At 54.7% G+C, this 57,671-nt stretch carries 54 protein-coding genes and 2 pseudogenes (2 of these 56 cut by a window edge); 28 read left to right on the top strand and 28 right to left on the bottom strand.

Translation table 11 applies throughout. From position 1 onward, the window contains the following. Positions 1 to 523: the 3' portion of a hypothetical protein gene (locus tag DVK01_RS18350; protein WP_121537985.1), read on the top strand. Its footprint begins 38 nt before the window's first position; the window shows 523 of its 561 coding nt (coding positions 39-561); its start codon lies beyond the left edge, outside the window; the stop codon is at positions 521 to 523. A gap of 63 nt (positions 524 to 586) precedes the next feature. Here the strand turns inward: DVK01_RS18350 and DVK01_RS21650 are convergent, their stop codons facing one another. Continuing rightward, the gene (locus DVK01_RS21650; RefSeq protein WP_147435180.1) at positions 587 to 1,009 is read right to left on the bottom strand and encodes a hypothetical protein; all 423 of its coding nucleotides are present in this window, start codon (positions 1,007 to 1,009) and stop codon (positions 587 to 589) included. Positions 1,010 to 1,113: 104 nt separating this feature from the next. Next, positions 1,114 to 1,518 (bottom strand): hypothetical protein, encoded by a 405-nt coding sequence (locus tag DVK01_RS18340; protein ID WP_121537981.1) that lies wholly within the window; start codon positions 1,516 to 1,518, stop codon positions 1,114 to 1,116. Between the two features lie 1,047 nt (positions 1,519 to 2,565). On the opposite strand from DVK01_RS18340, the gene DVK01_RS18330 reads away from it, so the two are divergent. The 4 genes and pseudogenes from DVK01_RS18330 to DVK01_RS18315 form a co-directional block, all read left to right on the top strand. Then, positions 2,566 to 3,489, top strand: a complete 924-nt coding sequence (locus DVK01_RS18330; RefSeq protein ID WP_121537977.1) for a TIGR02391 family protein — start codon at positions 2,566 to 2,568, stop codon at positions 3,487 to 3,489. Positions 3,490 to 3,546: 57 nt separating this feature from the next. Then, positions 3,547 to 3,726 carry a hypothetical protein gene (locus DVK01_RS18325; protein ID WP_121537975.1) on the top strand — a complete coding sequence of 60 codons (180 nt, stop codon included), beginning with the start codon at positions 3,547 to 3,549 and terminating at the stop codon, positions 3,724 to 3,726. A gap of 30 nt (positions 3,727 to 3,756) precedes the next feature. Continuing rightward, positions 3,757 to 4,264 (top strand): annotated as a pseudogene (locus DVK01_RS18320) (radical SAM domain-containing protein). A 66-nt stretch (positions 4,265 to 4,330) separates the two neighbouring features. After that, a pseudogene (locus DVK01_RS18315) lies at positions 4,331 to 4,468 on the top strand (ISH3 family transposase); the annotation flags it as partial. A gap of 463 nt (positions 4,469 to 4,931) precedes the next feature. On the opposite strand, the gene DVK01_RS18305 reads toward DVK01_RS18315, so the two are convergent. Continuing rightward, the gene (locus tag DVK01_RS18305; RefSeq protein WP_121537973.1) at positions 4,932 to 5,945 is read right to left on the bottom strand and encodes a hypothetical protein; all 1,014 of its coding nucleotides are present in this window, start codon (positions 5,943 to 5,945) and stop codon (positions 4,932 to 4,934) included. A gap of 1,120 nt (positions 5,946 to 7,065) precedes the next feature. Continuing rightward, positions 7,066 to 8,667: a hypothetical protein gene (locus DVK01_RS18300; RefSeq protein ID WP_147435178.1), complete on the bottom strand. Its 1,602-nt coding sequence runs from the start codon at positions 8,665 to 8,667 to the stop codon at positions 7,066 to 7,068. A gap of 295 nt (positions 8,668 to 8,962) precedes the next feature. On the opposite strand from DVK01_RS18300, the gene DVK01_RS18295 reads away from it, so the two are divergent. The 3 genes from DVK01_RS18295 (at position 8,963) to DVK01_RS18290 (ending at position 9,964) form a co-directional block, all read left to right on the top strand. Further along, a complete protein-coding gene (locus tag DVK01_RS18295; RefSeq protein ID WP_121537969.1) occupies positions 8,963 to 9,223 on the top strand; it encodes a hypothetical protein in 261 nt (86 codons plus the stop codon). A 240-nt stretch (positions 9,224 to 9,463) separates the two neighbouring features. Next, positions 9,464 to 9,601, top strand: a complete 138-nt coding sequence (locus tag DVK01_RS22365) for a hypothetical protein (protein WP_199722368.1) — start codon at positions 9,464 to 9,466, stop codon at positions 9,599 to 9,601. Beyond that, the gene (locus DVK01_RS18290; RefSeq protein WP_121537967.1) at positions 9,602 to 9,964 is read left to right on the top strand and encodes a hypothetical protein; all 363 of its coding nucleotides are present in this window, start codon (positions 9,602 to 9,604) and stop codon (positions 9,962 to 9,964) included. It begins immediately after the preceding gene. Positions 9,965 to 9,968: 4 nt separating this feature from the next. Here the strand turns inward: DVK01_RS18290 and DVK01_RS18285 are convergent, their stop codons facing one another. Together DVK01_RS18285 and DVK01_RS18280 are read right to left on the bottom strand one after the other, a co-directional pair. Next, entirely contained in the window at positions 9,969 to 10,682 is a 714-nt protein-coding gene (locus tag DVK01_RS18285) for a hypothetical protein (protein WP_147435177.1), read from the bottom strand. Continuing rightward, complete coding sequence (locus tag DVK01_RS18280; RefSeq protein WP_121537963.1) at positions 10,679 to 11,035, bottom strand: hypothetical protein; 357 nt, start codon at positions 11,033 to 11,035, stop codon at positions 10,679 to 10,681. The genes DVK01_RS18285 and DVK01_RS18280 overlap by 4 nt, the downstream gene beginning before the upstream one ends. Before the next feature lie 50 nt (positions 11,036 to 11,085). Between DVK01_RS18280 and DVK01_RS21915 the strand changes: the two genes are divergently transcribed. Continuing rightward, a complete protein-coding gene (locus tag DVK01_RS21915; protein ID WP_158598778.1) occupies positions 11,086 to 11,229 on the top strand; it encodes a hypothetical protein in 144 nt (47 codons plus the stop codon). Here the strand turns inward: DVK01_RS21915 and DVK01_RS18275 are convergent. Then, positions 11,226 to 11,711 carry a hypothetical protein gene (locus tag DVK01_RS18275; RefSeq protein ID WP_004592300.1) on the bottom strand — a complete coding sequence of 162 codons (486 nt, stop codon included), beginning with the start codon at positions 11,709 to 11,711 and terminating at the stop codon, positions 11,226 to 11,228. The two genes, DVK01_RS21915 and DVK01_RS18275, sit on opposite strands and share 4 nt — an antisense overlap. Beyond that, positions 11,701 to 12,369, bottom strand: a complete 669-nt coding sequence (locus tag DVK01_RS18270; protein ID WP_199722367.1) for a nucleotidyltransferase domain-containing protein — start codon at positions 12,367 to 12,369, stop codon at positions 11,701 to 11,703. The genes DVK01_RS18275 and DVK01_RS18270 overlap by 11 nt, the downstream gene beginning before the upstream one ends. Positions 12,370 to 13,619: 1,250 nt before the next feature. On the opposite strand from DVK01_RS18270, the gene DVK01_RS18265 reads away from it, so the two are divergent. Beyond that, the gene (locus DVK01_RS18265; RefSeq protein ID WP_121537961.1) at positions 13,620 to 14,771 is read left to right on the top strand and encodes an SOSS complex subunit B family protein; all 1,152 of its coding nucleotides are present in this window, start codon (positions 13,620 to 13,622) and stop codon (positions 14,769 to 14,771) included. Positions 14,772 to 15,095: 324 nt separating this feature from the next. Here the strand turns inward: DVK01_RS18265 and DVK01_RS22890 are convergent, their stop codons facing one another. Beyond that, the gene (locus DVK01_RS22890) at positions 15,096 to 15,221 is read right to left on the bottom strand and encodes a hypothetical protein (protein ID WP_255410234.1); all 126 of its coding nucleotides are present in this window, start codon (positions 15,219 to 15,221) and stop codon (positions 15,096 to 15,098) included. Between the two features lie 140 nt (positions 15,222 to 15,361). Here DVK01_RS22890 and DVK01_RS18260 point away from each other — a divergent pair, with 140 nt between their 5' ends. From DVK01_RS18260 to DVK01_RS21910, 3 genes are all read left to right on the top strand, one after another. After that, positions 15,362 to 15,961: a helix-turn-helix domain-containing protein gene (locus DVK01_RS18260; RefSeq protein WP_121537959.1), complete on the top strand. Its 600-nt coding sequence runs from the start codon at positions 15,362 to 15,364 to the stop codon at positions 15,959 to 15,961. After that, the gene (locus tag DVK01_RS18255) at positions 15,958 to 16,467 is read left to right on the top strand and encodes a hypothetical protein (protein ID WP_050036649.1); all 510 of its coding nucleotides are present in this window, start codon (positions 15,958 to 15,960) and stop codon (positions 16,465 to 16,467) included. The genes DVK01_RS18260 and DVK01_RS18255 overlap by 4 nt, the downstream gene beginning before the upstream one ends. Positions 16,468 to 16,727: 260 nt before the next feature. Beyond that, positions 16,728 to 16,877, top strand: coding sequence for a hypothetical protein (locus tag DVK01_RS21910; protein WP_155120706.1), 150 nt, complete (start codon positions 16,728 to 16,730; stop codon positions 16,875 to 16,877). Between the two features lie 12 nt (positions 16,878 to 16,889). Here the strand turns inward: DVK01_RS21910 and DVK01_RS18250 are convergent, their stop codons facing one another. The 10 genes from DVK01_RS18250 to DVK01_RS18205 form a co-directional block, all read right to left on the bottom strand. Beyond that, the gene (locus DVK01_RS18250) at positions 16,890 to 17,252 is read right to left on the bottom strand and encodes a hypothetical protein (protein ID WP_121537957.1); all 363 of its coding nucleotides are present in this window, start codon (positions 17,250 to 17,252) and stop codon (positions 16,890 to 16,892) included. A gap of 1,117 nt (positions 17,253 to 18,369) precedes the next feature. Beyond that, a complete protein-coding gene (locus DVK01_RS18245; RefSeq protein ID WP_121538041.1) occupies positions 18,370 to 20,586 on the bottom strand; it encodes a type IV secretory system conjugative DNA transfer family protein in 2,217 nt (738 codons plus the stop codon). Continuing rightward, positions 20,583 to 21,338 (bottom strand): relaxase/mobilization nuclease domain-containing protein, encoded by a 756-nt coding sequence (locus tag DVK01_RS18240; RefSeq protein WP_121537955.1) that lies wholly within the window; start codon positions 21,336 to 21,338, stop codon positions 20,583 to 20,585. The genes DVK01_RS18245 and DVK01_RS18240 overlap by 4 nt, the downstream gene beginning before the upstream one ends. Further along, positions 21,335 to 21,808 carry a hypothetical protein gene (locus DVK01_RS18235; RefSeq protein WP_008313877.1) on the bottom strand — a complete coding sequence of 158 codons (474 nt, stop codon included), beginning with the start codon at positions 21,806 to 21,808 and terminating at the stop codon, positions 21,335 to 21,337. Before DVK01_RS18235 ends, DVK01_RS18240 begins: the two co-directional genes overlap by 4 nt. Beyond that, entirely contained in the window at positions 21,805 to 22,182 is a 378-nt protein-coding gene (locus DVK01_RS18230) for a hypothetical protein (protein WP_121537953.1), read from the bottom strand. The genes DVK01_RS18235 and DVK01_RS18230 overlap by 4 nt, the downstream gene beginning before the upstream one ends. Before the next feature lie 5 nt (positions 22,183 to 22,187). After that, positions 22,188 to 25,442, bottom strand: coding sequence for a VirB4 family type IV secretion system protein (locus DVK01_RS18225; RefSeq protein WP_121537951.1), 3,255 nt, complete (start codon positions 25,440 to 25,442; stop codon positions 22,188 to 22,190). Beyond that, a complete protein-coding gene (locus tag DVK01_RS18220; protein WP_121537949.1) occupies positions 25,442 to 27,100 on the bottom strand; it encodes a hypothetical protein in 1,659 nt (552 codons plus the stop codon). Before DVK01_RS18220 ends, DVK01_RS18225 begins: the two co-directional genes overlap by 1 nt. Positions 27,101 to 27,102: 2 nt before the next feature. Next, positions 27,103 to 27,945 carry a hypothetical protein gene (locus tag DVK01_RS18215; protein WP_121537947.1) on the bottom strand — a complete coding sequence of 281 codons (843 nt, stop codon included), beginning with the start codon at positions 27,943 to 27,945 and terminating at the stop codon, positions 27,103 to 27,105. Further along, positions 27,942 to 30,005, bottom strand: coding sequence for a hypothetical protein (locus DVK01_RS18210; protein ID WP_121537945.1), 2,064 nt, complete (start codon positions 30,003 to 30,005; stop codon positions 27,942 to 27,944). The genes DVK01_RS18215 and DVK01_RS18210 overlap by 4 nt, the downstream gene beginning before the upstream one ends. Before the next feature lie 7 nt (positions 30,006 to 30,012). Then, the gene (locus tag DVK01_RS18205; protein WP_121537943.1) at positions 30,013 to 30,468 is read right to left on the bottom strand and encodes a pilin; all 456 of its coding nucleotides are present in this window, start codon (positions 30,466 to 30,468) and stop codon (positions 30,013 to 30,015) included. A gap of 509 nt (positions 30,469 to 30,977) precedes the next feature. Here DVK01_RS18205 and DVK01_RS22360 point away from each other — a divergent pair. Next, positions 30,978 to 31,547, top strand: a complete 570-nt coding sequence (locus DVK01_RS22360) for a hypothetical protein (protein WP_199722375.1) — start codon at positions 30,978 to 30,980, stop codon at positions 31,545 to 31,547. Positions 31,548 to 31,833: 286 nt separating this feature from the next. On the opposite strand, the gene DVK01_RS18195 is transcribed toward DVK01_RS22360, so the two are convergent. Next, entirely contained in the window at positions 31,834 to 33,180 is a 1,347-nt protein-coding gene (locus DVK01_RS18195) for an orc1/cdc6 family replication initiation protein (protein WP_121537941.1), read from the bottom strand. Positions 33,181 to 34,198: 1,018 nt separating this feature from the next. On the opposite strand from DVK01_RS18195, the gene DVK01_RS18185 reads away from it, so the two are divergent. The 4 genes from DVK01_RS18185 (at position 34,199) to DVK01_RS21645 (ending at position 38,414) form a co-directional block, all read left to right on the top strand. Continuing rightward, positions 34,199 to 34,381, top strand: a complete 183-nt coding sequence (locus tag DVK01_RS18185; protein ID WP_050038616.1) for a hypothetical protein — start codon at positions 34,199 to 34,201, stop codon at positions 34,379 to 34,381. A gap of 362 nt (positions 34,382 to 34,743) precedes the next feature. Then, on the top strand, positions 34,744 to 35,313 hold the full coding sequence (locus tag DVK01_RS18180; protein WP_228841635.1) for a hypothetical protein: 570 nt from the start codon (positions 34,744 to 34,746) through the stop codon (positions 35,311 to 35,313). A 211-nt stretch (positions 35,314 to 35,524) separates the two neighbouring features. Next, positions 35,525 to 37,570 (top strand): minichromosome maintenance protein MCM, encoded by a 2,046-nt coding sequence (locus tag DVK01_RS18175; protein WP_121537939.1) that lies wholly within the window; start codon positions 35,525 to 35,527, stop codon positions 37,568 to 37,570. A 139-nt stretch (positions 37,571 to 37,709) separates the two neighbouring features. Then, on the top strand, positions 37,710 to 38,414 hold the full coding sequence (locus DVK01_RS21645) for a DUF6338 family protein (protein WP_255355563.1): 705 nt from the start codon (positions 37,710 to 37,712) through the stop codon (positions 38,412 to 38,414). A gap of 38 nt (positions 38,415 to 38,452) precedes the next feature. Here the strand turns inward: DVK01_RS21645 and DVK01_RS18165 are convergent, their stop codons facing one another. The 3 genes from DVK01_RS18165 to DVK01_RS18150 all read right to left on the bottom strand — a co-directional run bounded on the left by DVK01_RS18165 (position 38,453) and on the right by DVK01_RS18150 (position 41,131). Further along, on the bottom strand, positions 38,453 to 38,887 hold the full coding sequence (locus DVK01_RS18165) for a hypothetical protein (RefSeq protein WP_050038620.1): 435 nt from the start codon (positions 38,885 to 38,887) through the stop codon (positions 38,453 to 38,455). A gap of 235 nt (positions 38,888 to 39,122) precedes the next feature. Beyond that, positions 39,123 to 39,863 carry a hypothetical protein gene (locus tag DVK01_RS21640; RefSeq protein ID WP_147435175.1) on the bottom strand — a complete coding sequence of 247 codons (741 nt, stop codon included), beginning with the start codon at positions 39,861 to 39,863 and terminating at the stop codon, positions 39,123 to 39,125. 311 nt (positions 39,864 to 40,174) lie between these two features. Then, positions 40,175 to 41,131: a hypothetical protein gene (locus DVK01_RS18150; protein ID WP_050038622.1), complete on the bottom strand. Its 957-nt coding sequence runs from the start codon at positions 41,129 to 41,131 to the stop codon at positions 40,175 to 40,177. 53 nt (positions 41,132 to 41,184) lie between these two features. Here DVK01_RS18150 and DVK01_RS18145 point away from each other — a divergent pair, with 53 nt between their 5' ends. Next, a complete protein-coding gene (locus DVK01_RS18145; RefSeq protein WP_228841634.1) occupies positions 41,185 to 42,087 on the top strand; it encodes a hypothetical protein in 903 nt (300 codons plus the stop codon). A 401-nt stretch (positions 42,088 to 42,488) separates the two neighbouring features. Beyond that, positions 42,489 to 46,298, top strand: a complete 3,810-nt coding sequence (locus tag DVK01_RS18140; protein WP_121537935.1) for a helicase-related protein — start codon at positions 42,489 to 42,491, stop codon at positions 46,296 to 46,298. 1 nt (position 46,299) lies between these two features. Here the strand turns inward: DVK01_RS18140 and DVK01_RS18135 are convergent, their stop codons facing one another. From DVK01_RS18135 to DVK01_RS22640, 5 genes are all read right to left on the bottom strand, one after another. Next, a complete protein-coding gene (locus DVK01_RS18135) occupies positions 46,300 to 46,830 on the bottom strand; it encodes a hypothetical protein (RefSeq protein ID WP_121537933.1) in 531 nt (176 codons plus the stop codon). Between the two features lie 148 nt (positions 46,831 to 46,978). Next, positions 46,979 to 47,203 (bottom strand): hypothetical protein, encoded by a 225-nt coding sequence (locus DVK01_RS18130; RefSeq protein WP_121537931.1) that lies wholly within the window; start codon positions 47,201 to 47,203, stop codon positions 46,979 to 46,981. 7 nt (positions 47,204 to 47,210) lie between these two features. Further along, a complete protein-coding gene (locus tag DVK01_RS21905; RefSeq protein WP_158598777.1) occupies positions 47,211 to 47,387 on the bottom strand; it encodes a hypothetical protein in 177 nt (58 codons plus the stop codon). Between the two features lie 273 nt (positions 47,388 to 47,660). Next, positions 47,661 to 48,242: an endonuclease NucS domain-containing protein gene (locus DVK01_RS18125; RefSeq protein ID WP_121537929.1), complete on the bottom strand. Its 582-nt coding sequence runs from the start codon at positions 48,240 to 48,242 to the stop codon at positions 47,661 to 47,663. Positions 48,243 to 48,263: 21 nt separating this feature from the next. After that, positions 48,264 to 51,875, bottom strand: coding sequence for an Eco57I restriction-modification methylase domain-containing protein (locus DVK01_RS22640; protein ID WP_121537927.1), 3,612 nt, complete (start codon positions 51,873 to 51,875; stop codon positions 48,264 to 48,266). Positions 51,876 to 52,196: 321 nt separating this feature from the next. On the opposite strand from DVK01_RS22640, the gene DVK01_RS18115 reads away from it, so the two are divergent. The 8 genes from DVK01_RS18115 to DVK01_RS18080 all read left to right on the top strand — a co-directional run. Beyond that, positions 52,197 to 52,502 carry a DUF6516 family protein gene (locus DVK01_RS18115; RefSeq protein WP_121537925.1) on the top strand — a complete coding sequence of 102 codons (306 nt, stop codon included), beginning with the start codon at positions 52,197 to 52,199 and terminating at the stop codon, positions 52,500 to 52,502. Between the two features lie 21 nt (positions 52,503 to 52,523). Next, on the top strand, positions 52,524 to 52,928 hold the full coding sequence (locus DVK01_RS18110; RefSeq protein ID WP_014030648.1) for a transcriptional regulator: 405 nt from the start codon (positions 52,524 to 52,526) through the stop codon (positions 52,926 to 52,928). 281 nt (positions 52,929 to 53,209) lie between these two features. After that, positions 53,210 to 54,244 carry a hypothetical protein gene (locus DVK01_RS18105; RefSeq protein ID WP_121537923.1) on the top strand — a complete coding sequence of 345 codons (1,035 nt, stop codon included), beginning with the start codon at positions 53,210 to 53,212 and terminating at the stop codon, positions 54,242 to 54,244. A gap of 56 nt (positions 54,245 to 54,300) precedes the next feature. Then, positions 54,301 to 55,173, top strand: coding sequence for a hypothetical protein (locus tag DVK01_RS18100; protein WP_121537921.1), 873 nt, complete (start codon positions 54,301 to 54,303; stop codon positions 55,171 to 55,173). A gap of 122 nt (positions 55,174 to 55,295) precedes the next feature. Further along, entirely contained in the window at positions 55,296 to 55,559 is a 264-nt protein-coding gene (locus DVK01_RS18095; protein WP_121537918.1) for a hypothetical protein, read from the top strand. A gap of 130 nt (positions 55,560 to 55,689) precedes the next feature. Then, positions 55,690 to 56,238, top strand: a complete 549-nt coding sequence (locus DVK01_RS18090) for a hypothetical protein (RefSeq protein ID WP_121537916.1) — start codon at positions 55,690 to 55,692, stop codon at positions 56,236 to 56,238. A 96-nt stretch (positions 56,239 to 56,334) separates the two neighbouring features. After that, entirely contained in the window at positions 56,335 to 57,297 is a 963-nt protein-coding gene (locus DVK01_RS18085) for an ArdC-like ssDNA-binding domain-containing protein (RefSeq protein ID WP_121537914.1), read from the top strand. Between the two features lie 74 nt (positions 57,298 to 57,371). Next, positions 57,372 to 57,671, top strand: the 5' end (the start) of a protein-coding gene (locus DVK01_RS18080) for a hypothetical protein (protein WP_233562804.1). Its footprint extends 453 nt past the window's final position; only the first 300 of its 753 coding nucleotides appear in the window; the start codon lies at positions 57,372 to 57,374; its stop codon lies beyond the right edge, outside the window.

The following is a 57,671-nucleotide window of genomic DNA, read 5'->3' as shown; positions in this document are numbered from 1 at the left end:
GCGAATCACCGACGAGATGATTCTGAACGTGATCCGCGAAAGCGAGGCGGGGTTCGTCGGAACGACTGAGGTCAGTGATGATGAGCGAATCGGATTGAAAGAAGGCGCTGTTCGCAATCGACTGGACGATCTTGAAGACGAGGATCGTATCCACAAGAAGCGACTCGGCCATCCAGAACGTGGTAATCTGGCATGGTACTTAGCTGATGAAGAGCGTGAACGTCCTGTGTCCGCCGAGCGCTACTGGCTCGCTCGCGTGTGTGAAGAGGGACGAGCAATTTCAGGGAACATACTGCGTATCGGTGGCGTCGTTGCTCTCGCGGGCATGATGACGCTCCTACTGTCGATTAGTGCCGATGCGTCCGGCATCCAAATCGCTCTCTTGCAACCCTCGACAGCGGGTACCGTCGGCTACGCCCTGGCAGTCGCTGGCTTCGCTAACGTCGCTCTTGGCGGGGTACTCAAATTCGGGCTGAGCTTCACGGAGACAGCCATCACTCGTCAATCCGCCCCGACGAATTAGATTCGAGCTCTGGAGGGCCACGTGAGTCTCAGGAGATGGGCAAACCAACCCAAGAGTATCGTTTTAGATGAGGACAGCAACGATTTGGATGTTAAATCCAAAGACAAGGAATATCGCGCCAAATAGTCCGTCAATTGTGTCTGCAATGTTTGCTTTCAGTGCTGGTCGATGAATATTCACTTCATCTCCACCAAGCCTAGCACCGGGCTCCCGTGTATCTCGCATCAAGCCCCCTTTGCCACGGACGATCCCTAGTGCCAGTAGAACCCCACCAACCATATCAAAAACAAGCCCATAGGCCTGTAGCTGGACGGAACCGAATCGAACATTAATAACGAAGGCAGTTATGACGAGAAGAATCGCATAGGCTGGCCACTTAACATGATAATGGAATTGCTCCAAGAATACATCTCTGACTACCGGCTCTTTTTCATCATAGTCCATGATGCCTTCTTTTTCGACTTCCTCAAGTTGTGTCAGGACCAATAACAGTCTTTCTCCGACTGGGTCAGTCAGGCATCGTGGTGGTCGTGGAACAATATCTCGCAACCGCTGTTCACCTGAGAACATCTTATTCGAGATTTTGATATTTATTGAACACTTCCGATCAATTTCTGCGTCTGTTGTTTGTATTGACTAGGGTCAAACCGCAGGTTAATCGAAATGATCGCATCAATACCTTGCCGATGACCAGCTGTTATCGGTACTCGTTTCTGCTTGCTTATGTCTTCTGTCGGGAACGCCCCGCCTGCAAGGTAGAAATCGCCGCCGGCTTTCCAAAAGCCCGTTACGGCCCGGACAGATGTTTCTACACGACTGAAACTGTACGTTTCCGCACCTTTCTCAGGAATTTGCAGCGAGAATTCAATATCCTGTTTGACGTAATCCCCCTCAAATTGCATCTCCATAGCCGTACCATTCTGAGTCTCGATATTTCCCGGAATTGTGCTTGTCTTCGAAACATTGGAGACACCCATTTGTTCCATCCGATTCATCACTGGGTCTTCTACCGCTGGTCTGAGTAACCGAGTTGGTAACTGCCTGCCCTGTCCCTCGACTCGAATTCGCGTTGCAAAAAAAACGAACGCCGCCGATGAAAACTGATCCAGCGTTCGGTTCCGGAGTCGCTGTTTGAGTGGTGTATATTCCCAGACCGTTGTCCGAGCGTACCACGAAGAGAGATCCATCCCCGCAACCTCTACGGATGTCATCTCTTGGGTTGGTTGCTCATCTCGGATTTTCCAATCCTTGTCCAAGCCACTAACGGATGGTGTTGGAATTGATACGTCACTGCTACTCGACACCTCTCCAGGGCTGTAACAACCAGCAAGTGCGGCCGTGCCAGCTGTGACTATCCCCCTGAGGAAACCCCGACGCTCCATTCTCGACTGCTAGGTAGCATATCAAAGGAATAAACCTAGGGGCTTACAGGTATCCGAAAAACAACTGGTGAAAGTCCCGCTGAATCGCCAGAAAAAAGAGGTATAGCAAATGGGAGGTCCCGAACAAGACAAGTAGGTAAGGCGTAAGGTTGAGTGCGATGTCGCTAAACCCCGCCCCCCAGACGCCGAGAAAAAGTACGATGCCGACTCCAAGCGGCACAAATAATAATAGACCGTAAGGATTCAGTTCATACTCAAGTTCGTATTGCAAGCCATAAGCCAATCCCACAGCACCGCTGACGATACACAGTGGTGCTGCGTATTTTAAGATGAAATATGCGTAGATCGTAACTGACGAGAGGTTAGCTAAGAGGATATAAGAAGTCACAATTACTAGCAATAGATATCCGATAGGGACGTGCCAGTAGGCGAACTCGTAGCGCTCTTGAACAGACTCCAAGGCTGTCTCAAACAGATTGGACTCTTTTGTGTCTGACTGAGAGGCACACACGAATGAAGTGGATTAATAGTCTAGCTCAGATTAAATAAAATGAACGGTTCTGGAAAGTATATTCAGCCAATTTATTATTAAGATGTAATATTTCAGAGGGATCTCTGACTCTTCGTGTTGCTTGAATACTCGGACATAGAAGATAGTATATGACTCCCGATGAACTAGAGATCTGGCTTGAATCGGTGAACAAGTCGTCTGAATGGCGAGACAAAGTGTCGCTATATGTACAGGCCTATCCCTCTTCAGATGACTTTCCAGACAACACGCTGATTCTTGATGGGAATCCCGTTGGATCAAACTGTGAAAGAACATACCGAAAACTGCACTTTCCGACCAGTGACTCGTTTGCAGAGATACACGATTTTATTGCATATCATTTGAAACAAAACGACAGCATTCAACGATCAACAACACTCCCGCTTAGTGGTGGGACTGCCCAGAATATATGGGCCGGCAGTGGATCATCAGACCCGAATGAAATAGACGAAATTACACTTACAGCAGATGATGAGCGTATCTCATTTGGAGCACCAGGACAAATGAGTCCTACCATCCGGTATCATGAAGTAGAAACAGAGGATGGTCCACAAGACCGACGTAATGCTGAGCGTCTACTTACATTCGTTGACGAGCTTAGTTCTTCAATGACCGACAGCGAAACGGTTGATCTGCATGATGGTGAACTGGTGGACCGGTGTGTTCCACACTACGAACGGGGCGAGTACCAGGAAGCCCTCCGACTTGCGGGGCAAATTATGGAAGAGCGAATCCGTGACCTAGGCCCAGAGTCACTTGCTGAAAAGAGTGGCCACGAATTGATCACTGCAGCGTTAACGCCCGAAGATGGATCAATCACATTGGCATCACACAATGGGGAGCAGAATGGGCTAAAAATGCTATTCGATGGAGCATATCAGAGCATCCGAAACCCACTCAGTCACCGAACAGTTGACCCTGATGGAGACGCGTATCTCGACGAACTAGATGCAAAACAGGCCAGAAACGCTCTTCATTTATTTGATTACCTGATGACGACCTTGGATCGGTATCACGATACGCAGACTGAGTAGAACTATCCCGTTGTTCGCATCGCCCGGTCACTCCGTCGTCAACACCACGGAGAGATTATGAACAGTAATCAGTATGAACTCCTCGCGAATATCACGCTCATCGTCACGAAACTGCTCGGTGCTGTCGTCGTCCTGACCCAGCTGTACGACCTGCCGAAAGCCTCTCTTCTCGGGGTGCTGGTCGTCGCGACAATGGGCTTCTCGACGGTCTTGACGATGGCGTGGATGTCGCGATGATCGTTTCGTCCGAAGTACGATGTTCTGTCGATGACTCGCTGGCAGGCGTTAGATAAGCTCCAGCAGGCCGGTGTGTCGGTGTTCGTCTCGATGTCACCCACATACCCGACGATGGGCGAAGATGACTTTCACGAGCTACTCAGCTACTTCAGAGCGCTCGGTGAGGTCGTTGTCTTCCACGAACCCATCAATCCCCGTGGCGCGAATTTCCAGCAATGTCTCACCGCCGCCAAGCAAGCCGGCTACGACGACGTTGTCACCGAACTCCAGCAGATGCAAGACAGCCACCAACTGGGTCGAGTACGCTCTCAACCAACTGAACACGGTCCAGCAAGTCGCAACGCGCTTTGACGGACTCGAAGTCCATTCCTGGCCAGACGATGAGCTGGTCCGCTCGACGAGCGGCCAACTTCGGTCAAAGCTCAACGCAATGCAACAGGCCGTCTCTCCAGAGTCATTTTCTACACGTGCTACGGACGCCGAGCCTCAGCAGTCCGAGTTGTTCCGGGACGGCGAATCCATAGAGCATCTCATCTGACGACCAGTATCAGTCGACCACATCGGGTTAGAGGAAGTGTCTGCTTGGAAAGGACGTGCAACCTGGCGGTGCCCGGGGCGCCGCCTCTTGCAGTGGTCGTTCACAGAGTTTTGCGAAATGACGCTTCGCGCAGCTTGGACAGCACTTGGTGTCCGCAGGTCTGTTCCAGCGAATCAACCACTTGACGACCGGTTCTTCCGGTAGCTGTCCATCGGGCCGGACAGCAGTCGTCAGTGGTGACACTGTCGCGTCGGCGGCAGTGCGCCGCCGACAGCGACGGTCTATCCCGAAAATCATGCTCACCAGCGGTTCGAAGATGCTCCACAGCTAGTTCGGTTTGGTTCACCGTCATCAAACGGAATTACGCGGCTGTCGATGTGATCGACTGAAGATACCTCGCCTGGCGATCCCTCCAGCGAGATCAGCCAGCCGTTCAAGCGTGTCCCGGTCGACCGCGCCGTATTCCAGACCTTCGTAAACTCGCGTCGAGAGGTTCACCGAATTCAACAGAAAGTCTGAGTCGCGTAGACCTTGCCCGAATCGGTTATCTCAGAACCGAACGCTCTCAATCCTCGGTCAGAGGGTGTTATTCAACAAAATACAAAAATATCATTCTTGACATGAAAGTGATGGCCGCATCAGTTGAAAGTGAGAGTCCGCTGTAGCACTATTCATCTGAGCTAAATGTATACTTTACCGCGCTCGGCCCCTCATATTCGGCTGTCATATATGTATCAATCAGGAATTCCCCTGTATCCTTGTGGTCATTTACTGGAATACCATGATAGCCGACCCGATGTGATTCAGCGAATGCATCCAAAAGGGTCGTATTGTCATCAGCCTTTAGCCGTACTGCAGCAATGGGGGCCTCGTGCGTTGTCCCTCCTACATCTTCATAGAGCAACTTCGCTCGTAGAACAATATCTTCGACATCGAATGGAAGTGTTGCGATCGATTCTGCTAAAGTTATACTTTCCTCGTTATCGTTGGAGAACAACTTCTCAACTCGGATGCTTGCGTACAGACCACTGGACGTGTGGCTTGGGATCTGAACATCCTTGCGGTTGAAATATTGGTCTGGGATATCTTCGGTAAGCTCGAACAGTTCTGCGGTGATATGCAAGAACAGAGAAATATCATTGTATCCTCTGGGGAGATCTGGGCTGTTTACAAGTGGCTCAATCCGAAGTTGAAGATCTCTTGCGACTGTCTCACCGGTATTTGAAACCCGCGCAGCGAAAATCGAATCGCCGTCTCTCTCGACTCTCGGGCCAATTTTCATCGACTGATTAGAGTCAGATACTGCTATATCAATATCGGAAAACGAATCAACGAACTCCCAGTTACTAACCTCTACTCGGGCAGCACGCTGCTCCTCTCGCCATTCTGTCTTCCGCTCTTCCAAATCGGTCTGTCGTGACATTAGATCAGCCTGCTGGCGCTGAGTCTTGTGCTGATCATAGTATAACAGAACTAGAAGTCCAGAGAGAGCTAGCGATATGAGCTCCGTATGCTCTTGTGCCTGACCACTAATCGATTGAGAAGCCTGAAATTCGAACAAGGCCGCATCAATTCCAAGTAAAAAACCCCCGAGTAATAGATACTTGAGTACCAACGGAATGCCCCGTACTTGATTATATAACTCTAATTTAATGTGGCCATCTGAGATGGTATAGAGCATAGTTCTCGTTGCGACAAGCAAACAAAGTAGAAACCCAAGTCCGAACCCAACCAATTCGACTAGAGTTGGTATCTCAAACCATCGCCAAGTTCCAAAAAGATCAGTCAGCGTCACTAGCAGTGATCCCCCCACAGCAAATACAGCAGTGAAGGCGAGCACACCCCAACGCCGCCGCCGACTCATTGGCACATCACCAGTCACAATCTACGTTTAGAATAATTTGACTTTATTTTACTGTTGGTGTTGCTACACACTTGCGGGTTGGTCGCTTGTTCTGTCTAGGAAATTCTGTAATAGCTGCAAACTCATAGATGGGAGCAACGCCACCCACGATTCAAACGCTACTCATAGGCCCGTTGACCAATTTCAAAAACATACACAACTCTCCCCATACCTCTCCATGCTGCCGCTCGTGCTCGTCACGCTCCACCACCCCTTGCACTCACGACCGGGCGTCGGCCCACCACGCCACGCCAGAAACCGCTCGGTTGCTGCGACGGGTATCGTCAGCCGCCGATCCCAAACTGTGACTCCGTAGCCTCGCTCGACGAACACCTGCTCGTGCATCGTCGGAGATCGTCTAGGTGGCCTGTCGTCGAACTCCCTGGCCGCTCTAACCCACCGTCACAGGCATACCAGATACGTACACTGGTTTTGTTAGTATCCAGTCCGGCAGTGGCCATCCATGTCCAGCCCCACCCGAGGTGCTTCGGGAGCTGACACTGGCCGAGGTGACGATCCAGCTGATGCCCGCTCAAGCCGAACACCAACACGTCGTCACAACGGTTTAAGCGACACCTCCACTTTTTGTTGAATCGTGTGTAATTTTCACATGGGTCGCGATGGTTTCCAGACTAAGTAACTGAGCATCGAACCAACTATATATAGAAAGGTCGTTTCACTGGAGGAGCCGTCTTTTCGACTAAGCGTGTTCAGCTTACTCTTTTCAGAGAAACGGAGTTGTTTTGAGGTGAATCTAACTATTCCTAAACAGAATGAAAACACAAGGAGAATCTCACCCGGCCCGCTTTCCGCTAATACTGCAACAGCTTTCGCGTTATTTTTAATCCTCTGCTACTGAACACATTGGTTACCGACTATGGACCAGAGCCGCCGCCTTTCATAGTTGTGTCCAATGAACGCACACGTTATTAGTATTTTGGGCCTTGTCAAGTTCTGTGACTACCGAATTCCCGTTTGTCTGGATCTCTTGCCGGTCAATGACGCTGTTGTCATCCGGACTGAGCTCAACCCACCAGACACTATTTATAGAAAGATCATCTCCTGCGGTTAGTTCGAAATCTGGCGACGGCGCATTCCCTTTGATTTCGAACTCTTCATTTTCTTTAGGGAAGAACCCATTCCACCGATATGAGTAGGTGTATTCAATAGTGTCGCCTTCTGTACTTTCTTCCGGAAGATCAATTGTGAATCGTTTATGTTTCGGCTGGTCGATCTCGACCTCAATATCTAATTCATTACCTTCCTTATCCTCCGCTTGTACAACTGACTCCCAATCCGCATTGTTCTTCGAATCGTAACAGCGAACGAAATGCGTTCGTTTTTCCAGACTGTTATTCGTCTTTCGGATTTTCACGTCTCTCGTGATTCGCGTATCCCCTGCGTCATTGAGTATTTCGAATACCCATCCGTTATCGATTTCCTCAAACTTAGATGCCTGTTCACGCTTCTGCTTTTCACCTTCTTGTTTGAATTGAACAATATGGGCCTCTTCTCCACTGAGCCTGACCGTCCCACCATCTGTCGACTCTCGATGGGTAGTCTCGCAGTATATGTCAATAAGTGGAATAGAATAAGGTTCAGAAGCTATCGTCGACTTCACGTCATAGTATTCGCTGTAGAGATCTGCAGCTATATTTTCGAGTAGTTTCTTATCATGTTCATTCTCATGAAACGCGTTGAATGTGATTGTCTTTTCGCTCGGGTCGTAATAAAAATCGTTAATTAGGTGTTTGACCCGCCAGTGGGGTTCGCTCTCCTCCGGAAGAACCTGCGTCTCAGTACTAATCTCAGGCGCTCGTTCATAAATCACGTCCAATGCATCTGCAAACTGAAACAGGGCCGCTATAGCCTCTGTATGTATCTCACCACGATATTCATTTGCCCGGATAGTTTCGGAGTTGTTCAGATGCTCAATACTGACCCCTTCTCTATGGACTTTACAAACGTTTGCAACAACATTTGCGATGTGGAAATTCTCAAATCCAAGTGTATCATGTTTCTGTTTGATGAAATGCCATGACAAGATATGATGCCATTTTCGTATCAAATCGCTATTATTAATCCTTTGATCGTCGTCTGCAGTGGCCCCAATATCGGAAAACCAGTCCGGAAAGTCGTTCAATGCATCTGAGAGAATCTCCTCTGAGTTTATTTTTCGGTTGATACTCATTCCAATATCGTGTAACCATGCACAGCTCGCGAGAACGTATTTTTCTAGAGGAGTTAGTTCGTATTCTCCTTTTGATATCAAAATACAGATGTTGTTGACGATTCTGTAGCTATGTCGCGGGCCGTGATCGTCGAAGAACGGATTATGTGTTGGTACTTCTTCCAGCGCCGGTTTTACTTTCTTAACCAGAGTGTGATAGTCACTTCCGTATTGGTCAGCAAAATCATCATGAAACTCTCTGACCTCCTCTGAGACGTTTTCTACGCCGAAGTGGGGCCTAATTTTGTCAATATAATCGTTATTCGCCATGGGAATTTAACATAGTTTGTTATTATACGTTTGCTAGTACTTGACTATCATGGTTTACTGATTCCTACAGGTCTCCGTTTTAGGAATTTTCTGATATTCCGAGGGCAGTCAAGTCGATGAATTACTCCTGACGGTGTGCGACCCCGTGCCGGGACCTGCGGGGGGTCCCACAACGGCGCGAGTGCCTGAGTTGAGCCACTAGAGCAATCCTAGCCCAACGGCGCGGACTCGCCCGTATTTTGTGAGCCTCCACCGGGTGAGAGGCGTTCCAGAGAGAGCGTCTTGACCTCCAGTTATGTCAGAGGAACACGCGATCCAGACCAAGTTAGAGGGATACGTCGTCATGACTCAGAACGGGCCAGACAGCCTCGGCTTTGGCACGTACACACGCAACCATCCTACATACCTGAAAGAGCGCGGTGAGACACAGCAGTCTCCAGTAGCCGGCGTCGCGGGCAACGTCAGGCGAACTCGCCACATCGCTCGCGAGTACCACGGCTGGGATCTACCAGACGAAAGTGAGCTCCGTCACCAAGCGATGGAGGGCGAGACATGATGTCCAGTGACTCATCCAACCATATGACCTGCAGAACCGACGAGTGCGACGCGCCGATCTTCGACGCCGAGCGCATCGCGTCTGTCGACGGAGAGTACGGGCCCTGCATGGCGGGCGTCACGCCGGCGTCTGTTCTACCGGTCATCTCTCTGTCTGGGACGTCGCTGAGGCCTGAGTCCTGTCGAGTGCGTACTCGCCCGTATTTTGTGTCCCCCCGAGAGGGCGAGGGGTTTCCCGAACATGAGCACCGAACAGCAGTCCGCCGACGAACAGTCTCCAGACACCGAAGCCGGCGACCAGCAAGACGCCCTTGCCCAGCATCGACAGGCACAGGAACGCGGCGAGGTCTTTCAGGGCCGTCCCCGGGGTGACAGGTAGATGTGTTGTCCCGACTGCCGTCGGCCACAGTCGGCGTCGGCATGTGTACAGAAACGCTACCATATCGACGGGCAGGCTTTCGACCCGATTCCGTGGGGCGGGGGGAGCCAGTATCTCACGTACAAGCTACAAGTCCTCCAAAGCAACGAACGGGCCGTTACCGTCGACCCTGAGCGGTGGCGCGACCAGTCGTGTCCTGCGTGTGGTGTTGAGCACGGCGAGCTCCACCACCAGATGTGTGACTACGAGGAGTGTCCGGCGTGTGGCGAGCAGCTGCTACTGTGTTCGTGTCTTGTCGAGATCGAGATCAACGCGACGTCCAGTATCACAGGCCGCTTCAAAAGGTTGCTCGGCCTCTTCTGACAACTTAGCGTCTGTGGGTGCGGTTTGAGTTGCGGACTGAACTGACGAAAAGAAACGCTGCTATCCAGAATCCGAGCGTATACACAATATGTGATAAGACAAAGGTAGTCAACTCAACCTCAAACTGCAAATTGAAGATTTCTGCTCCAGTAATTAGGAAAATCCCACCAAACATTATTTGCGGAGGGAATCCACGCTGCATAAACCAGAACCGTGTGGATAGCCCCAAGACACTGATGATAACCGTGGCGATCGTCCAGTACAGTCGGACAGTATCCTGTATTCCCAGGTCTAGATTGCCCCAGATTATGAAGTAAATGATGGTCCACAGTGCGATCAGTAACAGAAACAGCATCAACAGGTGAGCAATGATCTTTCGTCTGAATCCACCACTTGATGGGAGCGAGCCATTCGAAACGAAGTCATAGACTTTTCGATAGAAATTGACCGCGACTGCCCCCTGCATAAACGAACCGAGTAGGATGATCCCAACAACGACGGTGTCGAATGAGGCTGTCTTTCGTGCGCCCCAGATCGTGAAACCCGTTCCGATACCGAGTATGAGCGTCCCAAAAACACCCTTCGGAGCCTCGACAGCGAAGTCGCTCTTCGGATCAACGAACGGCAGGCCCCATGTGATAAGTACAGATCCAGTAGTTACCAGAACTATTGCCAACCACGGCGGAAAGTAATCCAAAATCCACGAAACGACCATCATGCAACCTCCCGAAAGCGGTCCTGTAACGATTGAACGAGGATGTACGTGACCAAAAGCATCAAGATTAGTGGGAGTCCGGCGACGCTATCTGCAAATGAATACCCGAAGATAATCTCGCGTGTCATATTCATAGAATTTATTTGCCAGATGAGAACTGGCGGATAGACGACAGTCATCACGACCCAAAGTCCAGCAAAATTGGCCAGATCATCGGCGGCTATCAGATACGCACCCGTTGCTGCGAGATACGTTCCCAGCAACACAAGTGGTGGATAGATCTCAAATATCGATTCAAGCGGCCCGATATTTCCACCGAGGATCAGAAGCCCAGTCAGTAGCTCTCTTGTTGGCATTCGTTGTATGCGTATCTGCACTAATCAATAAGCGTTAATTGCTGGTTGAGATGACGCGCACGTCAGAGTCGCGCGCAGTTGGCGACGAGAGGGACACGACTGCACTCGCGCTGGCAGTCGGTTCCTTGCAGCGTGGGACTGACGGCCGGGCAGAGACGGGCGGCCGGCTGGTCTATCGTCTGGCCGTCGATTAACAGAGACACTCGTGGCGCACTTGGCTCGCGTTGATCAAATCTTGATGAACATCGGTGGCAAGTTCGTGCATCGCCTTTGCTTGCGATTCAGTGGCAATTCCGAGCCGGTAGTAGGTTTTTGTTCGGTTCTGGTTCCATAGTTCAGCTAATCGTTCCCCAAACGCGTCATCATAGAGTCCGATCTCTGCACCTCGCTGGTACAGTCGCCGATGACTACTGATGACTTCAGAAGCGTCCATTGCGCCGTCGTGGATGAGTCGGAACTGGATCGTCCGCTCTATCGCAACGAACGACGACTCGATGACAACTGTGTAGTAGCCACCATCAAGCAGGCGGGACGCAGCTGCCAGAAGCCGACATGCTCGGCGAAGTTGGACCAATTCGGCTTCGTCGACATCGAGCCCGTCCTCAACATTCTGTGGTGTCTGCTCGAAACTACGCTCAGCGGCTGCCAGTGCGTTAAGCACTGATTCATTCTCCATTCGCGTACACCTCCGCCCGGATATTGGATAACTGATCTGTCCCGACTAATATCAGTCCCTCATCGAACTGCTGTTGGAGCCGGTCACCAATCCGTTTCGCGCTTTCGGTCGATTCGACCAACGTTTCGAAGGTGTAGCGGTTCCCCTCAAATTTCGTCTCTTGGAGAGTGCTTACGATTGACTGAACAGTTCGGCGAGCCTGTGTCCTATCGTCTTCGACGAAGACAAGAAGATCGATATCACTTGCGCGGTCGGCTGTCCCCCGTGCCACGCTACCGAAAAGCAGGACGCCGACGAGATGGTCAATCTCTTCCTGAACAGTATCGACGAAGGCCCGGACAGGCTTGTGAAATTCCGACTGAGGGATCGACAGGACTGGATCAGATTTTGTGAGTCGGTCACGATGGATACGCACGTATTGCTTCCGGCCTTCTTTACGGGTCTGAACTGTGCCGAGTTCTTTGAGCAGTTTGACTGCCTTTGAGACCGTTGCCTGATTCCCGTCAATCATTTCCGCGAGTTGGCCGATGGTGAACTCTTCATATGGCTCCTCAATCAAGCGAGCGAGCACATCCTGCATCGCCTGATATCGAAAGACCCGGTCCTGAGGGAACGGATACTCCAGAGCAATTGTGGTCGTTCCTTTCGTAGTAGGCATACTATTCCTATTAGGAATGTATTGGTATAAAAGCCAGCTTCAGCCTGGGCAACCAATTTGGAAACTATCGATGCCCATGTCGGGGTTGAGCGATTGAAGGCGAGAGGGACATGACTGGCACTGACGCTGGCAGTCGGCCCCTCGCAGCGTGGGGCAGACGGCCGGGCGAAGCAGACGGATACCTGGTGGATAGCAGCGTGGGGCTGGCAGGCCGGCTGAGAGCGCGAGAGACGAGTGTGTGTCGGCGTGGGACTGACGGCCGGGCAGAGACGGGTGGCTGGCTGGTGTGTCGTCTGACCGCCGGGCAGCCGCCGCTGGGCGGCACGCTCGCTCTTGCCGGAGCCGGTGCGTTGACCGATGGCCGGCGGAGAGGGTACGAGTGGCGTGTGTCTCGTGTGTAGCGAGCAGGGGATTCTGGAACTGCTTGGCCTGGAGTCGAGTCGTGTGGCACTCGTGACGGTGTCGAGGGAGGCAGCACTTCGGATGGCGGGACTCGTGGGACTGCTGGCGGGACTCAGTACGCTGACGTCGGCGGTACGACTGACTGCGACGGGACTGCTGACATCGGCGGGACTGATAGCTTCGACGGCACTACTCCGAGCGACATCGCGACGGCAAACTCGGTGTCGGACCAGCACACCTTGAAAGCCCCACGCCGCTGGCGGTCGCTCAGCGACATATCCGCGCAAACCGCACGCGGATAGGGGCCGCTGACGCGACCACGGCAAGCGCCAGCGGCGTGCCCCTTTCAGTCCCACCCGACTGCTACGGCACAACACAGCAGAATCGAACGCACGCGTCGGAGTCGCGCGCGATCCGGCTGAGGAACCCTCGCGGCCGGCGCTCCCTCGCCGGAACGAGGACGCTCCTTGCAGTCGCTGTGTTCCGGGCGGCTCACTTCGTTGCGCTGCCGGGCTTTCACCCATCCGGCACTCGCTTGGCCGCGCGGGATGCTGGCTCACCGCAACCGCACACGATGGGACCGCCTGCCGGGGTGTCAACTACCTACAGTCTTTATATACTATTCTCCCTCGAAACGCGAAACACAAGACGCCGCTTAGAAACCACTCAGACACCCGAATATTGCACTTGAAACAATCCAAATGGTCCGTTATCTTTAAGTAGCTGGCACCCATGCCATTAAGTACGGAAAGACACGACGCACGCGGCGCTGGCAGGGCAGTTTCACGCCGCAGAAATCGGGTGCGGACACACCCGACAAGTGTCTTTCCGTCGGTTGGAGAAAGACAATGTACGCTAGCAATTCCAGCGGTAAGAAAGCATCGGCAAGCAACCAGACGGTTTCCCTTTCGGCCCACGTCGAGGGTGGTCCCGAGCAACTTCTAGAGGCGGTTGCAGAGACGGAGAACGGCGACGAACTCGATTTCAGGATGAATCGGGGGAGCGATAGCCGTGGCAACTTCTACGCCCGACAGGAGGAGGCATACGACTACGACTGGACGCGCTCGACCGAGGTTGGCCCGGACCGGCGCTTTGGCGAAACGCTCGCCCAGCAGGAAGAACGCCACGGACGCGAAGCCGAGCAAGCCCGACACTCCGAGGTCGCACGCGCCCACGTCGACGGTGCCGACCGCGAAGCCTCGGCTCGCCAGCTCACCGACGCGGAAACCGGACGGGCTGACGGGTTCCGCTCCCCGGCTGACCCTCGGCAGTGGATGGACCGCGACACGCTGGCGCGAGTCAACCAGCAGGCCGCGACCATCGCAGACAAGACCAGTCTGTCACGAGCGGCAGCAGGCCGCCGACTCGCGGCCCTTGTGTCCGGGCAGATGGGCGACTGTAACAGCCTGTACGACGCTTCCTTTACCGTCTTGGACGAGGCACAGAACGAACTGACAACTCCCACGCCTATCGCGGATGTCTCGCCCTACGGTTACGAGTGTACGGTCGAGGGCGAAGTAACGCATATCATCGCGGAGCCAGACGCACGGAACCAGTACCAAGTCCTCTATATCGAGGACGACGAGGGAACGAGCGCGAAGGTCACGGTCTGGGGCAAGTCCATGCACGGCGGCGAGATGGTGCGCACGCTCCGCGAGGGCGACAGAGTTCGGATTTCGGGGGGCAAGCCCGACGACTACAACGGTATCAAGACGGTGGCGGTCACGAGCGACACGCTCATGTGCATCATCGAGCGCGGCGACGGTCCCGCGCCCACCGGACACGGGGGCGGCTCGTTCGGTTCGTCCGGTGCTAGCCCGGCGGCGGCGTCGTGGGAAGCAGAGTCAGACACCCATCAGTGGGCCAACGAGCGGGATTCTGACCGCGCGGTCGCCGTGACGCTCGGGAAGGCCCGCTGTCCTGAACCCGGGTGTTCGGACCTGTTCGACACTGAGCATGGAGCCGCCACCCATCGCGGTATCGTCCACTCCGCAGACTGACGCCCGGTAGCGAGGGCGTCCCCCACTGAGCGGGGGCTTCCTCGGGCGGTGCGACGGTGCTCGCGCACGCGGCCTCGCCGCCGCCTCCGGCACAGCGGGCGGCGGCGAGCCAACCGCGCGCACGGACTGGCACGCCACCGCACCAGCGTGTCAACGTGGGTCAGTCTGGTGGGGGCTGTGAGAGAGCCGATGTTCTGGTGTGTGCGTGAGCGTGGGCCAGCCGGCCCGGGAGAATCCGGGCTGAGTGGCTGGTGGGTCGCCACAGCGCGCGACGCCACCGACAGACTCGCGATGCTCGTCTGTCGAGCCCTCGTTCGCTGTCGCTCACGAGGACGACGGGACGCTCCGCTCGGCGCTATCGCGCGCCTCGCGGCGGTCCATCGTGCCTGCGGTAGCGGGCGCGATCCCGGCCTGCCGCTGGAAGCAGAGACTGGAATCGTTTTTACTCATAGTTGGTCGACCGTCGATCAAGAGAGTCCCAGTGGACCAGCTACTGGATGCACTATCTCAAAGAGAGGCTTATCGCGATACCGTGATAGTGACCAGAACACTCTTTACTGTTTCTCTGTAAACTGTAATTAGCGTACACTATGTCACGCACCTCAAACCAAACCGATGGCGACATTGTCCGCGACTTTCTCTCGGTCGCGGATCTCCTCGAAGAGCCTCAACTGGCACAGCTGTACGCATACCTCGCTCGCGAAGACGAGGCGACTGTCCAAGACGTAATGCACGAACTCAGCCTCGCACAGGGAACTGCCTACAGCTACGTTAACCGGCTCGTTGACGCCGACGTCGTTGAGGTCACTCACGACGAGCAGCCCCGTCGATATGCAGCCCGCGAGATCAATCTGACTGTGACGACAGTCGCGGGCGACCGCGAGTACACGATCACGCCAGCGCTCATCGACGCAGTCGGCCGCCGTGAGTCCAACGATGACATCGACACCTACATCGACCGCCACAGCGTCGCCGGCCTCGCAACGGCGCTCACCTACGCAGTCGCCCGCGAACGTGGGGAAACAACCCACCGGCTGATGGCTGAGGATCTCGATATCTCGCCGCTGGCTGCGGAGATGATCCTGCAGGCGCTCCGGCCCGTCGTCCACGAGCACTACGACATCGAAGCGTCGGGCGCGTCGCTTGACGAGTTGGACACCAACGACAGCGACGCGGCTGATGACACGTGAGCAGCCTCCATATCGTCGACACCGGCCTGTTCGTCGCGATGGGGCAGCTGTCGAACAGGCGGTACAAGGCCGTCCGTCGATTTGCCCGCCAGAACGACATCACCTTCGTCCTTCCAGAGCGAGTGTACGAGGAGCTAACAGTCGACGACTCCGACGTTGAAGCGCCACCTGTCGATGCTGCGATCAACGAAGAGTGGGCTGATGTCGCAGCGCCACTTGATTTTTCCAAACCCATCGTCTCGAGGGCGATGGATGGCGTCCAGAGATACATTGCGAGCGCCGATGACCGACCCGCAGACGAGGTCGAGCGAGCCGACGCCGCGCTTGCGGCCCTAGCTGCTCAGCATCTCAGTTCGGGGACAGTACGCCAAGTGTACATCTATACAACCGATATCGCCGCCGGCGAAGGGGCTGAAACTGTGCTCACCAGTGAGGGATATGGTGACTCGGTAACGTTCGTGAACGGCTTCCGGTTCCTCGAAGATTTACTCCCGGGCGATAGCTAGTCAATTCTCAACGCCCTGTCGAGATATCCCCACTTTATATTCGACATTTTGCAAATTGCGGTACGATTGTTTCCACCGAGACGATTCAGGATCTATTCGCCTAGCACACCCGTTTTTGTCTAACCAACAAAGACAGCGGATTCTGGGGAGCTGTTGGTTAGCCGGCATCTGGGCCCGGTGTCCCGGGTAGACACCCCTCGATTTTGTGTGGCCGCAGGCGGGTGGCGGCCAGACAGGGCCGCCGGGAGGTGATTTCTCAAATGGGAGACGTCCAGTGTCCACGCTGTGAAGACGTATTCATTACCGAGTTCGATGCGGTCCGGATTCGGTCGGGGTCGTTCCACGACTCTGACCGCAACGAATCGTTTGACCAGCTCTGTGAGGACTGCTATCGCGAGGTCGTGAAGTAGCGCTGGTCAAAACTACTCCCTCATTTTTTCGACGGGGTCTTGGATACGACCAAACTCAGTTTCTAGCAAGACTTCCAGATCATCAGTTTCCGTGTCCCTCTCAGCGAAGAACCCTTCAACCACTTCGCGGTCACTGTGGTACTGGACGATAGCTTCGTATCCGTATCGGTTGTTTGCCCCGGCAGGATACCAGTGCTTGACACGGACTTTGAACTCTCTATCTTCCCACGTCCACAGGCGGACTTTGATCGGGTGTTTGAGCTTCTGCCGGGCGATGTCGATCACTTCGTCGACGACCGGCCCGATCGTTTCCATGCTCGGAATCTGACGCTGGTTGGATGGCTGTTGCTCTGGAGAAAGGTGTGGCTGTGACATGAGAACGGTACGATTCAGACTTGTCCGTCATCGCTGAAAAAGCTCTGGGTTGGGGTGGCTCCCCCAGCTGGCACACGTCGAGGTACTGGTCCCACGGAGTGCCAGATGTATCGCAAGCGTGGGTCTGCCGGCCGGGGCGCAACTGGGGCTGGATGGCTGGTGGAGTGTCCCAGCGCGCGACGCCACTGACAGACTCGCGATGCTCGTCTGTCGTGTCCTCGTTCACTCTCGCTCACTCGGACGACGGGGCGTTGCGCTCGGCGCGGTCGCGCGCCTCACGCCGGTCCAATCGTGCCTGCAGTGGCGGGCGCGATCCCCGCCGGGAATCGGACAGTTCTCCGGCTGAATGCCGCACTAAATTACGGTATTTGGAGAGTGCGAAAACAAGGCGTGTTGTACTTGTTGGGATTCGGATACAAAGCTCCGGACAAAGTGGTGTGGTCGCCGGCCAGTGGCTGCCGGGTTGTGCGCCACGAGGGCCGAAGCGAGCGAGGGTCGAGCGTCGGTCTGCCAGCACTGGCTCAGTTCAAGTGTGGTCGTGATCGGCGTGGCCCTGGACGGAGGCGACCGGCGACGTGCTTGGGGCAGTGGACTCACATGGCGCTCGGTGGGGCTGGCCCGCCGTGTCGAAGTCACGATATGGCTCCGGGGAGTGAGGCGACTTCTATCTGAAACTCAATAGGTTTCCTTGCGGGGTGAGTGTGTCAGTCTTCGCTCTGGGTAGGTTCCGCGATCCACTGTCTCTTCCTTTGTTCTATCTCTTATGTTTTTCTTCTTATGTCTCTCGCGCCTCCGCCGGGATATGCACGACAAGGTAAAGAGTGTAGTTTGTATCTGATTCTGGGCGATTCATACCCATGCCGTCCTGCGATTTGCTGATGATTCGTCGCTGTGCTTGAGTGATTCACCGTGATTCAGATTGGCAAATTACCGACGCCGTCTTGCGATTTCGCATATAGAGTAGTACGAAGAAAGTAACTTCAATAACTTTGATACAAGTCGAGTGCTACAGTCTCGACAAGACCCGGTACCAACTTGTAGAGAAGCACCACCACGTCACAGAAATGAGAAATATATAGAACGTCTTATAGTTAGAACACGGGGAAATTGATGTAGGTCACATGAACTCAGATGGCCTGCGTCGCTCTCCGCTTGCCTCAGTTTCGTCCCGTTCTTCACTCTTGTCAGTATCAGCCTCCGTGTCCGATTCATCAGGCGATTCACTCTCTTCCTTCTCAGCAGAGTCCGTCTCGTCACTGCTGGGATCTGGGACCGTCTCAGGGGAGTGGTCGCCATCGTCATCGGGCAGCTGTTGGTCCCGATCCGCGCCACCAGAGTCGCCCTCTAAATCTGATATATCTGGGTGGTCTGTATCCGGAGACGTGACGGCAGTGTTTGCTGTTGTCTGGTCGAGTGGGCCGGTCGACTCGTCGTTGCCCAACCCGTCTGTCGCGTCGACGGTCGGCTCGACTTCAGCGTCACAATCTACCCCACTCTCTTTGGACTCATCGTCGTCGTCCTCACCAAGTGACCCATAGAGCACATCGTCGAGCCGAGCCCGGGTGAACGAGAACCAACTGTCGCTCTCGATGTCGGTGTCATCGTCAGTGGGTTCCGGTTCCGAACTGCCCGGCGACTCCGCACCCTGTGCCGGGAGGCTATCGCGAACGTCAGCCAGTTCGTAGGACTGGCCGTGGACCCACGTCGTTCGTGAGACGGCAACGCACTCACCGGGCTGGAAGTCTCGAAGCAAGCCAGACGTGACCGGCGTCTTGTCTTTCTCTTTGTATGTGTCCCGAGCCTGCGTTCGCGGGTTTTCGCCGCGCCCCTGGTGACTCATCGACACCATCTCGGAGCGGTCATACTGCCGGCTCTCGCCAAGTTCGTCGAGGATGAAGTCCGTCGACTCAGTGTCACCCGGCCCGAAGTAGACTCCTTGCGGACAGTTGCCGACAATGCCAGAGATTGTACTGTACGTGTCCTTGAGTTGGCCGATTGTTTGCACGCCGACTAGTGCCCGAGCCTTGTGTTTCCGCCCTCGGGCGGTAAGGTTCGTCACCTGAGTAAGCGCCGGCAGCGCGTCAATCTCGTCGAGGATGTGGACCGTCGGATTCGAGGCGTTCATCGCGTAGCGGATCGACCAGTCTACGAGCAGTTGGTACATCGGCCCGAGCGTTTCCAGTTCCGTCGGATTGGAGTCGATGATGAGGACTCGGCCTTCCGGGTTCTCGATGTACTCTTGCAGCGAGAACTCCCCGTAGTCTCCGAAGTCGCCAGTGAAGACGGGATCGACGTTCTCCTTGATCGTTTGGTAGACGTTCTGTGCACCTTTCCCCTTGTCAGGGTCAATGTGGCCCGAGTCCAGCCGGTCGAACTCGTCAAGGGCTTTCTTGAGCGCGATATGGCCCTCGTTGAGCAGCGAGACGATATCGGCGTGACAGAGCGCATGGCGGCGACTGTTCTTTTTCGCGCTGAGATGGAGGTACATCAGCATCTCCGCGAAGGTCTGTTTGGCGGGCCGATGGAATGGGTCGTGGCCGTCGGCTTCGCCGAAGATCGCGCCGGCGACCTCGCGGAAGTCCGACTCTGAATCGGCGTCCTTGAACAGATTCCAGACTACGTCGCTGTCTTCGTGGCGGATGCGCTGAACGTCGAAGCCCAACTCCTCGTAGAATGCTTGAAAGTCCTCGCCGGTGTCGTGGGCGATGACTGCCGTGTTACTGTAGTACGGGAACTGGTAGGCCAGCAGCTTCATCATCGACGTCTTCCCACTCCCGGTTTCCCCTACGACGGCTGTAGAGACATCCTGATCGAGCGTGAACGGCATCTCAGCCTCTTCGTGTTCGTGAGAGACCTCTTCGAGTGGGACGACGGACTCTCCGTCGTCGTGGTCCCACTGGTTCATCGCGAGCATTTCCGGCGAGGTCCGGCGGAGCAGTTCCCCTGAGAACACGATACCGATTGAGATGGCATACAGGAGCACCGTGGTCGAGTACGAGACCATCGGCAGCGATAGCCCCGGCACGGTGAAGTCAGCGAATAGTGTTCCGACTGAGATGGCAGCCAGAACGTGTGCGAACGGGAACAACAGCGCTGCGCTGGGTGTCTGGACAAGCACGTCATAGAAGAACGCCGTGCTGATGAGTCCGAACCCGAGGTAGATGTAGCGCCACGCCCAGAACCGCTTCGGAAGGACCTTGTCACTATCGACGATCATCGGTGGGAAAAGCAGCATGAACCCGGCCCAGACGAACCCGACGACGTTGTCGTACTTGAGGCTATTCGGAACCTCTCCGGAGCGTTGTCCCGGTGGTGCAGAGGAACTAGAACTCACTGCCACCACCCGACTTCGCGTTCGGGTTCCTGCTCGCGTTCAAGATCAACTTCGGGTTCGCGTTCAGTTGCCGCCTGTTCTTCGGCTCTCTCCGCAGCACGTTCTGAGAGTGGCTCAGTTTGGCGCTCATCGCTCGCTTTCTCAGCCGTGGGTTGTCCGACGTCTTTCTGCTGGCTCTTCTCAGTCGCGCGCTTGAGGGCTTTTTCTGCTTCGGGGTTCAGCGACAGTTCTGCCTCGTGGTACTGCTCCCGAGCTTCTTGATCCACGACTCGGCCAATGTCCTCCGGAGAATCACTGGCGGCAGCCGCTGGGTCGCGCGTTCGGGCGGGTTCTTCAAACGCGGTTTCCGCCCGTTCACTGAGTTTCTGGATGTCTTCTAAATCCATTTCCAGCTCTGCCTGCTTCCCAGTAGCTGCGACATGTGCATGAGGAAAGTCTGTATCCCGGTGGACAGCATACACATAGTCGGTTGTCGGCTGGCGGGCAAACTCTTGGTTCATTACGTCCCGAGTGTTGGTCTGAACCTCTTGGGGAGAATACTGTCCAGTCGGATCTGGCGAAACGATCAGATGCCGCTGGAATCCGAACTCTTGACTCTTGTCGACAAATCGGTCTACTTCTGGGTCGGAGAGTTCTCGGCCGGCCGGGTTCCGTAGATCAACTGTCGCTCCGGCATCCTGATCTCGGTCACGGCGAATATAATCGACGAGGTTCCCTGCTCCGCTCTGCTGATAGTCCGTTTCTACAATCATGCGCCATCACCCGCTGCGCCGGCGGACCCCTGTCCGTCTTCGCTGCTACTGCCTTCCCCTGCAAGAATCGCTTCGGACTCAGTGTTGAGCTCCTGTCCAGTGAACCGTTCAGCAAACTTCATCGCAAGCTGTTGCTCGGCAGTAGAGTAGTCGTCTTTAATCAGCTTCCAGATCGAGATAAGATACGCTGTCCGCACTCTCTGGATGTGCCGTACTTCCTCGAGTGTTTCAGACTCAAATTGGTCCAGAGTCTCCCCCAGTTCCTCCTTGAGAGAGTCCAGAATGACTTCTATCTCAGTATCAGTTCCATACCGGCCGTACTGACGCTCCCCAGTTTCACGGTCAATGTGATCCTCAATCATCTCATGACCATACTCCGAGATTGACGTATCCTCTTCATCGGCTAGTTGTTCAAGCCACTCCCGATTTTCGTCAGTCGTATAGATCTGAATGACAGTTCTCTCACTCATTCTTGACCCTCCTTGTTACGGACGTTGTCTACCTCTTCCTGTAGTTTGTCTGTCGCTTCATCCATCGCAATAGCACGCTCCTCTGAGGAGTAGTCTGTCGAAATCAAGTCCCAGAGAGCTACTTCATAAGCCAACTCTTCAGTTGTCTCAACATCTGCTGCCTTGTTCACTTGCTCTGTCACACTCTCAGCGATCTGTTCCAACTCTGGTTCCAGACCCAGTTCCTCCGCACGCTGATCGTGCAGCTCACGGGCAATGCGTTGCTCCGTAGCTTTCAGGATATACTCCGATAGGTCTTCATCTACCTTCCGAGCCTGCCGTACTATCTGATCTCTCTCTTCTTCACTCATCCGTAGCGAGATTATGTCATTCATGTGAATTACTCCGTAGTGTCAAACTCCGCATCAGTCTCTGCCTCGATACCACCGTCAGCGACAACTGCTTCTGGCTGTGTCTGGTCAAGCGCTACAGACACCACATCCACCAACTCGTCTTCGCTGAGTCCGTTGAAGACGTGTTCAGCCTTCTCCGGGGACAATCCACGATTCGCTAGCTCTTGCTCGACTGCCTTCGAGCGTACGAACTCTTCGAAATCAGCAGCGTGAAAGTCAGCCTCGTGAGCAACAACGTCGAGCGCATCTTCCGCATCAGCGTCGAGGTCAATGATCTGCTTCTCTTCCCACGACGTCTTGATCGTCAGCGGGTAGTCTCCGTGCTCGTCGACACGAACCAGTGCTTGCGAGTAGCCCTGTCCGTCACCAAGTGACTCCTTGCCGGCTTCGGCGTGCTGGATGTAGGACTGCTGTTCATCCGTCAGTCCAGCGCTTGTTGCCGTCTCGTCGCCTAGCTCTGGCTCGCGGTGATGCACCTTGATCGGGCACATTCCTGCGATTTCCTCAGCGGCTCCCTTGTCCTCGAACTCAGAGAGCGTCTGGGACAGCATCACCAGTCGCAGTCCGGCGTGGCGCTGGTGCCGAGCAATCTGGTTCAGCGACTCCAGATTTGCGTCGTCGTTGAACAGGTAGTGAGCTTCGTCGATGATGATCTCGACCTTTTGCTGCATATTCTTGGCCTGCTGGTACAGTGTCGACAACAGCAACTGCATGATGAACGACTGCTTGCCGAGGCCACTCCCCGAGCCTTCGACCTGCTGAAGATCCAGATAGACGGCCTTGCTGCTGTCGTCGATCAGCCGCAAGTCCGACTCTTTCGAGAGGTTGCCGAACGTACTCCCCGGGCGGAACGGATGCAGTGCAATCGAGAGCTCGTTTGCGTACTGCTGGATTTTCTGCTGGGACGATTCCGTTGTCGCTCCCGGGAACATTCCCGGCTCTTCTTGGAGACGGTCGACCACTTCGAGGAAGTCACTCAGGTCCGGCGAGTTCTCCGGCGTGTGCGTCGACGGGTCCGCTGGGTCGATATCCGATTCAGTGAATATCGTGTCGATCAGGAACGTGATCAGGCCGCTGTGCATCTCCAGATCGACATCCCGCGATTGCAGGAAGTTCTCGATGACCCCGTACACTTCGTCTTTCTTTGCGGAGACGGGCTGCATATCCGGGGACTGTTCAAGGACATGCTGAGGCGTCGGATGCATCTCGCACGGGTTCAACGGCGTCTCGCCGCTGATTGTGATCGTCTTTGCATCCAGCATCTTCGCGCTGCCGTGCATATCCCCGACCGGGTCGATGTAGATCTGCTTGACGTCCGACCGCTTTTTCAGCATCCGCATCGCCCGAGCCTGCGTACCGTGGGTCTTCCCGCCGCCGGGCATTCCAGTCACCAGCTCCGAGTGGCCGGTTTCCAGTTCCCACGGGTCGATCAGCAGCGAGGAGTCGTTGTGGCCGTGCAGTCCGTACTCGATGCCGTCCTCCATCCGCAGGTAGTTCGACGAGAACGGGAACAGCGACCCGAGCGCTTCCCCGGTCATCGAAGAAAGCCGATTCTGGCCCAGTTCGTTGGCCCCGATCGGCGAGACAGTCACCAGTCCTGCTTCCTGCCGGCGGGTCGTTCGCTTGACTCCACAGTTCGATGGCGAGTCTCGCAGCAGCGTTTCGAGCCGGTTCGTTTGCTTCCGGAGGTCTTCTTCGGTCTCCGCAGTCAGCCGGATGAACGCCCCGACACGGAACAGCGACGTGTGGTTGCGCCGAACCATCTGCCGGATGTACTTTGCCTGGTTGACCTCCTGTTCGATATCCTCCGCTTCAAGCTCTCCCTTGTCGTTTTGCAGCATCTTCAGCGAGGAAATCCACTCCTTCATCACCGACACTGCTGTATCAGCGTCGTATGGGTCGATGTGGATTGAGACATCCACAGCGAGGTCCGTATCCAGCAGCAGTTGCTCTAGCATTCCACTCGTGGGATGCTCGGGATACGTCTCGATCCAGAAGCACCGGGTGTACGTCTCTTGGTCGATGAGGGCGTGGTCGGCTTCCCATTCGATATCCGTCGGCGCGACCAGTGACCGGTGGTTCTCTCCCGGTCGATGCAACTGGGAGACGAAGTCGGTCTCGTCGACCTCGTAGTCGGTCCCACCGACGTCGTCGGTGTCCATGCCCTCCGCAGCGTCGTGGGCTGCAGCGCCCTCGCCGTGCTTGATGAGTTCCCGTGCCGAGTACGTCACCGGAGAGACGGAGGCCGCCTCTTCGTACTCGCGTTCTGACCGCGTTTCACAGGCCCAGTAGTCCTCGGTCAAGTGCGCCAGCTCATGTGGGCTGACCGACCGGCTACGACACCGGAACATATTGTTGACTGCTCTGTCGACGGTTTCGAGCCGGTCGTGGAGTTTCTTCGCCTTGAACTCCTCTCGCTCGGCGTCAGTGAGCGTGTCACTGTCGAATCGAGTGAACAGCCGCCCAATGACCGGTATCCCAGTCAGGTAATCCGCGATGGAGTCGCTGTTCATTTGGAGGTCGTGAATGTCATCGTCAGTGACCCAAACGACGATGTAGTACTTGCGCTGGAGTTCAGTCTCAGTCTCAACGTTGCCGCTGTCGTCGGTGTAGCGGTTGACGAACTCCATGAGGACGCCCCGGAAGATCGAATGACTCTCTGCGTCGGGGTCGTCGAGTCGGTCGATATGCGCTTGGATGTGGGACTCGTTGTCGACTTCGGCCGTCGTGACGTGGAGTTTCGCCCGCCCAGTCAGGGATTCAGACAGGCGTGTGAGTGACTTGACGGCTTTCTCCCATTTCTCGTCGTCCTGCAGCGACATATTGGCGGGCTCGACCTCGACCGCGCCGACGTACGCTCCGTCGACGCGCTCAATGCCGTGGGGCATAACCCGCTCTAATCGCGTGACCTGCCGAGTGTCCTGATTCCCCTGGCCGTGAGTGTACTGCTTCTTTTTGACGAGCCAGAACAGTTTGACCCGCAGCCACTCAGTCAGGCGATAGTGATCTGGCCGGACTTTGTGCAGGATGTAGAGGAACACTTCCACGACTGCTGTGAGAGCCAACGTGGGGAAGAACAGCGCCGCCGGCACGAACGGCATCCCCATCGCGACGAGGAAGCCAAACGGCGGGATGAGGAACAGGATGAGTTCCCCCAGCGTGTAGTCGCCCCAGAAGTTGGTCGAATCTCCGAGAGATTCGTGGATGATGTTCGTGTTGTACTCTTCTTGTGAGTCAGCCATTAGTCGTCATCCTCCTTGTGAGGCAGGCCGTCGCGGTACACATCCGGCCCTAATACATCGTCATCAGTCGCAAACACGTCCTGCAGCGAGTCATACGACTCGGACCCGCCAGAGTCGGTATCGGTCCCGTTTTCGTCGGGTTTCCCATCCGAGAACGGCGGGTCTGAGTCAGACTCGAACACTCTGGTATCGCTGGAGTTGATCTGCGTCTGGCGCTCCATCTTGGTTTGGGGCTCCATCTTCGTCTGGCGTTCACTAATCGGGGTGTCGTCACTCTCGGAGTCGCCAGACGAGCCGGACGAACCACCGTTGGTGAACCTGCTGTTGAGGGGACTTCCACCGGACCCGCTCCCGCCGCCAGAGGGTGGTGAGCCACCAGACCCGCTGCTGCCACTGCCGCCACCAGAGGGTGGAGCGGAGCCGCCTGAGCCACCGCCGCCGGAGCCACTGTTGCCGCCACCTCCGGAGCCGTTGGGACTACTGCCGCCACCGGAACCGGTGGGGCCGCCGCTAGAACCCCTCTTCATGCCAGCGGGGTTGGCTGCCATCTGGCGGTGGACCATTTGGGCACCCGTAGCAGCACTGCCGACACGTCCTTTTGCAGCGCCTGAGGCAGCTCGAATCGTGCCACCCGTCGCCATTGCTGCGCCGGGGCCACCGACCGCGCCAGCGCCGGCTGTCGCCGCTGCACCACCAGCCGCCGCACCGATCTTGAGTGGCTTTTTGCCGCCGGCGAGTGCCTGTTCGCTGACTTGGATTGCCACGCGGCTACTGCGCTGGATGAGGACCTTCTGAGATTTTGCCGCCAAGTACAGCGTCACGAGGCTGATAAACAGCGACAGCTCAGAAGCCAGTCCCCAGTTTGTCGCCTCGAAGCTCATGCGGATCAGGATCGCAGGCGGGATACCCGCAGCGAGGACTCCGGGATATGCGCCGGCGACCTGTTTCGCCAGCCCCGAGAAGCGGTTCAGCGGCCAGACTTCGACTGCCCAGAACGTCGCAACCAGCGGCATCGAGAGGGTCAGCAGGAAGACCAGCAGCCACCGAGTGATGAAGATGAACGCCGCCTTGAGGTAGACGTACAGTCCGACAACGATGAGGACGAGGAATATCCCCAGACTGAGATCCGCAATCTGCTGGGCTGAGCTGATTAGTGCGGCGACTTCAGTCGTTGATTGACCGGATTTGTAAATCTCGCGACCGATGGCATTGAAGAACTGAGTCCCCAGTGAGGCTACCGGAAGCCAAAAGAACAGTGAGAGGAAGGCAACCCCAAGTCGGCGTAGGAGCTTCTTCCGAATGACCGGGTTCATCGACCCGTATCGAACTCCAATCATTGCCAAGACGATGAACTGCAGCCCGAGTGCCAACCCAACGATTCCATCGAAGTAGATGCCCGATATTAGCGAGTTCCACGGGGCATTACTCGCAGATTCGAACGCAATGTCAACTGGGGCCGATGAATTCGGTCCTTCGGGGGCGGGTGTCCCTACCATCGGGTCAATAAGAGCCTGAAAAACCCCCTCCAAATACTCGACTATGTCCGTTCTGAGGTCATCAAGGAAGCCACTGAGGCCGGATGCGATTGCCGATGAGAGTTGTCTAATCAGCCTCTCAGCGATTTCCTTCACGATATCCCCAGCAAATCCCGACTGCATTGCTACGTCTCCGTCTCCGTCTCTGTCTCTACTGAGGTAGCAGTGACTTCTTCAGGAGTCCCAATCAGAGTCCGCTCGCATCCAGATGAATTTTCATAGCTGATCGTCTGAGTGAATGTGACTGGATCGCTCCAAAGGAATTCAACGGTTAATTGCTCATCTCTTTTAGCGCTCTCATCAGCTTTCGGACAAGAAGAGACGGTATCTTCAATGAGGGAAAAATATCTGACGACATTGGTTTCACCAGGCTCTACCGGGACAAACACGTCCTCTTTTTCTTTCCCGTTCATTAATGCGCGGGTAGCTGCACCGGTTCGCTCACCCACATTCCTGACAACCACCACCAAGTGGCCGAGGCCTTCACGAACGTCTGGATGTTCAGTGGCAGGAACGACTTTCTCAAGTTCGAACGTAGTGCCCAATTCAAGTGGAATTTCAGTTTCGACACCATCCCCACGGAAATAGAGCGTGTGCTGGCCCCGGGGCAATGGCTCGTTGTTATCATCTCCTTCCGTTAGCAATAGGCTGGTCCGGGTTTCGCCGGAGCTGAAGTAATCGCTGGAGAACTCCCGACCGGATTCTGTGATGATACTGACCGATGACGGGTCGATGTCATCAGTTACGGCAACTTCTAAGGCCAGTTCATTATTTCTCACCACCTTAATTTTCGTCTCTTCGATGTAGTCGGACTGCTCTTCTGGCGGGCCGGCGCTTCCGTCACCTCCGTCACTGCTATCAGACAGCCCGCCACTGCAGCCTGCAAGCGCAGCAAGGCTCCCGCTAAGGAGTCCAAGCACTGTTCTGCGGTCGATACTGCTATTTCGTGGTATATCTTGCTTTGTCATGGATTATACCAACCAACAAATTTGCCTCTCGTCCAGACATCGTAGCCATACAGCGCCAGCACAGCCGGCAACAACGTCAGGAGCGTCACTACAGCGAGGTCGATGAACTCCGCAGGGTCTGGGAGATCGAGTTCATACGCGACCCGCTCTTGGGTGTCTCGTACCGGGACAGCACGCCCTTGCTCCCACCAGATCTGAGCCGGGCGATACGTGACTATCGCAGAGGAGACCTCACCCTGGTCGACGGTGACCGTAATCTCATCATCGCCAGACAGTGACCGTTCGACTCGGGACTGACCCGTTGCGACGGTAACGTTCCCTGCCGCAATCGGGAAGCCAGCCGTCGGTTCGACCCGGACCAGCACGTCTGTCGAGTTGTCGGTCGAGTTGACGACCTCCGAGGTGATATTGACCTCGCGGATTAGCGTCGGGTTCGTCGAGTCCGCTGGCTGTTCGATGCTGTTCCCGCGAACCAGTCCGTTGATCTCGAAGTTCTCTGTCCGGAGTTGTTCCGCACTCCGAATCGTAAACCGATCTGCCGTGGTGAACGTCTCCGAACGGTTGATCCGGATCTCCGGCGGGAGCGTCGTCCTGTTGGTCGCGTTCGACATCGTGTTCTCTGTCGCGTTCGCCGGATACGTCGCTTCCAGTGAGGGCACGAACCGCCAGCCGTCGGAACTATCATTTTGGACGCGGTTGACCGTGACTGCCGGGCCTTCCGTGGTTCGGACAGCATGGGTTTCGAGCGGTCGTACTGGCGTGGTCGTGTTCTCCGACCAGTTCGCCCAGCCCGGCGGTGAGCGAGTATAGAACCGCCACTTGCTCTGGACCTCGTATCCGCCATCGAACTGGACGCTCTGCCAGCTGCCGGGGATTACGGTCCCGATCCGATAGTCGTCGGTCGTGGCCCCTCTGCCGTTCGGCACGACGCCGGGTTCGACGACCATCTCCCGCTCGGAGAGGTTTTCCACCTGGACTGTCCGTGAGTCCGTGACCGTCAGTTCGTACTCGTCAATCTCGTCATCGCCAATCTCCGAGAGATTCGTCGAGATCGTCGTGACCAACTGGAGTTCCGTGGTTCCGTTGATATCGGTGTAGTTGAGCGTGGGCTGGGCGGCAGTGCTGTTGTCCATCGCAGTGCCGTTGGCGTACAGCGTCGTGTTCGTCGACGTGTTCACTACTCGGAAGTCGTCCTCGAAGAACTCCGAGATGAATACCCGGTAGTCGTGAATGGCACGCACGGTCCCGTTCGGACGGACCAGACGCTCCGTACCCGACTTTTCGTGGACGACCGTCGACGGCTCGATGCTGAAGAACGCGACATAGGCGTCACGAATCCAGATGCCAGAGCGAGTGTCCGTGACGTTTACTGGATACGAGGCGTTCTCGATGCCAGTCCGGAACGAGTCATGTTCGGGCCGGTTCCACAGTGTTGTGTTCGATGGCTCGCGAGAAACCATATCTCCCGTGCATGAGGGGAGGACGGCCAGCGTGCCGTTCTCAGCCCCGGCCCGGTCAGCCCGTGTGAGATTCGGATGATCGGGGTCGCCAGACCACAGCGCACGGAAGAACGTGTGGTTGTGGTTGTAGGACCGGTTCGGGGGCAGGACACCCGCTGTCGCGTTGTCCCCGACAGAGGCATTGGCCGGCGGGTTCGAGGCGTTCTCGTAGCACGAGACTTTCGCGCTGAGGTTCTGCCTTGCTCCGAGTTCGACGGACCTGTTCACCTCTGTCTGGTTCGCCGCTGGTCCCTGGTCGGCAGACTCGTTGCCTTCGGTTCCATTGGTTGCTGTCTCGTTGCCTGCTGGGTCTTGGACGCTGGATTCGTTGTTGTCAGTGTCGTTTGCTTCCGTTCCCTCGCCGCTGGAGCCATTCGGTGCGGTGGCGTTTTGTTGGAGTACCCCCACGCCACCGTGGCTCGCGTCGGCGAGAGCGTGTGCCGTCCCCCGCTCAATCTGGACCGGGCCGCTGCCAGCGGCGGACGCAGGCCCCGCAGCTGCGGCTGTCGAGAGCAGCGAGCAAAGGGCCGCGATCATCAGCAGTGAGCGGAATGATGGCATCGTATCTTCAGAATGGCGTCACGCAGTCCGAGAAGCCAAAGCCGACGTTGTCCCCGAACTTCGTGATAAGCTCTGGAGCCACGATTGCCAGCACGACGACGCCGAGGCCGACCAGCGAGAGGATAAGGTCCCGGCGAGCCTCGTTTTGCTGGTTCGGGTTGCCAGAAGCCCGCATATACGACAGGCCACTGCGACCGACGAACACCATCGTCGCTGGCAGGCCAAGACCAGCCAGTGCGCCAAAGACGACGTTGACGCCGTCCTCGACAGCAGTGTCACAGTAGATGTTCCCGACGTCGGTCTGGCCCATCGCCGAGCCAGCAAATAGCGTGAGGATCAGCAGCAGTTGGGTCGCCTGTCGCACGCCGGGCGTGAGCCACGCGTCAGCGAATCGCCGCTTTGCGTGCGTGTAGAGTGTTGGTTGTGTGTTCGATGCGTTCGGTGCGTTGGTTTGCGTTGACATAGATGTCTCTGGTTTTGCGGTCTTGCTTGCCCACCGATGCCCCACCGGTAATCCGCTACCGTTGTTGTGTTACCTTTCTTACACAGTTGGTGAATCCTATTCTGAATTCGCCAGCACGTATTGACAGTGGGACTATCAAAAAACTTGTGAACAAGATGAAGGGTTCTAGATTGTGATAAGTAGTCTTACTCGGCAATGCCTTAATTTTCGAACCGCATGAATCCTAATGCTAAGTGGAATACGTATTAGTACATCAACTAGTAGTCTTGTTAACTATTCGTTCAGCCTCAGAAATCCCAGATACTATGTCAGATATTACGGTAATTAAAGAGCTAATATTGACGGTGTCTGGTGGTGATATATTTAGCATAATTGGGCCAGCCAAAGATGACTGCAGTGAAGCCATAGAATCGGATCAATAGAACAGTCATTAGGTTAGTTTCATAGAAAGGCAAAAGCAGGGCAGTAAACGAGCCAGATTGAAATCAGAACTTTGGGTCGTCCATATCGTGGACCACTCCCATGTCGTCAATGTCGCCGCACACACCCCCATGTCGTCAACTCTGAGCGCCGGTAAACGATACCACAAGAGGAGTAAAACCGAGGAACTGGACCATAGTGAGTACGAAATCAAATCGGACGCGGAAGTGGCTGAAAGCCTCGGTCTGGCGCATCTCCCCGAAGCAGACCAGTCGGACAAGGAGCCAATTCCAGAGCTCGTTGACCGACGCACTGGTGAGGGCCTCGCCGGCTACGAGAAGCGTGTGGGTGAAGAAGCCGACCACGCCCGGTTGGCCAATGAGACACGAGCCATCGTGGAATCCAGCGAGACGACCACGGCGGAGGCGTCCACGGAGGAACCCACCTTCGAGACTACCAAGTACACCGCAGCGTGGGTCACGGACAACAGCCGTCCCGACGAGGTTGACGAGCGGCAGGATGAGCTTCCGGACAACGTCCCGCCGAAAGCCACAGTCACGATCAAGGAGATCAACGACAACCGCTACTATTACTGGCAGTGGCAGGAAGAGGATAAGGTAATCTCCAAATATAAAGGGCCGGTCAACCCGGACGAATAAGACGACAACTGTTGTTATTTCGTCGGATCACACCCCCCGTGTGCGAAGTGAATTCGCCGACGGAGTTGAGGTAGGGCTCCCCGTGTGCGATATGATTTTGGTCGCTTTCCGCGTGGACCCCGTGTGAGAGATGAATTGACTGATGAGTCTAGGGGAGACCCCCCGTGTGCGAAATGAAATCTTGCGTGCTGTTGTCATACATACTTAGTCATTCTAATAATACGCTCACCGAGGCCACCCCCTGTGTGCGAAACGAATTTGATGCCGCCGTCGGCGTCTCTTCGTGTTAGTTCCCATCGAAGAAATCGTCTATCTGCGCGTTGACAACAGATTTGACAAGATCTTCCTCGTGTTCAGCACCCTCAAGTCGGAAGTCAGTCTGGAGTGTCTCGGCGACCACTTCCGGATCGTCGACAAATGTGTACTCCTTGTGGACACCACTGCCGTAGCCGCGCCCACGTTTCTCAGACGTGACGAAATTATAGGTTTCAGCCTCATTCATATATCGCAAATAGGAGTCGCGCGATTTTTCAGCAGCATCTAGAATGTCGGTGAGATACTGGTACACTCGGTAGGCAACCGTACTGGGGACGGCATTCAAATTTCGCTGCGAGTAAACAGGAACAATCGCGGTGGCGTAAAGTGAGAGTTTCTTCTGCGTTGATAATCCCTGCATCTGCGTTAGCGTTCGGTCCCGTTCGGCCTCTTTCTGAGCATCGCGAACATGCGCTTCACGGACCGTATCTTCTTCAGCTCGGTCGGCGATTTCACCCGCCTTTCGGAACAGATCGATTGCTTTCCGTGCGTCACCATGATCCTGAGCAGCAAATGCGGCACTGATCGGAATAATTCCGTCCTCAAGGACGTTGTCTTGGTACGCGTCGCGACGGCGTTCGAGAATCGCCTGCAGTTGGTTCGCATCGTAGTCGGGAAAGACGACGTCCTGCGGATTGAACGAACTCTCTGCCCGGCCGTCGAGATCCTCCATGAACCGGGGGTCATTCGTAAGCGCAGCAACGGATACGTGCCCCTCGATGCGACCAAGCTGGGAGGCTCGCGACAGTTGGTAGAGCAGTTTCGAATACGCCGGCTCATCGTTCGGATCACGTTGCCGACCCACTAGGAGGTCGACCTCGTCGAGAATGATGATAACTGAGTCGAAGTTGTTGCTCAAAATCTCGTAGAATCGATCAAGCTTCTGGTCAGTCGAAATCCCACTCTCTGGGACGCCGACGTCGACGCCAGCTTCTTCAGCCGCGTTCTTCACAAGTCGATAGACAGCCCGATCGTGGGATTTGATCGTCTGGCAGTTGATTTTGATGACACCGAACCGATCTCCTTGCGAGGTCGCGAGTTCGAGAACCTGCTGACAGACCGCATTGATGATGAGTGACTTGCCGGTTCCCGACGGCCCATAGAGGAGCATATTGGGTGGTCGATTCCCCTGTAGTGCCGGTCGTAGGTAGGTGATAATGTCGTCCAGTTGGTCATCGCGACCGACAATCCGGTCCTCATCGATGACGGCATCCGGGTCGAGAAGTCCCTTATCTCGAAAGACAGAGTTCTGAACGCCCTCCTGAAGACGGCCTTTAATAGATTGTGAGAGGGATTTTTGATCGTCGCCGTCAGGCATGTTTGCGCAGTTAGGGCGAAACTATAAATAAATATTGATACCGTGTGCGAGGTTAAATCATCCGAATTCAAGAGGTAGAGTGCATTTAGGCGAGGGTAGTAGATGAGATTGGGTAACCGCGGGCGAAATCAATTGGTCGTAGTCACCCCCCGTGTGCGATATGAAATCCCGAATAATTCATCAAACAGCTGTTGATGTCAAGGCGAGTCAAAAGAACTCGGCGGAGGCACCCCCCGTGTGCAAGATGAAATATCAGACGTAGTCTCGGGCCGGATAGTACCAAGAATATCTCTCGGCTATCCTGAGTGAGATGGGATCTCGTCACTAAGCTACCCCCACACCCCGTGTGCGATATGAATTTAGCGAGAGGGGGAACGGGGATGAATCATCTGAGGAACTTGGTATTCGCCCGGAGAACCCACGAGAAGACACAGGACCGGCAAAGACCGTCAACCCACGAAAAAGCAAAGGAACAATTGAGAGTTGTTATGTCACGAGATATACTATTCCATTTCGACCGACTCTAGTACCAGTACGGATCTAGTTGACAGGGTAGCTATGTAAAGATTTCCATAAGATGTAGTCAGCTTAATATTACTGTCTTTGAGATTTCTTTTCCATGAAATCGCGGATTTCTGGTGTTTCGTTGTCTATCTCTTCGACCACCCCCTCCCACTCTCCTCCCGATTTCATATCGCACACGGGGTGTGGGGGTTCGACCTCGTGAGCCTCAAAATAACCAACAACCCACTCCGAACCACTCCGTGCTGGTTAAAGACGTAGACGCCGACGAGATTTCGTCGCGAGTCAACAACTCCGGCAACGACGATCCCCATGTCATTGAGCTGCTGGACCACGAGCAATCGGCCTTGGTGAGTTCAGTTCGGGATAGCTGTCGTGGTTCCTCGTCGCTACTCCATCCGTAAGCAACTGCCGAATCAACGAACGATCATTACGGCTTAAATAGCGTCCTCGGCTCCAGGGAGGTTGTATCATCTTCTCTGAAGTGAAGAATATTATGGACATGGCCGATAGGATTGTGTTACTCGGTTTTACGGAGTTGGCTATCGACCTCGTAGAGCCAGCCACGGTCAAGAAGCCGATCGATCACGTATACTGCATCAGTGTGCTCCTCGATATGCTCAGACTCAGCCAGAAGGAACTCATGTGCTTCACTCTTGGGGAGTTCGTCAGTGCCTGAGGCGTACGCCCTCTCCAGTGTCTGGTAGGCACTTTGGATCCAGTCTGGGAATGGGGGTTGACCTGTGTGTTTCATGGGCATAGTCAGTCAACTATATACTGTAATTGAGAGCCTGCAACTTTATTCCCCGGAGGGTTGGATAGGTAACTCTACTTTTGGGACTGAGACACTCTAAGTGTAAGATCTTGATTACAGGGATAATCATGATTAAATCCCTTTGGCAGGCTCTGTTCTCTTGGTTCCGGGAGCGAATTAATATCGTACGGGCCCTGATTCAAATCCGGGAGGCGGCATACCCTTCTCGGTTTAGATGCCCAAACGACAACCCCCCATAGTCGGGGGTCTATCAGGGGGTGGTCGGCGTGACCGATTCGGACCCCGACAGCGAGGGCACCTCTCCCGACACGAACTCCGGGGACGAGAGCCTCGAAACCACTGTTCAAGCGCTGGAGGCGCGGCTCAGCGCCCTCTCGAAGCAAATCTCTGGGCTCCGTGAGGAGCTTCACGACGAGCGCGAGGAACGTGAAGAGCTAGAGGACGAGCTGGCAGCGCGTGACGAGCGTATCGACGAACTGGAGGCGGAAGTTGCGCGCCTCGATGCGCGCACCGACATTCTGGAAGTCGTCGAGAACGCTGACAAGATGTCTGGTAAGCAGCGCGCGGTCACGCTGGTCCAGCACCTACACCGAGCGGCGAAAGCGCGTGAACGGCGTGACGAGCCGCCTGCAGCGACCGTCGACCGGGACGAGGCCGAGGAAGCGCTTCACTACCCGAACATTGACCGGACGACGATCTACCGGGATATGGAGCGCGCGGCCCGGTTGATCGATGGCGATGCGCTCCAGTACACGAACGGAGAGCTACGGCTCGATCTTGACGCCGGGAGTCTCCCCCGCAAGTACACGGCTGACCAGGAAGGCGAGAATCTGTGAAGTCCTCACAACAGATGCGATGGGGGAAGCCCCCTCCGGATTGGTCCACTCTGAGCAAAACCGTCTGAACCCTTAGAGTTTGCAGGGTAGGACGGTTGTGTAAACAACTGTCGATTAGCTGTTAGTACGCTCGCAAACCGCTCGCACCGCTCGCAGTCAAGACGAATCAACAGCCGCCGCGGCTGTTGTGAAGACTTCACAGAAATCAATGATGCCCCAAAATCACGAACTCACCGAAGAACTGATACAATTCTTCCGGGACTACTACTCGGAAGAGATCGCACAGCTCGCACAACGCTACCCCCGAGAACAGAAATCACTTCACGTCGACTACGACGACCTGTACCGGTTCGATCCGGGTATTGCCGACGACGTGCGGAACCACCCGAAGGAACTGCAGGAACATTTGGAGGAAGCACTCCGTCTGTACGACTTGCCGATAGCAGTCGAACTCAACGACGCTCACGTACGCATCTACAATCTCCCGGAGATGCACGTCTTCGACCCCTCCGGTGTGTCTCGCCACGAGAACATCGGGCAGTTACTCGACATCCGCGGACAGGTCCAGAAGGTGTCCGACGTGAAGCCACGGCTCACTGGAGCCGTGTGGGAGTGCCAACGATGTGGGACTCTGAACGAGATTCCACAGCACGGCGAGACTCTGGAGGAACCGCACGAGTGCCAAGGGTGTGAGCGACAGGGCCCCTTCTCGCTCGACGCAAGCGCCAGTAGCTGGATTGACCACCAGTATGCCCGTATCCAGCAGCCACCCGAAAAAACGAACGGCGGAGAAGCCCAGAGCGTCGACGCCCACCTCGAAGACGACCTAATCGAAGGCTTCGACGCCGGTGACAGGGTGGTTCTGACCGGGATTCTCGATATCGAAGAGCCCGGAGCCGACCAGGGACTCGACTTCGACACGAACCTCGATGCGCGTTCAGTCGTGAAAGAGGAGAGCGACTACGACGATGTCGACGTCGACGAGCATCTAGATGATATCGAAGCCATCGCCAACGGTGACCGCGGTGACCCGTACCAGCTACTCGTCGACTCAATCAACCCGAAGCACCGGGGCGACGAACACGTCAAGCTGGCCGTGGCGCTGCAGCTCTTCGGCGGCTGGGCACACGAATATCCGGACGGCAGCCGCGACCGCGGCGACTGGCACATGCTCCTCCTCGGTGATCCCGGCTGTGGGAAGTCCACGTTCCTCCGCTACGTCGACCAGATAGCACCACGGTCGACCTACGCCTCAGGGAAGGGAGCAACCGCGGCAGGCATGACTGCAGCGGCTGTCTCGGACGACTTCGGAGATACTGAGTGGGGACTGGAAGCAGGGGCGCTAGTGTTGGCCGACGGTGGAATCGCCTGCGTCGACGAGATAGACAAGATGCAGTCCGACGCGGTGTCCTCGATGCACGACGCCCTGGAGAGCCAGCAGGTCCACGTCAACAAGGCCGGGATCAACGCCACGCTGAACGCTCGCACCTCGCTGCTGGCGGCAGGGAATCCGAAGAATGGCCGCTTCGAGCGCTACCGTCCGAAGGGAGAGCAGATCAATATGGGACCGACGCTCCTCTCTCGATTTGATTTGATGTTCATGGTGTCCGACGAACCCGATCGGGAGGACGATGCGGATGTCGTTGAGCACATGGTCCAGAGCCGCCAGGCTGCAGGCCGTCACACACGGGGCGAGGAGCTGAGTGAGACGGAACAGCAGCGGGTCGAGCCCGCGATAGACCGGTCAGTGATGCGGGCCTACGTCGCTCATGCCAAGCAGACTTGTCGTCCAATCATTGAGGATGACGAAGTAGCGGAACGACTGAAGCAGTTCTTCGTTGAGTTCCGAGCTGGTGCAGGGGAGCAAGACGACGCGTCACCGATTCCCGTTACTTTCCGCAAGGTCGAGGCGATACAGCGGCTTGCCGAGTCGAGTGCGCGGGTTCGGCTTTCGGACACGGTAGAGATTGAGGACGTAGAACGGGCAATTAAGCTCGTGACGAAATCGATGAAGCAGGTCGGCTATGATCCAGAGAGTGGTGAGTTCGATGCAGACATTATCGAGACAGGAGAATCAAAGAGTCAGCGAGAGCGACGCGAAACGATTCTTACTGTGGTAGAAGAGTTAGATGGTGCGACAGCGAGAGAGGTTGCTGAGAGGGTGGAATTCGAGCAAACTGTACTGAAGCACGGGATTAAGAAGTTGAAAGAGGCAGGGAGAATCTATTCTATGGACGACGAGCTTAGAAGAGCATAGCAGTCATGGAAACTCTATGATCATAGGATTGTTTGTTGACATATTTCTTAGAGTAAACTCAGGATGAACTGAATCAATAGTCCGAGAGAGGATTAAAAGAAAAGTAATAATAAGCAATATTCTAATCAGCATAATAAGTTTGCTCCAAGCAGGTGGAACTGTTGGACTCGGTTTAGGACCTCTATATTTACTGTATCTTATACTACCGGGACTATCATTTGTCAAGCTAATGGTCATCATATACCAATCACCAGATATTTTATCCCGATATGATCGCATTGGTTACGCGCTGGCTGGAAGTGTCGCTTCAGGGATAGTATTGTTACTTATTGTGAAGTATTGCATGACAGACTATTATCCAATTAGTGGCAATAATCTTGGAAGTCTATCACTTCTAGCGATTTTATCTGGTGTAGTTATTCAAACCGGTATTGCTGGTTTCTTAGGTATCGCTTTTGGAAGTATCCGCCTCCGTGTGTCTGATCAGAAGAGAAATTTCAATGACAGACAACAGCCTTGGGATTACGCTGCCGGCGAGATTCGGGAGGAAGAAGTCCTGGTACGGACAAAAACGAATGGTTGTGTTCAAGGCATCGTAGCCCGATACGGCCAAGGGAAACAAGCAGGCGACATAGTAATCTCACCCGTAGGACCAAGGAATCGAGAAGAATTAGAAGTCGGGGATTCCGATGAAACCGATGCGCTGTACGTCCGACAGAGTTCGATCTCTGAGATTCATTTTGTTGACGATGAGCAGGAAGACGAGTATCAGTCCTTGTTGTCCGAAGGAGATATTGAATTAGAGGATGTCGAGGAAGAAAGTGATAACGAAGACCCCGATTGACGTATGAATAGCTCTGTCTAAGATAGTCCAGAGACAGTCTACAACTTACTGTTCACTGTGTAGTCTGGGAATTTGTTATAGACATATTCTAACAGTCGAGAGATAGGCATTGAGTCAAATTGAGAAATAACTCTTTGTACTACGGACCCTATCTCCCCGTCGGACACATCGCTAGTTTCGCTTAAATACTGCTCGCCCTGGTCAGTGAGCGTGTAAGTGTACTTTTTTCCTTTCGGTAGTCGAGTCACTTGCTCTTCGATGAGCCCGTCCTCTTCCATGTGATCAAGCTCATGTAGTATGTCGGCAGAGAACGGACCGTAATCGTAAGGCTCGAAATTGAATACTTCACTGTCAGACTGGTCCCACAGCTGCTGGACTAAGAAGACTAATTTCTGGAGTCGGGTCCTCCCCTCAATTTTGTGCTGCTCAGACTCTTCGAATAGCATGAGCAGCAGTTCGCGTTGTGAGGGCATAGATCAGACTCCTCTCTAGTCATATATGAATCTTGAGTCTTCAAACGTCTTTTGGTTACTATTAGACCGGTTATCAAGGCTGTTTATAGATATGCAAAGGTACAAAACGAGGCGTGCTTGGGACCGCTCTGACAGACCAGGTACATACCGGATCTTGACTAAGATTGTCTGTCGGCGGTACGGCAAAGTTGTTGAAGAAGAGAGTCAGCACGCAACAAATTCGGTAATAGCGTATTCAGGAAGTATCGGGGCTTACTTCCTGAAATCGGACCGAATATTGTTCCGGCAGATCGTCTAATCTGACGCGAATCTTGAGGACCGTAATACCAGGTTCAGAAGCTTTCTGCTGCATCAACTCAGTCTGATTACGCTCAAATGAACTGCTCCCGGTTTTAATTTCGCACCAGTACTTTCGAAGTAACTCACCAGGATACCCCTTTTCAACCTCTAACACGCAATCCGGTAACCAACTCTTGTATCGGGGACGGCCACGACCGTCGTGGTACTGAGAGTGAGCGGCGTTCTGTACCATGCTGATGTGGAGTTCTTCCTCTGGCTGATCGAGGTCTTGTTCAATGAAGTTCTTGAGCGCAGGTGGACTATTACCTGGATTTTTGATCAGCGCTTCCCCGATAGCTCCGTACTGGTTAGCTCCGACTCCGAATACCCATGTGTCCGCCTCGGAGTCTACTGGGGTCTGGACATTTCTCTCTGGTTGGGGAATGAGGTAGACATCCGCCGCAGTGGTATCCTGCTGAGCTACTTTCTGCAGTGCAACGCGTACTTCGCCCTTTTTATTGAGCTGAGCAACGTGCGTTTCTGCTTCCTGCCGAGATGGATAGTCGAGAAATTTCCCTTCTGCTTCAGCGAGTTCGGCAACAGCACCATTTGCATCGGTTGCGGAGGATTTGACTTCAACGACAAATGGCTCCTCAGTGGAACCTGAACAGTGAGAATTCGTCCCGTCGCGGTTCATGTATCTAAGCCACTTGCTATCACGTTATAACCCTTAAGACGACGGAGTTGACCAAGAAATGCGACACGGAACCCAGTATATCGGGCTATAGCTGACTCATTCGTTCTAAACTGTGGTTATTATGATTGACTTGTCATCGAGAACCATCTTTGCACATCAAGCGTAATGAGAACCACCACTCGTATGACTGCTGGCTAACGCCGGACAAGTACAAGATGTTGAAGCAGAATGCACAGAGTTACGAGGATTCCTTCATCATATAGCTCGGTACCTCCTGTCAGTAAACCGCCCTTGCCAAAGCAGTCCAGCAATTAAAATGGCCCGCGATCAGCAAACACACTTCTTGCTTTGAGCTGCCTTCTAATGCCGAGATCGATCTTCTGATTCCGTTCTTCGCGGCTCATTCCTTCAGCACAAGCAGCGGCCATATTGCCGGCAGCCTGTCGATACAGCTTGAATATCTGACTGTAGTTTCCCAGTGTGAGTGAATATGACGTTACCCTGTAGTCCTTCAGAGAATCATCGATCTGCACACTTGCCTTATTGTTCGCCCGCTGGAAGCTGCGGCCCGCAGAGTCGAAAGACGAATGTTCGAAAGCGTCGATACCACTGTTAAGCGAAAAAATCACTTTCAGGAACAGCTCTTGCATATCAGCGTGTTTCTTATATACGGTTCTCTGTCTGCTCAGCCGCGAACTGACTCTATCACGATCAGGTAAGAGTTTTTGTGTCGAGGGCGGCTGCTCACTGGGAGTGTGTGTCGCTACCGTTTTGCTAAATTTAGAAATGGATGACTCCACATTAGGAAGGTGTCTCTCTTGGTTTGATTGACCGTTGAAGTACTCACCATTCAAAGTAGCAATCTCACGACTTTCAATTTTCCCACTAAGAGACTCCCCCTCGTCCAAAGTTTGCTGCAGTTCTTGATAGTAGTCTAAAGCCTGGTTGATATTGCCAGCACCAACCGAAGGTGTCGAAGATGGAGTTTTTCCAGTCGGGTCTATCTCCTTCTCAGAGAGTGAGCTATTTACCGACTCTATCGTTGTAGCTATTGACGACTGCAGCATAGAGTTTTTCTGGGGATCTCTAAGATCAGTTGAGTCAATAGTCTGGGCCAAATTCTGTAGTTCAGACTCTTCACTGGAGAAATCGGGAGGCTCCTCATCGATCGTACTCACGAGGGTGCCGAGGACGATAGTCCCACCTAACAATCGGAAAAGGTTACGACGAGAAAGAAGTATTTCGTCGGTATCTTCGTCACCAGACATTGCATTTATTTTCACCGACAAGTATTAAATACATTTCCACTATCTAGCAGACTGTGGGCGAATTGGATACTGACCGTGTTAATTTAGCGGCAAGCCATCTCGATGGCGGACTGTACCGCCATGCGAGAGTAGAAACGCGAAAACCAGCGCTTGATTTGGCCGGTGCCCTGTCTGAGGTACACGATAGCAGCTTGGAGTTAAGCCTCGCAGAAGGTGATCGTATATTAATTCGAGCAGAGCAAGAGATCGATACCACAACACTACGCCGGCTTCGGAAGCTCACTGAGGTACTTGAGGACGACCTTGGGATTAATCTCGGGCATGGGAAGTTTGCCCGGATGGCGAGTACTGCGGCGACAGCCAGTTCGGTTGTAGCTGTGGCGATTGCTGGGTGGAATCTAGTGGAAGCTGCGGATACCTTGCGGGACGCTTCGAAGCGGGCAGAGTCACTACAAGCGGTGAAAGAGGACCGGTTCGGTACTTTCTACAGAGCAATCGGTCTATTCGTCGTAGAGTGTTTCTTGTTCACTACCCCACTCAATTACAAGACCGCTTGGAAAGGAACGCGGTATCTCAACAATCACTACCTCTATCGGTTGCGATCTACGTCGAAACTTCTCTATCGACTCACACTGAGCGAAGTACATTATGCGATTCGAGGATTCACCAAAGAAGCACTTCGTAACGCAGATCAGTTCGCTTCGTACCTTGCACAGGTAACCATCAAGAGTGTAAAGATCTTGCAGGAATATTCTGACGACGGAGTAGATGACCTCATTGAGACTGTACGACAAGAGGTAGAGGAGTTTCATGCGTTCGTCGAAAATAGCTATCAGCTTATTGTACCCGAAATTGAACTGCAATCCGTCGTTCAAGAAGTGGTCAAAGAACTTTCTACATTCATCGACCTTTCAGAACTATCCTCGAAGCAAATCATGAGCGGGATTGATATATAATAGGGAGCGATCAAGTAATTGTTCTACTCACTTTTTCACGAGCTAGCTGAAATTTCATCGAAGTTTCTGTTCCCCTCTATAGACAGCTTTGACTACAGCGATAATCACGACCAACAGTTGTTCCAGTTTGTGTTTCCCAACAAGCGAGTAGCGTGTCATAAAATGTGTCCCACGCCCTCTGCTTGGCGATTGTACAGCCCTCAATTCGCGCTGAAGCTCGTAACTTTGCCACTCATTAATTCTGTTCAGGACTGGTTGCATGAATTATATCTGTTGAGAACTATTGCATGACAGGTTCCAACAAAATGGAAGTTGGGGCTAGTCTTTCGGGACAATTCTTATCCTGAGTGGTGAGATGGGGAAAGTATGAATATGCCATAATCAGTGTAGTTTTATATCTGATGTTACCCTCGCTTGACGCGCTTGTAGATAACTCGAACAACACTCTCGAAGACGTTTACAAGACCGTCGTCCCTGAATGCGAAGAAATTCGCATTGCAACCGGCTACTTCTATTTATCTGGCTTTAACCTCTTCAAAGAAGATCTCGAGAACCTCCGCGACCCGGAGGAACTCGAACACGCCCCTTTTCGCATCCTAATGGGGCGAAAGACCGACCAACGTACCGTAGACGAAGTCAGTGAAGGCCAAACGCTACGTGAGCAGTTCGAGCAGGAGGTTAAGGAAGATGTTGAGGAACTGAACAACGCACAGATTGAACGTCTTGACCGACTGCGCGATTTCATTGCAGAGGGACTCGTTGATGTTAGGGTTCGAAATCCCGATTCAGGGTATTTTCATGCGAAAGGCGCCTGCTTTCGCGGTGCGACGGACAACCCGAGTCTACGGAATGGTGACCGCGATCAGCGAGGTGCGGTCACTATCGTTGGATCCTCGAATTTCTCACAGTCAGGGCACCGTCACAACGTTGAACTGAACCTGACCAGTCAGAACGGAAGTGACGCAGAAGCGTTTGAAGAATGGTACGACAACCAATGGGCCAACGGCGAGAAGTTCTCTGAGGAAATCATCAACATCATCGAGGAGACCGATCGCTACAAGCAGTGGAAGGAACAGCAGGACGAGGACGATGATGAAGTCGAAGATGAGGCAGATATTGGAACATATCTCGAACCGTTCGAGATGTATAAACTGCTGGCGTATGATGAGCTGAACGGCAACGTCAGTGTTCGTGATAGCCCTCTGTACTATTTCCAGACACTCGGCTACGAGAGTGCAAAGACGAAGCTGTCACAATATGATGGCTGCATAATCTCCGATTCGGTCGGTCTAGGCAAGTCGTTCATTGGAAGCGAACTCCTCTACGACTACCGAGAACAAGGTGACCGTTGTCTCCTCATCGTCCCAGCCAACCTAACCGACCAGTGGCGTGATCTCCTCCAAAACGCGACAGACGAAGACGGAGACCCGTTCTTCGGCCTCGAGGTTGATGGAAAACACTTGCAGGTCATGAGCATCAGCAAATTCCAGAACCTCACATACGAGGAGGTGAACGCTCTGGACGACCAATTTGATGTGGTGCTCATCGACGAGGCGCACCGATTCCGAAATCACGGGAAGTGGAATCCAAATCCGGTTGACGACGACGATTACACGGGGACTCGTCGACATGCGAACGCTCGCCTCCTCCGGAACAACACGATGATCATGCTGACTGCGACGCCAATCAATAACTCAGCTACCGATCTCAAGAACCTCATTGGGTTGTTCACCGACGAAAACGAACTGATGAACAAGGCATCCTTGAAATTCAGCGCCTTCGACGAGTACATCGACCTCGCAGCGGAGCGTAAGCGAATTGCTGCCGGTAAAGACAAAGCCTCTGAGAAGGAGCAGCGCCAGATGACAGAGCAGCTCAAGCGTCACTCGGACGAGATCTCCGAGATACTAAACGAGGTGATGGTGCTCCGGACTCGAAAGCACGTCAAAGAGACGCTAACCGATCAAGACGACTTCGATATGAGTTTCAAGCCTCCCGAACTCAACAAGGAGCAGTATTCCCTCCCCCCCGCCTACCAGCCCATTTATCGTATGCTCCCGGACGTGATGGATGCGCTCCACCTCCCACATATCACCATCAAGAATCCACAGGCAGGGGGAACACTGAAAGCACTCTACAAACTAAACCTGCTGAAACGTCTCGAGTCCTCCACATATGCCTTTGTCCAGTCAGTTCAGACGCTACACGAGAGTGAGCGGTCACTTCTTGGATTCCTTGATGGACTCCCCGAGGACGAAGATATTGATGTACTGCGTACAGTGGGTGATGATGCAGCAGAAACGACATTAGAGGATTTCGTTGAGGGAGCGGACGCAGCTGAAGATCTTGAGCAAACGCTCGAAGAGTTCGGATTCGACAGTGGTGCCCTTCAAGCAGATGGGGGCGATTCGGACGACGAACTAGCCGATGCCACGGTTGGAGAGGTGAAAACGTACATCCGCGAAGACCTGACGCTCCTTGCCTACTTCCTCTCCCGGTTCATCGGTCGTGTAGCTCGAGACTCCGGTTCTATCGCGGACATGGAAGTTGAACTGGAACAGTGGCTCGCTGACCACGGTGCAGCAGTTCTTCCAGACGTACCGGAAGATGACCCGAGTCCTATCCTCTACCCTCAGCACGACTTAAGCGAAGCCGACACTGCTACGCTGGACTTCTACGAAGCCGTATTCGCGCTCCGCGAGTTCCGTGATCCCAAGATTGACCGGCTGGCCGGAGTTCTGAACGGGTACGACCAGAAAGTACTCATCTTCACTCAGTACCGCGCGACCGCAGACTACGTCCACCGGACACTCGTCGACAACGAGTCGTCACCCATGACGATGGAGAACAGTGCGGTCGTAAAGGGTGGAGACGAGAACAAACAAGACATCATCAAACGGTTCGCCCCAGAGGCGTCAGGGTACCAGCAGACACTGGCCGAAAGTGACGAGACAGAGTTGCAGTACGTGGTCGCGACAGACACTCTTAGTGAAGGGGTTAACCTTCAGGACATTTCAGTGGTCGTAAATTACGACTTGCCTTGGAATCCAATGCGTATCGTCCAGCGGGTTGGTCGTATTGACCGAATTGGTTCGACGGCGGACAAGTACGTACATAATTTCTACCCTGACGGCGATATAGAGGCTGCAATCAAACTCCTAGAGCGCTTGCAGGCAAAAATCAACGACATCGCACTCATCGTCGGCAAGGAGAATAACATCCTCGATCCAAACGAAGATGCGGTGCTGGAGAGGGCGGGAGTCGAGACGGAGAAGACTATCGGGGAATTGGAGATTGAGGAGATTGAGTCGTCGATTCGAGAGTCCCGTGATGTGACCGACTATAACGATCTGGACGACACCTCCAAGAATCCACTGCTACGGAACGCTGGAAGTGACGAGAACGCGGCATTCGAGCGTGTGCTCCTCAAGGAGGAGCTGAACGAAGACTATGGACTATCTTCGGAGGACTTCGAGTTCGCAGAGGACTATTTCGAGGAACCCACCAATGAACGAGAGTTCCTCTACACGAACGCTATTGGCCACGATACCGGCCCGCGTCCAGGTGTGTTTGGTCTAGTCCATCTCTGGTTCGAGAACGATGAGACCGGAGAACCCGAAGATGCACCGCTTGGGCGTGTACGGCGAGCATTGTACTACAAACCGTTCAGTGGTGACCTGAAAGAGCGACCCGTTGGTTCACTCGCCATCGCACCGGAAACGCAGGGTGAACAACTTTCCGGGAACACCGACAGGGTAATCGCGAACAGGGAGTCGATCGAGGAGCATCTCTCCGAGCGGTTAGAGGAGATCCGTGAAGGGCAGGTCGAGGAAGTGTTTAGCGGTGGTGGTCAGTCGGCCACACAGGAGATGTTACTCGACATGATGCAGATGCGAATCCTCCCACAATACGGTGACCAGTCCGCACCTGTCGACGAGCATGACACGGTCGGGGAGTGGGCGAATGACTTGTTCGATCGGCTGGATCGAGTGAAGCTCAAACACACAGATGAAGACCGAGTGTTGCGAGAGGCCTTCCGGGAACACCCGGACTACACCTCGCTCGGTGACTGGCCAGTCGAGGAGTTCCTCGTCGAACTAGAGGCATTCCTCGAGGACAATATCGAAGCATCTGCGGAGTATCAGACCACTCTTGTGGGTGAGAGCGCCGTCCAGGCTCGGCTCATCTGCTGGGGCGTCATCGGTCAGTAGTTCACACCGTTGGTTCTTGATATCCGATTACTGCGATATCCTCAACGTGCAACACGCTCCTAATGAACTTCATACACCGCATGGCTTCGTTATAGAGATCGTTGTTCCTCTCACCCCAATTCACCGGAACAATTAGACATCCAAATTCGATTTTTTTGCGGTTGCTTCGTTGTGTCTTTCCACCCTTGATGAACTTTAGTATGTCATCGCTCACGCGTTTCTGTTGGCTCTTCTCAATCTCAATAGCAATCCGATCTCCTGGGTGATACAGATCTACGCTATGGTTGAATTTCGGTGCCCATAATTTGCACTTCGGATTCAGTCCTCTATCTGAATCCTGTTCGAAATGGTAGTCTGGGAGTGCCTGCGCCACATGACTGTCAAGATCGTTTTGACTCTTCTCGAATACACGGTTTGGTGCAGCCTTGACGGCTGAGAGAATTCGTTCAAAATCGTCCTCAGGGAACATCCTCGATTTCTTCCGTTCCCGAATGTCCTTATTCAGAAACCCCTCTTTCACGACTTCTACCATGATTTACTTCATTGATTGGTATGGTTAAGATTGTGGTTATTCTGGGTAGTTCACTGCGACATATCGCTCCGAGGCAGAGACGTGCTTACTATGCGAGTGCAGCCGATATTCCCGTAACGTTTCAGGATTTCGACGGAGACACAGCGTTCTATTCGAGGACTGGTCGCAGGTCACGCCACCTCAGATCTACCTGAGTACCTGAGGCCACCCGCACACGGTAGAGGTAGGAGTCCCGCTCGTCACCAGTGGATGCGCCCGCATCGTCCCGAAGTATCTCGATAACCTCTCCGCGCTCGCCGTGGTATTGGAAGTCCGGGTCATCTCGATTGGGGATGTCGATTTGGACACAGTCACCCGGTTCAACGCTCTTCATTACAGACTCACCAGTCAATATCGCCGACCTTCGATCGTCGGAGTTCGGACAGGCTCATTTCATGTTTGGGGTGCAGCCAGTACGGGTATCCATTGACGTTGAACTCATGACCGGTCGCTTGCTCAAGTACCTCCTGAGCCAAAGCGGTGAATGAGTACTCTGCACCGTTTTCCAGCCACTCCACGTTGTCACTCCGTCCCGTCTTCCCCGTTATCCGGCCTCGCCAGAAGTCGTCCTCCGGGTTGTACTCGCGCTCAGCATCGTCTGGTAGGCTTTCCTCGTCGAACAGGACGATATCCCCCTCTTTGACGAGTCCTGCCTCGAGCAGAACTGTGGTCCCCTTTCAGCGCGACTCGACGACCGACTCTGCTGACGTTCCTTCTGCCGGCGCTTGGCCATGTACTCCTCGGCCTCTGGGATGGGGAGCACTTGTCGGGCACTCACGAACACCTCCTCGTCACGTTGGTGGACGTCCAGTTCGATGCAGGTGATATCCATCCCGTACTCGCGTTCGAGCACATACGACTGGGGTTGTGATCTCCGGGCCGAAGCTGCCTGCGGCGAGCAAAATCCGTGGTCGGTCATCTAGGACGAAGTCCGCGTAGCCATCTTCTGTGGTGGCGACGTCCTCGCCAAGGAATTCACTGAATTGCTCGCCGACGGCTTCAGGCGTGAGTTGATCGTCTTCGTCGCGGCGATTGTTCCAGAACGCTCGGTAATCCTGTTGGAGTTCCTCTGCACTAATCGTTGAGCAGTAGCTTGCGTACTTGATAGCCTGGAGATCGGTCGTCTTGTCTGCGCTATCCCGCTTTAGTTCGATTATGACGAGCTTCCCATCGGGGTCAAGCGCCAACACGTCGGGGCGTTCAGCTGTGCGGTCAAACTTAGCGTACTGGGACGCGACCACGAGTAGGTCTTCGCCGAGTATTGATGGTGTCTCGATGATCCACTCCTCGATGTCTGCCTCGGTTAGATCGAGAGCGTCGAAGCTGGTGGGTTCGAGTGCAGTGACACCCTTGCTGTTGACGTGGTAGACCATCCTATTCCTCTGAGTTTGTGACTACTCGAAGGGCCCTTCTTCTGCCAGAACGTCGAATTTCTCGAACACTCTGTCGAAGTACTCGTCCGTCATGATGCGGGGGTTCGAGACTCGGTGGAAGTCGTCCAAGACGAACTTTACGTCACGGCGTTCCAGCCCATAGGCGTGGAATGCAGCAGCATCAATCTCGGCCTGTAGTTCGCTGCGTTCCTTCTCGTCTGTTGCGGGATCTATACCACCAAGCCGGTCGCGCATCTCTGCAAACTCCTCGCCGTAGCAGTTCAGACGGGCCGCCCGTTCACTGATATAGTGGAACCAGTCGTCGCCATCCGTGAGGTGCGGCACCTGTGATTCCTTAAATTTGTAAGTGACGACGTGAGTGTCCACCTTCGTCCGGAGTAAGTAGTCGAACGGTAGCGAGTTGATCAGGCCAACCCCGACAAACAGCTCTTCATCCGTAAACACTCTCTGGTAGAAGTCATGAAGATATTCGTTGCTGAGTCCCTCTTCGTACGGTTCTATCTTGTAATTCCGGATAGTTCGGAGTGTATTGTGACAGACCACTCCCTTCGGGATGACCGCCGAGATCAGCGTCCGCTCGTTCGTCGCATTCGTAATGTCGCGGAGCACGATACGGTACTCCGTGCAGTCAAGAAGAACATCCGCATCAGTTAGCGGCTCACCTCGGTGTTCCTCCAGCAATTCATTTACGAAACCCTTCTGTGAGCCAGTCCCGTCAAATGTCTCGTAGATCGCCGACTTGAGGTCACGGAGGGTCTTCTCACGCATTCGCTGCTTTGCGCTCCGCTTGGGGTCAGTATCCTCCTCAACACTCCAAAACTCGGGAGGAGCGATATCATCAATGAACTCCGGCGAATAACTGAACTGATAGATGTTCTTTCCTCCGTAGACCGGATATTCGCCTTCTTCCTCATCGACAAAGCGGTCGGAATCGCTCGTTCGCCGTAGCCCCTGATATGGCTCCATGTACCACCCAGAGGCATCTCTATCACCAAGTGGTGGGTTGTCGATAATCTTCTGTAGAACTTTCAACTTCTGCTTAGACTCGATATAGGGGAAGATGCCTGCCTCTGGTGAATATCGTTCTAAAACAGAACGTGGTACGCTGACGGAGTCAGACTCGAATGACTCCAGAATGTCTAGATTCCCTTCAGAGTATTTTCCTGCGACCGACTCGGTAGTGCCTCCATTCTTGAATGAGACGATACCGAACTTGTACTGTTGATGAATCTGGTCGAAGATTGAATGATTCTCAAAGATGTTCAGGACATCCACCCGCGTGTTGTCAAGCAGGTGGTTTCGCAAGTCTTTGCAAGATGCTCCGTTGAAAATAGCACCAGGCAGGATCTGTGCGACGTAGGACTCGTCTCCGGCGAGATCGAACACACGCTCGAAGAACAGCGCCGAGAGGTCGTTGGGGTTGGGCTTGATTCGACCATCAATCTCGGGACGCTGGAGGTTATATTCGGGACTGTTTTTGAAGTACTCCGAACGTTTCTCCATCTCGTCCTGATACGCTTCCCAGCCCGCCGCAATACTCTCGTCTGAGAGGAGTTCCTCCTGTTTCTGATCTTTCTCATCCGGGGGCCTGGTGCGGAATGTCTCGTCATACTTCGAGAAGTAATCGTCTCGGAGCGGCTTCAGCCGATCCCACGGCGGATTCCCGATGACTACATCGAATCCTCCGTCACGATAGACCGGTGCGAACTCCAACACCCAGTGGAAGGGGCTGAACTGTTCAACTTCTCCCGAGTCTATGTCTTCCAGACCTGCCGCGTGGAATTGATCCAAGACCTTTTCATTCAGTTCCAGACTGTGCTCGCTGATCCGCGATTCTGCCAGTTTACGGGCGTTTTGTGCCTCAGCACCGCTGGTCGCGTTCTGATGCCGTTCAATGGCCTCAATGACATCGTCGTAGAGTTCCTGAACCCCACTGCCAGTCCCACCGCCCCAATTCGTCAGCGATGCATCCCCATCGTCGGTGACCTCAATTAATTCCGTGAAGCCGATGAGAGAGTTCCCCTGTCGAATGTTGAAGTCGATGTTCGGAAGCGGCTCCACTTCACTTGGTTCGTCCTCAATGTCAGCAACCATCGAGAGCCATAAACGGAGCTTACAGATTTCTACCGCCCCGTCGTCGATGTCCACTCCATAGAGGTTGTTGAGGATAATTGAGCGCTTCGCGTACAGAGAAGCACCTCCGTGTCCCTCTCCAATCGTCTCCAGTTCCTCGACAGTGCGCTCCTCCAGTTCCCACGTTTTCCCCTCATCATCCATCTGCTGGAAGAACTCGATGCACTGCATATAGATATCCAGCAAAACTTCCTGAGCGGCAAGTAGGAAGGCCCCACTTCCAACCGCCGGATCGAGGACTCGAGTTTGCTTCAGGAAGTCATGATAAAGCGTCTCTACGTGCCGCGTCTCGACGTTTTCGGTCGGAAGCTGCGTCGTAACCGCACCACCATCGGCTAGTGCCTCCACACCGCTCTCAGTATCTGAAGCGTGGAATCCGAACACATCATCTATTTCTTCGTAGTTAGCACCAACTTCCTCATTGAGCTGGTCAAGGAGGTATGGATGAATCGTCCGCCGAGACATAAACCCGGTAATCTCCTCAGGAGTGTAGTACGCCCCCATCTCCTTCTGGTTGACCGTCTGCTCGAAAATGTGGCCGAGGATGGCTGGAGAGAGATTCTTCGGATCGACGATGTCGAGCCGCTCGTCGACGTTCCAGTTCCAATCCGAGAGGAAGTCAAGGATGTCACCGAACAGGTCGTTGGTGCGCTCGCTCGTATCCCCGAGGCGAGCGTCCTCGAACTCCTCCTCGATAGGGTTCTTCGAGAACAGCCCGCCGTTCAGGTACGGAAGTGCACCGAACTCGGTGCTCTTCTTGTTCTCGGCGAGGTAGTCGAAGAATAGCGGTTCGTAGAATTCCTCGTAGACGTTCTCGCCCTCGTCTACGCGTTGTTTGTGGTGGTCGTGGAGGTAGTTCGGGTCGCGGTCGAGCAGGCGTTTCTCTTGGATGAAGTAGAGGAAGATCATCCGGTCAAGTGTGACCTGCACGTAGCGCTGCTTGGCGTCCCCGCGGTTGTCGGGGATGCCGGCGACTTCCTGCACGAGATCGGTTCGAAGAGTCTCGAACTGCTGGTAGAACTCTTTGACGACTTGCTTAGTGTCGTAGAGGTCGTCGTAGATCGCTGCCGCCGAGCCGAACTCAAGACTATTGAGTTTCTGGAGGATGGTGTTCTTCTCACCAGTCTCGCTGGTCATCTGCTCCTTTGTGAACGAGAGCTTCTGGTGCTTGATACGCCCGTGTTGTTGTCCATCGAGCGCCCGAATCCGGGTGAGGAAGGTGAACTCCTCGTAGTCGTTGGTTGCGACGAGGTTAGTTCGTCGTCGTCGGTCGTCGGGTTTGAAGTCGGAGGCCGATTCTCCTGGCCCAGCTTCGACGAGGACGATGAACTCGCGGTCAGTGAGCTGGAGGACGAGCTCGTTGTCGTCCCCGAGGTTGTTACGGACTTTCAAACCCCGTTTTTCGAAGGTAGAAGCGACATCAGATAGTGAATCCCAGCCAGCGATGTCCTTCGCTGTAATCTGCTGGAGTGTATCCATGGGATTATCTTTTACTAGGACCTCATAAAACTACACACGATTGGAGAGTATAAGTAAAATCAGAGTCATTAGTGGGCAGCCGGGTTCTGTGTCGAGGAAGCCTTGTAGTCGTTTGTGTGGTTGTCTCAACTGTATCTTGTAAACACTCAGGCCAGAAAGTAAGAAAAGCAGAAAGGAAGTGCTTTCTGCGGCTCCTCGAAAAGATTGGACGTTTATATACCTGACCGGCGGCACACAAAGTCTCGATTGTGGTCTTTTGACCCTGTTATGGAGGTGTCTCCATAGGCTTATATCTATGGAGGTAATAACATAGGATAGCGGATGGCGTCCTACACTACCATCGAAGACTGGCGGGATGTCAAAGACGGCTACGTCGTTGCTGTGACCATCCGACAGACGGACGATGAACAGTACCCGTGTGGTTGGGATTACAGCCTCCATCTTGGGGAAGTCGGCGGAAACACGATCCTCCGATACGACAATGCCCACGAACGGACGAAAGGGCACGAGTGCCACATTCACGACGATGTTGAATACATCGAGTTTCCGGGGATGCTGACGCTTTACGACCGCTTCAAGGAGGAGGCTACCGAACTATCGCCCGTTTCGTGGAACTGGTCACCGTAGGACGCCGCCGGGAGGAACACAATGCCCACACTCAAAGTCACCGTCGGAAATAGCGATCATCTCGACCAGCGCACGCGTAGTCGACTCAAGGCCGCTCAGGAGGGTGAAGACCTTGACGACGCCCAACCGACACTGAATTTCGACTCGTACGCCGAACTCAGTCGTCTCCTCAGTCCGAAGAATCTGGAGCTGTTGGAGGCGATCTCCGAACATGAACCGGCGAGCATCCGCGAGGCTGCTGAACTGGTTGACCGAGACTACAAGCAGGTACACCGGAACCTCTCTGAACTTGCAGATATCGACGTTATCGAATTTCAGGGCGGTGGACCGGGCGAAGCAAAGAAGCCGATGTTGGCCTACGACGGTCTCGAAATCGACATTCCATTCACAGGGTCGAACGGGAACACTGGTACTGTTGCACCGTAGTTTATCGCTGAAGTTCCACTTCGGATAGAGTTCGGCCTCGGTGAACACTTGCTTGTGGCCTCCTCACCGGATGGGTTCAGGTAGGAGTGTATGGAGGGAAAGCCCCCTGTACATTCCAAGAAAAGATGTCTATCCTCTTGCTGAAAACGAAGGCGACCATACATCAAAACCGCAACGGAGGTTACGAACACTTCTACGACACGTTGGAGTATCAGCTGGATTTCCCTCTGTATTGACCGTGAGCCAGTCCAAAATTTTGTGTTCCTCTGTCGGGTGAGAGGATGACTGACCTTTCACTCGGTACGTTCGGAGACGGAGACAGCGCCGACAACGACCTCGATCCAGATGCCGCAAGCATCGCCCGATGCGCGACGACGTGTCGCGCTCCTGACCGCGACGACAGCAGTTGGGCCGCCCCGGACGAGGACTGGGGGCTGACAACGCAGCGGCCAGCGTCGTCGATCAACACGTCGACTGGTCGAGCAAGCAAACAGCAAACGCGCTGGGGCGTCGACGGGGACGTCGGAGCATATGTTGAGCAGTACGCAACTGATGTCCTGCAAATCCCAAACACGTACAGCGACTTCAGTTCAGTCGACACTCGAGTCACATTCGTCGATGGGCTTGCTGACAGCTACGGGTACGGCATTGACGCCCAAGCACTCGAAAAGGCATTGCGAGTCCTCACTGGCGGTGGCCGATACACTGCGTCGCAATATACTGCCATCCCGTGCGGGAAGCAGCCATGGATTCTGACGGGGCCAGAAGGGACGCTCTTGTGCAGCTGTATGCCCGTTGAGCGGCCGGAGAATCTATACACGAAGGACCTACGGACGCCAGAGACAACCCTGCAGATCGAGGAACAGAACCAAACAGTCCGCACGGGAGCCGCTGAGTTTGCTCACTTGCTGTCCGACGCTCTCGGTGTCGATATCGAGGGTGTAGAGTACGCAACAGTAGGCGAGAAAACCCAGCACTCGTTTGTCGGGGCGGAAGATGAATTTAAAATCGCGGCGAGAGACTTAGCACAACTGCATGGGTTGACGAATGACCCATCCGTCATCCAGGGGACAGTCAGCCGTGGAGTCCAGCCCCCCAGTGGTGGCGATCCAATCTCGGTTGAGTGGGACGGGCCGGAGCATCCGGTTGGATATCTCGACGAGGGAGATGTAGTCGCCGGCTACGAGTTTACGTGGGAACAACCCGAAGAGTCGCTGGAAGACATTGCAGTCGTTCGCGAGTATCGAATAACTCAGAACTACTCGCGCTGGACGGTTGACTACCACACCCATCGACTCGCGGCAGTCGTCCCCTGACCGACGCCGCCAACGGCATATTTTGTGTGCCCTCCGGCAAGTGGAGGGTAAGCGAAATGTCACAGTCCACAGCGACCAGTAGTACCGAAGCAGCAACCACCGACGCCGAAACGAGCGTGCCAGAGACGCCGGCGGACGGTGACGCAGAAATCGACACTGCGGACCTCCTGTCGCTCGATGCCCCACAGCACCTCCGGATCAGCGGCGAGGTCCAGTTGTTTGAGCGGATTTTCGCGGCGGCTGGCACGGTCACAGACAAGACACGGATAGGAATTACAGAGTCGGGAATCGCCATCCGGGCGGCTGACCTGCAGGGACACGCGATGGTCGACTTGCGTGTTTCTGGGAGTTCGTTCACCTCTTTCGATGCAGGGAGGGGGACGTTGGGGGTGGACGTCGGACGAGTTCGCGATGCACTCTCGGTCGGCGATGCAGGCGACCTTGCACAGTTCGTACTTGATGCAGCGAATAGCAAACTGGAAATCGATATCGACGGGATAACGCGCACTATTGATCTTGAGGCGGTTGAATCGCTCCGCTACCCTGTCGAGATGCCGGATATCAACATCCCGGCAACCGTCCATCTGAGTCCAGACGACATCTCGCTCGGTCTTGACGCAGCGGATATGCTCGCCGACCGGTTTGACCTCTCTGTTGACGCCGATGCCGGAGAAGTGCGGTTTGCCGCAGACGGCGACACTGACAGCATGACCTACCGATGGGACGACACCGATCTCATCGCCTTCGAGCCTGCGGATGTCGAAGTGAAACTGGACTCATCGCTCGTCAAATCGGCGAATGCTGGCCTGCCAGACGGCACGAATCGGGTTCTCCATATCGGAGACTCAGTCCCGCTCGTGCTGAAATCGGAGTTCCCTGATGCCGATGGAGCGATGCAGTTCGTGATCGCACCGAAGCTCCCGAACTGACTCGGTTCCCCGTGGTTTTGCGGAAACGGTGGTGTGTCTTAACCAACAGCGACCGCCATACTTCGCAGTTGTTGGTTAGCGCTAATTTTGTGTCTCCCCGGCTGGGTGAGGGATTTTCCTCTATGGACCCAACCGAAACAGTGCCAGACTACGAGCGCTTCGAGCGCGAACAGATCGCACAGGACCGTGACCGGCAGCGTCCCGATACCGTCGAGATCGACGAGCCACGGGGCCGTGAGGTCGTTACCAGTCTACTCAATGAGGGTGTGGTAGAACCGATTCCAGAACAAAACGTCTTGCAGCACGTTCCGTCCGGGCAGTGTTTTGACTCCGACATGGCGCTGGTGTACTTCCACAAGGGCTGGGAGGCTAGAGGCGAGGAGTAGCCGACTCGCAGACTAACCAACACAGTACCCCACATTCTACTCAGTGTTGGTTAGCGGCAACGTCTCTTCTCTGACGCGGCGTACTGGCACGTCCCGAGAGTTGATACCCCATCGGAATTTCCCCAAGCGTATGGACCGCACTGACTGGCCGACACCCGGCCCGAACGAGCCTGTCCCGGCATGGGACGAGTACCGACAGCTGCGCGAGGCTGTCCACGACTATCTGGATCACGAGCCAGAGGACCCAACGTGGGCGGACATTTGGAAAGCACTCGGCGCGATCATGGGCGAGTACCAGCGCGATGCGTTTGCCCAAGCCTTCGACCTCGATGCGCCTACCGAGACAGCCTGCATACGGCGTCTTATCACGGGCGACGACGAGTGCCCTCACTCGCCGCTTGACGCCGACAGCGACCCGAAGGGGCCGCCTCACAGCCCGCCAGCAGACGACCATTCGACGCTCTGGCTAGACGATGGCGAGCCGGCGTTGTACTCGATGCACGTCTATCCGGGAAATATCGAGCGATTGGATTCGCAAGAGCCGCCCCACAATCTCTGGTTCGACGTCTTCGAGTTCGCTGCCGAGTGGGGACTAGAAGTCTCTGTCCTCCCGAAATCGTGGTACAACCTTGGCTCGGCTGTCCACATCGTTTTCTACGCGCCGGAGCGGTACAGGTAGCCAGCTGCTCTCTCGCCCTGAGCCACACAGCGGATTTTCTGTCCCCCCAGTGGAGGTGCGGGGGCGTGCCCGAGAGCGCGTCCCGAAGACAGACCAATGTCAACGATACAGTCAGAGACTCCAGAGCAGTCGTCCAGCCAGCAGACCACTTGCACCTTCGACGAGTCCGACTCCCGGGACGAGGAGATGCGCGACCAACTCGATGCGTGGGTCGAGGATCTTGCCGACCTCACCGACGAAGCGCAGGCCAGCGAGCAGTTCCAGCAGTGGCTTGACGTCCAATCGAAGTTCCACGATTACTCGGCTCGGAACACGCTACTCATCAAGCTCCAGTGTCCCGAAGCAACCCGAGTTGCAGGGTACAATACGTGGCAAGACGAGTTCGACCGCTACGTCCAGCAAGGCGAGGACGCGATCTGGATCTGGGCTCCGATCATCACGAAGAAGTGCCCCGAATGCGGCAACTCGCCGTCGTATCACGAGAACACTGATTGCGAGTACGATGAGACAGAGCCCGAACAATGGCGTCGAGGGCTGGTCGGGTTCCGGCCAACGTCGGTGTTCGATATCTCCCAGACTGAGGGCGAGCCACTTCCCGAACTGGAGACAGAAGCTCACGGCGACCCGGATGGACTTGTCGAGGACCTGTTGGACGCCACCGACGAGATCGGCGTCGACGCAAGAATCGTCGCTCCCGAAGAGTGGGAGCATGGGTCTGCACGGGGTGTCTGCGAGCGTCGGAACGTCATGACAACGAATCCGATGGTCGAAGCGGTCGACCGAGACAATCGGGCCGCCCTCGCGAGTACACTGATTCACGAGTTCGCCCATGCAGAGCTTCACTTCGATGTCGAGGATGAGGCGGAGCGGTCGAAACGCGAGGTCGAAGCCGAGGCAGTTGCCTATGTCGTCAGTCGTCACTTCGGGCTGGACCCCGACAACTCGGCGTTCTACCTCGCGGCGTGGGACGGCGACGCACCAGAGACGTTGCGGGACCGGCTGGACCGTATCTCGTCGACTGCGGCGGATCTGATCGACGCCGTCGAAAGTGCCAGCTGAGAGGGAGCGGTATCTTTCCAGACGTGCTTGAGAGGAGTGTTTTGTGACTCCCCTGGTGGGCGAGGGAGTCGAATATGCGTTCCACAGCAGCGTCAGGTGGCAGTCCTGTCGGACAGTTTCTGAGTGTCTTAGCTGACTTGCGTGACCAGATCGGAGGGCCGTACTACCTCGGAGATGTCAACGGGCGGTTGGAGTGGCCCGACCGAGGAGTGTACTTCTTTTTCTCGCCAGCAAGCGACCTCCGGGCAACGACAGCGGTCGACTGGCGACTCTCCCGAATCGGCACCGTCGGCGTCAGTACCGGTTCGTCGAACACGCTCTGGAACCGGCTCCGGCAACATCGTGGGAATGTTCGCGGGAAGTACGCCGGCGGT

Origin of the sequence: Haloarcula sp. Atlit-120R (assembly GCF_003665885.1) — an archaeon.
Lineage (GTDB): Archaea > Halobacteriota > Halobacteria > Halobacteriales > Haloarculaceae > Haloarcula > Haloarcula taiwanensis.
This window is presented reverse-complemented; position numbering and strand designations above follow the sequence as displayed.

Coding starts and splice junctions, on each gene's coding strand:
- DVK01_RS18340 (WP_121537981.1), bottom strand. CDS start 1,518: ATGAATCGGATGGAACAAATGGGTGTCTCCAATGTTTCGAAGACAAGC.
- DVK01_RS18330 (WP_121537977.1), top strand. CDS start 2,566: ATGACTCCCGATGAACTAGAGATCTGGCTTGAATCGGTGAACAAGTCG.
- DVK01_RS18325 (WP_121537975.1), top strand. CDS start 3,547: ATGAACAGTAATCAGTATGAACTCCTCGCGAATATCACGCTCATCGTC.
- DVK01_RS18305 (WP_121537973.1), bottom strand. CDS start 5,945: ATGCTCTATACCATCTCAGATGGCCACATTAAATTAGAGTTATATAAT.
- DVK01_RS18300 (WP_147435178.1), bottom strand. CDS start 8,667: ATGGCGAATAACGATTATATTGACAAAATTAGGCCCCACTTCGGCGTA.
- DVK01_RS18295 (WP_121537969.1), top strand. CDS start 8,963: ATGTCAGAGGAACACGCGATCCAGACCAAGTTAGAGGGATACGTCGTC.
- DVK01_RS22365 (WP_199722368.1), top strand. CDS start 9,464: ATGAGCACCGAACAGCAGTCCGCCGACGAACAGTCTCCAGACACCGAA.
- DVK01_RS18290 (WP_121537967.1), top strand. CDS start 9,602: ATGTGTTGTCCCGACTGCCGTCGGCCACAGTCGGCGTCGGCATGTGTA.
- DVK01_RS18285 (WP_147435177.1), bottom strand. CDS start 10,682: ATGATGGTCGTTTCGTGGATTTTGGATTACTTTCCGCCGTGGTTGGCA.
- DVK01_RS18280 (WP_121537963.1), bottom strand. CDS start 11,035: ATGCCAACAAGAGAGCTACTGACTGGGCTTCTGATCCTCGGTGGAAAT.
- DVK01_RS21915 (WP_158598778.1), top strand. CDS start 11,086: ATGACGCGCACGTCAGAGTCGCGCGCAGTTGGCGACGAGAGGGACACG.
- DVK01_RS18275 (WP_004592300.1), bottom strand. CDS start 11,711: ATGGAGAATGAATCAGTGCTTAACGCACTGGCAGCCGCTGAGCGTAGT.
- DVK01_RS18270 (WP_199722367.1), bottom strand. CDS start 12,369: ATGCCTACTACGAAAGGAACGACCACAATTGCTCTGGAGTATCCGTTC.
- DVK01_RS18265 (WP_121537961.1), top strand. CDS start 13,620: ATGTACGCTAGCAATTCCAGCGGTAAGAAAGCATCGGCAAGCAACCAG.
- DVK01_RS22890 (WP_255410234.1), bottom strand. CDS start 15,221: ATGAGTAAAAACGATTCCAGTCTCTGCTTCCAGCGGCAGGCCGGGATC.
- DVK01_RS18260 (WP_121537959.1), top strand. CDS start 15,362: ATGTCACGCACCTCAAACCAAACCGATGGCGACATTGTCCGCGACTTT.
- DVK01_RS21910 (WP_155120706.1), top strand. CDS start 16,728: ATGGGAGACGTCCAGTGTCCACGCTGTGAAGACGTATTCATTACCGAG.
- DVK01_RS18250 (WP_121537957.1), bottom strand. CDS start 17,252: ATGTCACAGCCACACCTTTCTCCAGAGCAACAGCCATCCAACCAGCGT.
- DVK01_RS18240 (WP_121537955.1), bottom strand. CDS start 21,338: ATGATTGTAGAAACGGACTATCAGCAGAGCGGAGCAGGGAACCTCGTC.
- DVK01_RS18235 (WP_008313877.1), bottom strand. CDS start 21,808: ATGAGTGAGAGAACTGTCATTCAGATCTATACGACTGACGAAAATCGG.
- DVK01_RS18230 (WP_121537953.1), bottom strand. CDS start 22,182: ATGAATGACATAATCTCGCTACGGATGAGTGAAGAAGAGAGAGATCAG.
- DVK01_RS18225 (WP_121537951.1), bottom strand. CDS start 25,442: ATGGCTGACTCACAAGAAGAGTACAACACGAACATCATCCACGAATCT.
- DVK01_RS18220 (WP_121537949.1), bottom strand. CDS start 27,100: ATGCAGTCGGGATTTGCTGGGGATATCGTGAAGGAAATCGCTGAGAGG.
- DVK01_RS18215 (WP_121537947.1), bottom strand. CDS start 27,945: ATGACAAAGCAAGATATACCACGAAATAGCAGTATCGACCGCAGAACA.
- DVK01_RS18210 (WP_121537945.1), bottom strand. CDS start 30,005: ATGCCATCATTCCGCTCACTGCTGATGATCGCGGCCCTTTGCTCGCTG.
- DVK01_RS18205 (WP_121537943.1), bottom strand. CDS start 30,468: ATGTCAACGCAAACCAACGCACCGAACGCATCGAACACACAACCAACA.
- DVK01_RS18195 (WP_121537941.1), bottom strand. CDS start 33,180: ATGCCTGACGGCGACGATCAAAAATCCCTCTCACAATCTATTAAAGGC.
- DVK01_RS18185 (WP_050038616.1), top strand. CDS start 34,199: ATGGACATGGCCGATAGGATTGTGTTACTCGGTTTTACGGAGTTGGCT.
- DVK01_RS18175 (WP_121537939.1), top strand. CDS start 35,525: ATGCCCCAAAATCACGAACTCACCGAAGAACTGATACAATTCTTCCGG.
- DVK01_RS18165 (WP_050038620.1), bottom strand. CDS start 38,887: ATGCCCTCACAACGCGAACTGCTGCTCATGCTATTCGAAGAGTCTGAG.
- DVK01_RS21640 (WP_147435175.1), bottom strand. CDS start 39,863: ATGAACCGCGACGGGACGAATTCTCACTGTTCAGGTTCCACTGAGGAG.
- DVK01_RS18150 (WP_050038622.1), bottom strand. CDS start 41,131: ATGTCTGGTGACGAAGATACCGACGAAATACTTCTTTCTCGTCGTAAC.
- DVK01_RS18140 (WP_121537935.1), top strand. CDS start 42,489: ATGTTACCCTCGCTTGACGCGCTTGTAGATAACTCGAACAACACTCTC.
- DVK01_RS18135 (WP_121537933.1), bottom strand. CDS start 46,830: ATGGTAGAAGTCGTGAAAGAGGGGTTTCTGAATAAGGACATTCGGGAA.
- DVK01_RS18130 (WP_121537931.1), bottom strand. CDS start 47,203: ATGAAGAGCGTTGAACCGGGTGACTGTGTCCAAATCGACATCCCCAAT.
- DVK01_RS18125 (WP_121537929.1), bottom strand. CDS start 48,242: ATGGTCTACCACGTCAACAGCAAGGGTGTCACTGCACTCGAACCCACC.
- DVK01_RS22640 (WP_121537927.1), bottom strand. CDS start 51,875: ATGGATACACTCCAGCAGATTACAGCGAAGGACATCGCTGGCTGGGAT.
- DVK01_RS18115 (WP_121537925.1), top strand. CDS start 52,197: ATGGCGTCCTACACTACCATCGAAGACTGGCGGGATGTCAAAGACGGC.
- DVK01_RS18110 (WP_014030648.1), top strand. CDS start 52,524: ATGCCCACACTCAAAGTCACCGTCGGAAATAGCGATCATCTCGACCAG.
- DVK01_RS18105 (WP_121537923.1), top strand. CDS start 53,210: ATGACTGACCTTTCACTCGGTACGTTCGGAGACGGAGACAGCGCCGAC.
- DVK01_RS18100 (WP_121537921.1), top strand. CDS start 54,301: ATGTCACAGTCCACAGCGACCAGTAGTACCGAAGCAGCAACCACCGAC.
- DVK01_RS18095 (WP_121537918.1), top strand. CDS start 55,296: ATGGACCCAACCGAAACAGTGCCAGACTACGAGCGCTTCGAGCGCGAA.
- DVK01_RS18090 (WP_121537916.1), top strand. CDS start 55,690: ATGGACCGCACTGACTGGCCGACACCCGGCCCGAACGAGCCTGTCCCG.
- DVK01_RS18085 (WP_121537914.1), top strand. CDS start 56,335: ATGTCAACGATACAGTCAGAGACTCCAGAGCAGTCGTCCAGCCAGCAG.